The organism is Nocardia sp. NPDC049190 (genome assembly GCF_040648115.1).
GTDB lineage: Bacteria > Actinomycetota > Actinomycetes > Mycobacteriales > Mycobacteriaceae > Nocardia.
This window is the reverse complement of the sequence record NZ_JBEZDE010000038.1, coordinates 1-55,995: the sequence shown is the minus strand read 5'-3', so window position 1 is coordinate 55,995 and position 55,995 is coordinate 1. Positions and strand designations below refer to the sequence as shown.

The 55,995-nt window shown below is 67.4% G+C and carries 41 protein-coding genes and 1 pseudogene; 24 read left to right on the top strand and 18 right to left on the bottom strand.

The window, feature by feature from the left end; translation table 11 throughout:
- Window positions 1-199: 199 nt before the first annotated feature.
- The 7 genes from AB0B25_RS26215 (at window position 200) to AB0B25_RS26185 (ending at window position 9,583) form a co-directional block, all read left to right on the top strand.
- Window positions 200-877 carry a TetR/AcrR family transcriptional regulator gene (locus AB0B25_RS26215; protein ID WP_357184584.1) on the top strand — a complete coding sequence of 226 codons (678 nt, stop codon included), beginning with the start codon at window positions 200-202 and terminating at the stop codon, window positions 875-877.
- A gap of 564 nt (window positions 878-1,441) precedes the next feature.
- Window positions 1,442-3,046 (top strand): NERD domain-containing protein, encoded by a 1,605-nt coding sequence (locus AB0B25_RS26210; protein ID WP_357184581.1) that lies wholly within the window; start codon window positions 1,442-1,444, stop codon window positions 3,044-3,046.
- 214 nt (window positions 3,047-3,260) lie between these two features.
- A complete protein-coding gene (locus AB0B25_RS26205) occupies window positions 3,261-4,634 on the top strand; it encodes a cytochrome P450 (RefSeq protein WP_357184578.1) in 1,374 nt (457 codons plus the stop codon).
- A 685-nt stretch (window positions 4,635-5,319) separates the two neighbouring features.
- Window positions 5,320-5,475 carry a hypothetical protein gene (locus AB0B25_RS26200; RefSeq protein WP_357184575.1) on the top strand — a complete coding sequence of 52 codons (156 nt, stop codon included), beginning with the start codon at window positions 5,320-5,322 and terminating at the stop codon, window positions 5,473-5,475.
- Window positions 5,476-5,588: 113 nt separating this feature from the next.
- Window positions 5,589-6,707, top strand: coding sequence for a type III PLP-dependent enzyme (locus tag AB0B25_RS26195; RefSeq protein WP_357184572.1), 1,119 nt, complete (start codon window positions 5,589-5,591; stop codon window positions 6,705-6,707).
- A 36-nt stretch (window positions 6,708-6,743) separates the two neighbouring features.
- Entirely contained in the window at window positions 6,744-8,126 is a 1,383-nt protein-coding gene (locus AB0B25_RS26190) for an aspartate aminotransferase family protein (RefSeq protein ID WP_357184569.1), read from the top strand.
- Between the two features lie 404 nt (window positions 8,127-8,530).
- A complete protein-coding gene (locus AB0B25_RS26185) occupies window positions 8,531-9,583 on the top strand; it encodes a porin PorA family protein (protein ID WP_357184566.1) in 1,053 nt (350 codons plus the stop codon).
- A gap of 168 nt (window positions 9,584-9,751) precedes the next feature.
- Here AB0B25_RS26185 and AB0B25_RS26180 read toward each other — a convergent pair whose 3' ends face one another.
- The 6 genes from AB0B25_RS26180 to AB0B25_RS26155 form a co-directional block, all read right to left on the bottom strand.
- Complete coding sequence (locus AB0B25_RS26180; RefSeq protein ID WP_357184563.1) at window positions 9,752-13,519, bottom strand: multifunctional oxoglutarate decarboxylase/oxoglutarate dehydrogenase thiamine pyrophosphate-binding subunit/dihydrolipoyllysine-residue succinyltransferase subunit; 3,768 nt, start codon at window positions 13,517-13,519, stop codon at window positions 9,752-9,754.
- Between the two features lie 103 nt (window positions 13,520-13,622).
- The gene (locus tag AB0B25_RS26175; protein ID WP_357184561.1) at window positions 13,623-17,516 is read right to left on the bottom strand and encodes an ABC transporter ATP-binding protein; all 3,894 of its coding nucleotides are present in this window, start codon (window positions 17,514-17,516) and stop codon (window positions 13,623-13,625) included.
- Between the two features lie 90 nt (window positions 17,517-17,606).
- On the bottom strand, window positions 17,607-18,389 hold the full coding sequence (locus tag AB0B25_RS26170) for an ABC transporter permease (RefSeq protein WP_357184558.1): 783 nt from the start codon (window positions 18,387-18,389) through the stop codon (window positions 17,607-17,609).
- On the bottom strand, window positions 18,386-19,378 hold the full coding sequence (locus AB0B25_RS26165; RefSeq protein ID WP_357184555.1) for an ATP-binding cassette domain-containing protein: 993 nt from the start codon (window positions 19,376-19,378) through the stop codon (window positions 18,386-18,388). The genes AB0B25_RS26170 and AB0B25_RS26165 overlap by 4 nt, the downstream gene beginning before the upstream one ends.
- Complete coding sequence (locus AB0B25_RS26160) at window positions 19,375-20,106, bottom strand: hypothetical protein (protein WP_357184552.1); 732 nt, start codon at window positions 20,104-20,106, stop codon at window positions 19,375-19,377. The genes AB0B25_RS26165 and AB0B25_RS26160 overlap by 4 nt, the downstream gene beginning before the upstream one ends.
- Window positions 20,107-20,204: 98 nt before the next feature.
- Window positions 20,205-21,230 (bottom strand): glutathione S-transferase C-terminal domain-containing protein, encoded by a 1,026-nt coding sequence (locus AB0B25_RS26155; RefSeq protein WP_357184549.1) that lies wholly within the window; start codon window positions 21,228-21,230, stop codon window positions 20,205-20,207.
- A 38-nt stretch (window positions 21,231-21,268) separates the two neighbouring features.
- On the opposite strand from AB0B25_RS26155, the gene AB0B25_RS26150 reads away from it, so the two are divergent.
- Together AB0B25_RS26150 and AB0B25_RS26145 are read left to right on the top strand one after the other, a co-directional pair.
- The gene (locus AB0B25_RS26150; protein ID WP_357184546.1) at window positions 21,269-22,063 is read left to right on the top strand and encodes an enoyl-CoA hydratase/isomerase family protein; all 795 of its coding nucleotides are present in this window, start codon (window positions 21,269-21,271) and stop codon (window positions 22,061-22,063) included.
- Window positions 22,064-22,155: 92 nt separating this feature from the next.
- Window positions 22,156-23,454 (top strand): long-chain fatty acid--CoA ligase, encoded by a 1,299-nt coding sequence (locus AB0B25_RS26145; protein ID WP_357184543.1) that lies wholly within the window; start codon window positions 22,156-22,158, stop codon window positions 23,452-23,454.
- Here the strand turns inward: AB0B25_RS26145 and AB0B25_RS26140 are convergent.
- Window positions 23,419-24,165: a tyrosine-protein phosphatase gene (locus tag AB0B25_RS26140; RefSeq protein ID WP_357184540.1), complete on the bottom strand. Its 747-nt coding sequence runs from the start codon at window positions 24,163-24,165 to the stop codon at window positions 23,419-23,421. The two genes, AB0B25_RS26145 and AB0B25_RS26140, sit on opposite strands and share 36 nt — an antisense overlap.
- A 401-nt stretch (window positions 24,166-24,566) precedes the next feature.
- Between AB0B25_RS26140 and AB0B25_RS26135 the strand changes: the two genes are divergently transcribed.
- Window positions 24,567-25,046, top strand: a complete 480-nt coding sequence (locus AB0B25_RS26135) for a TetR family transcriptional regulator (RefSeq protein ID WP_357184537.1) — start codon at window positions 24,567-24,569, stop codon at window positions 25,044-25,046.
- Between the two features lie 49 nt (window positions 25,047-25,095).
- Entirely contained in the window at window positions 25,096-26,274 is a 1,179-nt protein-coding gene (locus tag AB0B25_RS26130) for an amino acid deaminase/aldolase (RefSeq protein WP_357184534.1), read from the top strand.
- Here the strand turns inward: AB0B25_RS26130 and AB0B25_RS26125 are convergent.
- Both AB0B25_RS26125 and AB0B25_RS26120 read right to left on the bottom strand, forming a co-directional pair.
- Window positions 26,244-29,630: an AAA domain-containing protein gene (locus AB0B25_RS26125; RefSeq protein ID WP_357184587.1), complete on the bottom strand. Its 3,387-nt coding sequence runs from the start codon at window positions 29,628-29,630 to the stop codon at window positions 26,244-26,246. The genes AB0B25_RS26130 and AB0B25_RS26125 overlap by 31 nt on opposite strands.
- Before the next feature lie 116 nt (window positions 29,631-29,746).
- Window positions 29,747-31,540 (bottom strand): DEAD/DEAH box helicase, encoded by a 1,794-nt coding sequence (locus AB0B25_RS26120; RefSeq protein ID WP_357184531.1) that lies wholly within the window; start codon window positions 31,538-31,540, stop codon window positions 29,747-29,749.
- Between the two features lie 62 nt (window positions 31,541-31,602).
- On the opposite strand from AB0B25_RS26120, the gene AB0B25_RS26115 reads away from it, so the two are divergent.
- Together AB0B25_RS26115 and AB0B25_RS26110 are read left to right on the top strand one after the other, a co-directional pair.
- Window positions 31,603-32,457 (top strand): carbon-nitrogen hydrolase family protein, encoded by an 855-nt coding sequence (locus AB0B25_RS26115; RefSeq protein ID WP_357184528.1) that lies wholly within the window; start codon window positions 31,603-31,605, stop codon window positions 32,455-32,457.
- Window positions 32,458-32,468: 11 nt separating this feature from the next.
- Entirely contained in the window at window positions 32,469-33,092 is a 624-nt protein-coding gene (locus AB0B25_RS26110; RefSeq protein ID WP_357184525.1) for a phosphoribosyltransferase family protein, read from the top strand.
- Between the two features lie 7 nt (window positions 33,093-33,099).
- Here the strand turns inward: AB0B25_RS26110 and AB0B25_RS26105 are convergent, their stop codons facing one another.
- The 5 genes from AB0B25_RS26105 to AB0B25_RS26085 all read right to left on the bottom strand — a co-directional run bounded on the left by AB0B25_RS26105 (window position 33,100) and on the right by AB0B25_RS26085 (window position 37,504).
- On the bottom strand, window positions 33,100-33,624 hold the full coding sequence (locus tag AB0B25_RS26105; RefSeq protein WP_357184522.1) for a gamma carbonic anhydrase family protein: 525 nt from the start codon (window positions 33,622-33,624) through the stop codon (window positions 33,100-33,102).
- 55 nt (window positions 33,625-33,679) lie between these two features.
- On the bottom strand, window positions 33,680-34,543 hold the full coding sequence (locus AB0B25_RS26100; RefSeq protein ID WP_357184519.1) for an ESX secretion-associated protein EspG: 864 nt from the start codon (window positions 34,541-34,543) through the stop codon (window positions 33,680-33,682).
- Complete coding sequence (locus tag AB0B25_RS26095) at window positions 34,525-35,769, bottom strand: hypothetical protein (RefSeq protein ID WP_357184516.1); 1,245 nt, start codon at window positions 35,767-35,769, stop codon at window positions 34,525-34,527. Before AB0B25_RS26095 ends, AB0B25_RS26100 begins: the two co-directional genes overlap by 19 nt.
- Entirely contained in the window at window positions 35,762-36,196 is a 435-nt protein-coding gene (locus AB0B25_RS26090) for a hypothetical protein (RefSeq protein ID WP_357184513.1), read from the bottom strand. Before AB0B25_RS26090 ends, AB0B25_RS26095 begins: the two co-directional genes overlap by 8 nt.
- Window positions 36,197-36,775: 579 nt before the next feature.
- Window positions 36,776-37,504: an alpha/beta fold hydrolase gene (locus tag AB0B25_RS26085; protein WP_357184510.1), complete on the bottom strand. Its 729-nt coding sequence runs from the start codon at window positions 37,502-37,504 to the stop codon at window positions 36,776-36,778.
- A gap of 106 nt (window positions 37,505-37,610) precedes the next feature.
- Between AB0B25_RS26085 and AB0B25_RS26080 the strand changes: the two genes are divergently transcribed.
- Entirely contained in the window at window positions 37,611-38,531 is a 921-nt protein-coding gene (locus tag AB0B25_RS26080; RefSeq protein ID WP_357184507.1) for a hypothetical protein, read from the top strand.
- Between the two features lie 251 nt (window positions 38,532-38,782).
- Here AB0B25_RS26080 and AB0B25_RS26075 read toward each other — a convergent pair whose 3' ends face one another.
- Window positions 38,783-39,544: a hypothetical protein gene (locus tag AB0B25_RS26075; protein ID WP_357184505.1), complete on the bottom strand. Its 762-nt coding sequence runs from the start codon at window positions 39,542-39,544 to the stop codon at window positions 38,783-38,785.
- A 225-nt stretch (window positions 39,545-39,769) separates the two neighbouring features.
- On the opposite strand from AB0B25_RS26075, the gene AB0B25_RS26070 reads away from it, so the two are divergent.
- Together AB0B25_RS26070 and AB0B25_RS26065 are read left to right on the top strand one after the other, a co-directional pair.
- Window positions 39,770-40,942: an acyl-CoA dehydrogenase family protein gene (locus tag AB0B25_RS26070; RefSeq protein WP_357184502.1), complete on the top strand. Its 1,173-nt coding sequence runs from the start codon at window positions 39,770-39,772 to the stop codon at window positions 40,940-40,942.
- Between the two features lie 9 nt (window positions 40,943-40,951).
- Window positions 40,952-42,082: an acyl-CoA dehydrogenase family protein gene (locus tag AB0B25_RS26065; RefSeq protein ID WP_357184499.1), complete on the top strand. Its 1,131-nt coding sequence runs from the start codon at window positions 40,952-40,954 to the stop codon at window positions 42,080-42,082.
- A 70-nt stretch (window positions 42,083-42,152) separates the two neighbouring features.
- Here AB0B25_RS26065 and AB0B25_RS26060 read toward each other — a convergent pair whose 3' ends face one another.
- The gene (locus AB0B25_RS26060) at window positions 42,153-42,545 is read right to left on the bottom strand and encodes a hypothetical protein (RefSeq protein ID WP_357184497.1); all 393 of its coding nucleotides are present in this window, start codon (window positions 42,543-42,545) and stop codon (window positions 42,153-42,155) included.
- Window positions 42,546-42,833: 288 nt separating this feature from the next.
- On the opposite strand from AB0B25_RS26060, the gene AB0B25_RS26055 reads away from it, so the two are divergent.
- Both AB0B25_RS26055 and AB0B25_RS26050 read left to right on the top strand, forming a co-directional pair.
- Entirely contained in the window at window positions 42,834-43,115 is a 282-nt protein-coding gene (locus AB0B25_RS26055; RefSeq protein ID WP_357184494.1) for a hypothetical protein, read from the top strand.
- Between the two features lie 87 nt (window positions 43,116-43,202).
- Window positions 43,203-44,036, top strand: coding sequence for a GNAT family N-acetyltransferase (locus AB0B25_RS26050; protein ID WP_357184492.1), 834 nt, complete (start codon window positions 43,203-43,205; stop codon window positions 44,034-44,036).
- A 142-nt stretch (window positions 44,037-44,178) separates the two neighbouring features.
- Here AB0B25_RS26050 and AB0B25_RS26045 read toward each other — a convergent pair whose 3' ends face one another.
- Both AB0B25_RS26045 and AB0B25_RS26040 read right to left on the bottom strand, forming a co-directional pair.
- A complete protein-coding gene (locus AB0B25_RS26045) occupies window positions 44,179-45,879 on the bottom strand; it encodes a serine/threonine-protein kinase (protein WP_357184489.1) in 1,701 nt (566 codons plus the stop codon).
- Window positions 45,863-47,152: a serine/threonine-protein kinase gene (locus tag AB0B25_RS26040; RefSeq protein WP_357184486.1), complete on the bottom strand. Its 1,290-nt coding sequence runs from the start codon at window positions 47,150-47,152 to the stop codon at window positions 45,863-45,865. Before AB0B25_RS26040 ends, AB0B25_RS26045 begins: the two co-directional genes overlap by 17 nt.
- Before the next feature lie 173 nt (window positions 47,153-47,325).
- Here AB0B25_RS26040 and AB0B25_RS26035 point away from each other — a divergent pair, with 173 nt between their 5' ends.
- From AB0B25_RS26035 to AB0B25_RS26010, 6 genes and pseudogenes are all read left to right on the top strand, one after another.
- Entirely contained in the window at window positions 47,326-48,096 is a 771-nt protein-coding gene (locus AB0B25_RS26035; protein WP_357184483.1) for a deoxyribonuclease IV, read from the top strand.
- Between the two features lie 193 nt (window positions 48,097-48,289).
- A complete protein-coding gene (locus AB0B25_RS26030) occupies window positions 48,290-49,507 on the top strand; it encodes a CoA transferase (RefSeq protein ID WP_357184480.1) in 1,218 nt (405 codons plus the stop codon).
- A 163-nt stretch (window positions 49,508-49,670) separates the two neighbouring features.
- Complete coding sequence (locus tag AB0B25_RS26025; protein WP_357184477.1) at window positions 49,671-50,585, top strand: hydroxymethylglutaryl-CoA lyase; 915 nt, start codon at window positions 49,671-49,673, stop codon at window positions 50,583-50,585.
- A 255-nt stretch (window positions 50,586-50,840) separates the two neighbouring features.
- Complete coding sequence (locus tag AB0B25_RS26020; RefSeq protein WP_357184474.1) at window positions 50,841-51,617, top strand: ABC transporter ATP-binding protein; 777 nt, start codon at window positions 50,841-50,843, stop codon at window positions 51,615-51,617.
- Window positions 51,618-51,651: 34 nt separating this feature from the next.
- Window positions 51,652-54,180, top strand: coding sequence for an FtsX-like permease family protein (locus AB0B25_RS26015; RefSeq protein ID WP_357184472.1), 2,529 nt, complete (start codon window positions 51,652-51,654; stop codon window positions 54,178-54,180).
- A gap of 311 nt (window positions 54,181-54,491) precedes the next feature.
- Window positions 54,492-55,677 (top strand): annotated as a pseudogene (locus AB0B25_RS26010) (IS701 family transposase).
- The last annotated feature ends 318 nt before the right edge of the window (window positions 55,678-55,995 follow it).

Here is a 55,995-nt window from a genome sequence, read left to right as displayed (position 1 = left end):
TAGTCGTGGCGGCCCTGCTCGGTCAGCCGGATGGCAAGGCCCAGACCCGCGAATCCACTGCCGATGATGATCGTCTTGGCATGGCGCGGGGGCCGATTGACACCAGCTTTGTCTGTGACCTTGCGACTCATATACGTGAGCGTACGATCTTATTGATCGTGGGTCAACGGTATTGACCAGCGTTCAGTAGGGTGGCGTCGTGGGTAGCAGAAGTCCAGGAGAAGCCACGAAGCGTACCCGGCTCAGCCCGGACCAACGCCGCGAGCAATTGATCGCGTTGGGCGCCGAGATGCTCGGCGAGCGCGCCATCGAGGACATCTCCGTCAGCGAGATCGCGGCACAGGCCGGCATCTCGCGCGGTCTGCTGTTCCACTACTTCCCGACCAAGCAGGACTTCCGGCTGGCGATCGTGCGGCACGCCAATGCCGAACTACTGCAACGCATCACACCCGACCGTCGACTCGGCATGCTCGAGATGCTGCACGATTCGGTCGAACGTTACATCGACTACGTCAGCGAGAACCGCACGTCCTACCTCGCGCTGCTGCGCGGCCCTACCAGCGTCAGCCCGGACCTGGCCCCGCTGGTCGACCAGACCCGCGACGCCATAGTCGGCATCATCCTCACCGAGGCGCCGGTCTCGGACGCCGACCGCCCCCGCCTCGTGCTCGCCATGCGCGGCTGGATCGCCTTCGTCGAGGAGATCACGCTGAGCTGGTTGCGCGCCGAATCCATCCCGCGTGAGCAGCTCATCGACCTGTTGGTCGAATCGTTGATCGCCATCGCGTCCTCCCTCGACCCGGCGTTGGGTGCCGCGCTGCGCGGCAGAGGAGCGTCCAGGTCGGTCGACCGGGGTGAACGACCGCGGTCGACGTAGTGGTGGAGTCGGGCCATCGTTCGGCTCCACGTGAGCTGGCGCGTGAGTTCGCCGAGGACGAATGGCTCGACGAGACCATCGCTTGCGGCGTCGTTGTCGATTCCGGTGGGTAGATGCGCGGCGACGCCGGAGTCGTTGAAACGAGTTTCGGTGTAGCGACGGCCGGGCGCGAGTCTGCCGAACGGCATGCCGTGGATCTGCCGAGCGTCGACCCGTGGATTTGCCGAAAAGTATGTGGCGCGCCTGCCGGTCCACTCGTCATGTGACCTCGCGTCCCGGATCGACCATTGGTCACGATCCGTCCCCGGCGCAGGCCGAGGATCGGACGCAGACGCCCGGCCCTCGCAGGCGTTCGCGGGTGGGCGGCAAAGGGGGGCGATGGTGTGCCGTTTCGACCGTCGTCGATGCGAATACCGTCCCGGCAGCCCGGTCGGCAGGCCGCCCGCAGAGTGCCCTTTCGCCGCCAATACCCTGCTCTTACAGTGCCTTTCGAGATTTCGTAGAGTATTGCGCCGAGTACCGTCGAGTGGTCGATGGTATGGGACGCGATGGAGGTGGCCGCCGGTGTTGGTCATCAGCGAACGAACGACGGCGCCACGGTCCGAGCAGCGTGTGCTCGGCTGGATGCGGTCCTGGACCGGGCAGTACGTCATTGTGGGAGTGGCGATATCGGGGTGCTTCTTATCCGACCGTTTCGGCGAGGGCGAGGTGCGAGAAGCCGACTTGGTCGTGATCACGCCCAGGGCCGCGGTCGTCGTCGAGGTGCACGGAACGGTTGCTGAAGCCACTGCCGGTGTTCTGTCGGTGCAGGCCGACGGGCGGTGGCGACTGTCCGAGTTCGACGGCGACCCGATCCAGGTGCGCGACACCGATGGCAGTCCATTCGATCAGGTGATGAACAACGTCGCCACCTTGACGGAGCTGGTGCGCGAGCACCACGCCGACGCCATCGTCGACGGCCTGATCGTGGTGGTGCCACCCAGGGAGTCGACCCTCACGCTCAACATCCAATCACGCAGACGCGGTTGCGCAGTGGTGCTCGGGTCCACACCCGTCGATCTGCGCGCCTGGTTCCACCGCACCGCGAGCCGAAAGCTCGTCTGGACCGCCGAACGCGTGCACGCCCTGCTCGGCGACCTGGACCTGGCCGACGAGGTCACCATCGAAGATCTTGTGGCCGACGGTTTTCCGGCGGAGCAGCGGCGGCACTCCGGGACCAGGTCAGCGGCAGGCGCGGCGCGGGAAACGCCCCCGGAAGACGGCGCATCGATCGCCGAAGTCTCGCGCGCCATCGGTAGCTCAGCGGACCCGGACGCGCCGGTCTCGCATTTCACACCCGGACAACCGGACCTCATGCCGATCGCGCCGCGCTTCAGCCCATTCGCGCCACGGCGCCCGATCGAATTCGATGATGTACCAGACGAAGACGATTCCGCAGCGTGGGCGTCGGACCGACCGGTGCTGCCACCCGCCGCGAAACTCGCCCAGAAGCATTTCGCCGAGCCGGAGTTCTACGCGCCAGAGTCTGCCGAGCCGGAGTTCTACGCAGTAGAGCCTGCCAAGCCGGGATTTTACGCGCCAGAGCCTGCCGAGCCGGACTTTTACGCGCCGGAGTCTGCCGCGCCGGAACCCGCAGCACCGGACCCCCTGTCGTCGGGCGCCGCGATCGATCCCGCGGCTCCTACGATGTCGTCAGCATTCACCGACCAGTGGTCGTCGTGGATCGAATCCGACGGTGCTCGCCCATTGCGCACGCGCCCGGCGCTGTCACCTCCGCCGAACCGGAGGCCATGGTGGTCGGACGAGGATGCCGAACAGCGGCCACCGCAGCGGCCCGCCGCACGGACCATCGTCGAACGTCGCCCGCGGCTGTCGGACCTTCGACGATTGTCCGCCGTGCTCGCACGTTCGCCCGGCCGCACCACCGGATCACCGAAGCCGGCTACACATCGCGCGCAACAGCTCGGCGCGGTGGCCTCGATCGCGGTCATCATCGGCGCCATTTGGCTGTTGTCCGCTGCCTGCTCGACCCCGCACGGTGACTCCGGCGAACAGCGACCTCTGCCCGTGTCGACCACGGAGGACGCCGCACCACCTCCGATCGTCACGGAAACTCCGGCTCAACTGAACCTGCTGCCGCTGTGCCTTCCGTTCCGATCCGATTGTTGACCTCGCCGGTCTTTCGGCCATCGTCTCAGGATGCTCGGCCGCCACCGATTCGTACGCCCGGCTCCGCGTCATCGAGGTGCGTCGGTGCCAGGTCCGACGGGATCCTTCCATCATGCGCCGACGTTCCCAGTTGCGGGAAGCCGGCTTTCACAATGTGCCATATCTGTCGATTAGCGTTTTTGCGCCCGGCTCTCGTCTCCTCGTGGAGGTAATGATGACACTCGCCCCCCTGTCCACGTCGATCGTTCCCGGGCCCAGTCGGTCGTCGTCGCTCTCGACGACCATTGCCTTTCAACGAGATCCGTTCGCGTACCTGGCGAAGGCGTTCGAGCGGTATGGGAATGTGGTGCGCGTGCCGGTCCTCGGCATGCCGATGGTGGTGATCAACCACCCGGACGATGTCAAGAAGGTGTTGCAGGACAACCATGTCGACTTCGACAAGGATGCGAAGATCTTCGAACTGGTGAGTCCGCTGCTCGGCGATGGACTGATCAGCGTGGTGGGCGGGGCCAGTTGGATGAGCCGGCGTCGCCTGCTGCAGCCCGCGTTCCATCGCAAGCGCATCGAGGACATGACGCAGGTGATGTCGGCACACACCGAGGACATGCTTCAACGGTGGAGCGGATTCGCCTCGGGCGGCACGGACATCGATGTCGGTCGCGAAATGTCGAACCTTACGCTGCGCATCGTGGCTCGCACGCTGTTCGCGATCGATATCGGCGCGGACGGACAGACGCATCCGTACGCACAGGCACTGGACGTCTTCATGAAGGAACTGTCGGCGTACCTCAAATTCCCGCTGGTCCCGCTGCGGGTACCGACGCCGAGTCATCGCAGGTTCTGGAAGAACCTCCGCATCATGGACGGTTTCGTGTACGACATGATCGGCCGGTACCGCGCGGGTACGGCGGAGGACCAAGGTGACCTGCTGTACATGCTGATCAACGCGCAGGACGCCGACACCGGCGAGAAGATGAACGACCGCCAACTGCGCGACGAAATCAGCAGTTTCCTCTTCGCCGGACACGAGACCAGTGCCAATGCCCTCACCTGGACCATCCAGATGTTGACCGAACACCCGGATGTCGAAAGCCGACTCAGAGCGGAGATCGACAGCGTGTTGGGCGACCGTGAGCCGACCATGGCGGATCTGCCGAAGCTGACCTATCTTGCCGCGGTCGTCAACGAGAATATGCGCATCAACCCGCCGATCTGGCAGGTCATGCGCAATGCGCGGGTCGACAACGAACTCGGCGGCTATCGCATCCCGGCCGGCTCCAACGTCTTCTGGAGCCCCTACCTGGTGCACCGGAATCCCGATTTCTGGCCGGAACCCGAAAAGTTCGACCCGGATCGCTTCGCACCCGACATTGCTCGGAGCATCCACAAAGGCGCGTATATTCCCTTCAGCGCCGGGCCGCGCATTTGTATCGGCAATACCTTCGCTCTGACCGAGATTCAATTGATCCTGACGCGCATCCTGCAGCGCTTTCACTTCGAATCGCGTACCGAGTTGCCCCTGCGCAAGGTGCCGGAGGCCACGGTGCGTCCGAGTAAACCCATCCGTATCGCGTTGCAGCCGCGCTAGACATTCCAACCGAACTCGCGCGCCGGGCCGAATCGCTGTAGCGAGAGCGAAATTCGGCCCGGTGTCGGGTCCAGCGGTCGGCGCGTCTCGGACTATCGAGGATCGACAGGTAGCCGAGGGCCGCGTCGGTCGACCGCACGAACGCGCCGTCGTACGGCTGTTCGCCGGCGTGTACTTCGGTCTATCCGAATTCGGCTGCAGTGCCGCCGTTGCTCTTGATCAACCTCGCAGCGGACGTCGCCCAGCTCCGCCATCATGCGGATCCGAAACCGGTTGAGACGTATCGAGCGTATCGGGCGCCATGCCTGTCGGCGGTACTCGGCAGGCCACCGCTATTCCGTAGCTTATGTTACGGTGCAGCGGGCGTGGGTGACTGCGGGATTGCGTCCAGGCGTACGACTTTCGTCGTCGTTACGGTCGTGTGCTTCCGCCTGAGGGCCCAAATCATATGTCGTATGGCTATATTCGCAGATCAATTCGCTGCCAATCGATGTGGAGCACGTCGGCGGGCCCGACCGTCGGGTATAGGCCCATTCGGTGCTGTCGGAATCGGTGCGAAAGATGTCGGGTTCGCGACTGCACTCTTACCGCTAATCGCCCTAGGCTGCCTGTTGGCCCCGATGAGCCTCGGCAGAGTCTCTCGATCTTCACGGGGCAGAAGGGTCGAATATGCTGCGTGCCATCGATGATCGACGAACGTCGCCATGTCCTCGCGGCTATTGCGCCACGAACGCACACACCCCGCGATAACGACTATCCGCTAATCATCGTCAACGCCCGCCACGCTCCGTTCGAGATCGAACGCGACGACGAACTCCTGTTCCCCCAGCGCTTCTCGTAGAATGTGCAAACAATCGTATGCCGCACGAGTTCTGCCCCTCGATTCCAGATTTCGAGACGATATCCATTCCCACTGCACGAATATCTACGTCGCCGTTACGCGCAACCTCTCGCGTGGCGGAATTCCTGAGAGATGTCGATTACGACGGCCCTCGACTCATCGTCGATCTCGACGTGGTGCGGCAGCGATATTCGGCATACCTGCACGCCATGCCGGGCACTCGGATCTACTATGCTGTAAAAGCGAATCCAGCACCGGAAGTGCTCCAGATCCTGGCCGACCTCGGCTCCTATTTCGACACCGCCTCGATACCGGAAATAGAAGCGGTCCTGGCTCTCGGCGTCGCTCCGGATCGTATCTCCTTCGGAAATACGATAAAGAAAGAAGTCGATATTTCCCGGGCACATGCCATGGGGGTTCACCTGTTCGCGTTCGATTCGGATGCCGAACTGGAAAAGATCGTCCGTTCGGCCCCGGGTGCGCAGGTATTCTGTCGGGTCCGCTGTGATGGAACAGGCGCGGATTGGCCGCTGTCGCGGAAATTCGGTTGTGGTACCGATACGGCGGTAGAACTGCTTCTCGAAGCACATCGGCACGGTCTCGATGTGCAAGGTGTTTCGTTCCACGTCGGATCGCAGCAACGTCGAGCCGAGGCATGGGATGTCGCGTTGGCGACGGTCGCCGAAGTCTATCGGGCTTTGTGTGAGCGTGGCCTGAGAATGCCTGTGATCAATATGGGTGGCGGATTTCCTGCCGCACACTACCGCGAGGAAGTGCCACCCATTCACGATTACGCTGCCACGATCGGTCATGCACTGCGCCGCCATTTCGATAGGGCGTTGCCCGAAATCATCATCGAGCCGGGCCGTGGCCTGGTTGCCGATGCGGGGGTGATCGAAGCCGAGGTGGTCCTGATCGCCCGAAAAGACCGATCGGGACCACGGTGGGTTTATCTCGATATCGGTAGGTTCGGGGGCTTGGCGGAGACCGAGGATGAAGCGATCCGCTATATCATTCGCACGCCGAAGGATGGCGACGACCTGGCGCCGGCAATCCTCGCCGGTCCCACATGTGATTCGATCGACGTCTTGTACGAGAAAGAGCCGTATTGGTTGCCGGTGTCTCTGGAAATCGGCGATCGGGTTCGCATCGAAGCTGCCGGTGCGTATACCGCCTCTTATTCGTCGGTGGGATTCAACGGTTTCGCGCCACTTCAATCATATTTCGTCTGAAAGAACACTGATCAAATATCCGATGGGACCAGGTACATGACAGCAACAGTTGGACCGGTGCCGCTGGCGACCGCCAGCGCTGGCCAGCGCGCGCACAACCCGCTCTGGCTGCATTTCACCCCTGACAGCAGCCGATCCGGCTTCCCGGTCATCGTTCGCGGCGAAGGCGCATACGTATGGGACTCGAACGGCAATCGCTATCTCGACGGGCTCGCCGGCTTGTTCGCGGTACAGGTCGGGCACGGGCGAGCCGAACTCGCCGAGGCTGCCGCGCGTCAGGCGCGAGAGTTGGGGTACTTCCCGCTGTGGGGGTACGCGCATCCCGTCGCCATCGAACTCGCCGAACGACTGATCGCCACCCCGCCCGGCGACCTCGATCACGTCTTCTTCACGGTCAGCGGTGGCGAGTCGGTCGAGACCGCGTGGAAGCTGGCGCGTAAGTACTGGAAACTCGTCGGAAAACCTGGCAAGCACAAGGTCATCAGTCGGCACATGGCGTACCACGGGACCTCCATGGGGGCGCTCTCGATCACCGGTCTCCCTGGCGCCAAGGTCGATTTCGAGCCACTGGTTCCTAGCTCTACCCGCGTCCCGAACACCAATTTCTACCGAGCCGACGTGCACGCAGACGACCACGAGGCTTTCGGACGATGGGCCGCCGACCGTATCGAGGAGGCCATCGAGTTCGAGGGCGCCGACTCCGTGGCCGCGGTCTTCGTCGAGCCGGTGCAGAACACCGGTGGCTGCTTCATCCCGCCACCCGGCTACTTTCGGCGCGTTCGCGAGATCTGCGATAAGCACGACATCTTGCTGATTTCGGATGAAGTCATCTGCGCATTCGGTCGGCTCGGCTACGAATACGGCGCCCAACGGTTCGGTTACCAGCCCGACCTCATCACCATTGCCAAAGGGCTCACCTCGGGCTACGCACCGCTCGGCGCCGTACTGATCAGTGAGCGTGTCGCCGAACCATTCCGGCATGGCGCCACTTTCATGCACGGTTCCACCTATGGCGGCCATCCCGTCTCCTGCGCGGTAGCACTCGCCAACCTCGACATCATCGAACAGGAAGGCCTCTACGAGCACGTCCGGACCAACGAGGCCTTGTTCTGCTCGACCCTCGGAAAACTGTTGGATCTGCCGGTTGTCGGAGACGTCCGCGGAGTCGGATACTTCTACGCGGTCGAGATCGTCAAGGACAAGAACACCAAGGAATCATTCAGCGCTCAGGAGACCACCCGCATCATTCAGCAGCATGTGTCCAAGACGCTCTTCGAATCCGGTTTGCATTGTCGAGCCGATGATCGCGCGGAGCCGGTCATCCAGCTCGCGCCGCCTCTCATCTGCGATCGAAGCCACTTCGTGGAAATGGAGCAGATTCTTCGAGCGGCGTTGGAAGGGGTATCGGCTCTGCTCTGACGCGACCAGCCTCCCGCGACGCCGTTGGCCCGCAATCGTTCTCGGAGTTGCCTGTGCCGCACGGTGGAGTCGAGACTGCCGCACTCGGCAATGTTCCCCAGGTCGTCGGGACGCCCCGGTGCCAGCGCGTTCGTTCGGCACTCCGCCGCATTCCGCGGCTGGGTCGGTCGACCGGTCGCCTGTCGAACTCGCTCGATTCCGCAATCCAGCGATAGATATCCCTAAGGCGGATAAGGTGATTCGGGTCACAACACGCCGTCTGGTAGATCGCAAGGAGCTGGGATGGTTCGCCACACCTGCGACCCGGCACTTCGGCAGGTCGCAGCGGCGCATCACTGGTCAAGCACGCGTGCCCTGATCAAGAGCGTGCGCGCATGGCCCATCGGCACCAAGGGAGTTCATTGATGTCTGTCCGCAAGTCCTCAGTGCTTTGGCTGGTATTAGGGATCGTTCTGATCATCGGCGCGGTGATCGTCAAGTTCGTGGCGTTGCCGTCGCTGACGAAACTGCCCGCCGACCTGAACCAGGCACAGAAGTACGAAGGCACAGTGCAGGCGCTGAATCCGCAGGCGTTCGCGTCCAACGATCTGGCGAATCTGCTCACGCCGGAGCTGCCGATCACCGCCGACCGCTCGCTCACCGTCGACGCGGTCGACGGTGACACCGCCATCGTCACCAGCAAGGCGGTACTCAACCTGCCGGACGCATCCACGCAGGACGATGTGCACACCTATGCCGTGAGCCGTGTGGACTATTCGCCGGTCGCGATCAGCGAAAGTCAGCAGCAGTCGCTGGTCCCCGCCGACAAGCAGGCAACCTTCGAGGCGCACAGTGGCATTGCCTTCAGCTGGCCGATGGATCCGCCGAAGGAGGGCACGACCCTCTACGACTCGGTGACTCGCACGGCCCAGGCGGCTACCTACATCGACGAGGGCACACTCGCGGGCCGCGAGGTGTTCAACTACAAGGTGGATGCCGCCGGTCCGATCACCAGCCCGACCGTCCTCGCTCAATTCAAAGACTTCCCGAAGCAGCTCCCCAAGACGGCGGTGGCCGGCTTGTTGCAGGCGGGTGTCGTCCCGGAATCATCGCGCGCCATCCTTACCGCCGCATTGCCGACCCTGCCTGACGTGGTGAACATCGGGTTCGGCAGCACGAATGTGATCACCGCCGCGGTGGACAATCACCTCGGCGCACCGCTGAAGGTCGATCAAGCCCAAACGATGGCGGTGACCGTTCCGGTCGACGGAAAGGATGTGCCGACGCTTCCGCTGTCGGTCGTGAAGCTGCATACGGCGGACTCGGAGGTTTCCGCCGCCGCGGACACGATGTCGAAGAACTCGACAATATTGTCGGTGCTCGGAATATGGCTGCCGGTGGCCCTGGTAATCCTCGGGATCGGCCTCGTCGTGCTCGCCCTGGCCCGCTGGCGCAAGCCTCGGACGATCACTCCGTGATCTGCCGCCCCCGCGCGGTCACGGCCCTGCCCCGACACCCTCGATAGCTGTCGAGATGTCGCCGGGGCGGGATTGCCCAACTGCCGGTGGCAAAGTCGGTCGAAAGACGAACGCCGGGTCGAATCGCTCCGCGTAAAAGAGCGATTCGACCCGGCGTCAGGTCCGGGACTATGCGGTCGGTTCGAACGCTTCCGCGACGATCTCGGCCTGCTCCACCGCATGCACCTTGCTGGACCCCGAAGAGGGGGCCGACATGGCGCGGCGGGAAATGCGGCGCAGTTTGCCGAGGCGGTCGGGCAGGATCTCCGGGAGGTTGAGGCCGAAGAAGGGCCATGCGCCCTGGTTGGCCGGTTCCTCCTGAACCCAGACGATATCGGTGGCGTTGGCGTATCCCGCCAGCGCCTCGTTCAGCCGGAAGGTGGGCAGCGGGTAGAGCTGCTCGATCCGCACGATCGCGACATCCTCACGCTTCTGCTTGGCCTTCTCGGCGGCCAGCTCGTAGTAGAGCTTGCCGCTGGTCAGCAGGATCCGCTTCACCTTGCTGCGGTCGCCGATGCCCTGCTCATAGGCGGGCTCGTCGAACACCGAGCGGAACTTGCTCTCGGTGAAGTCCTTCAGGTCCGAGACCACGGCCTTGTTGCGCAGCATCGACTTCGGGGTGAAGACGATCAACGGGCGGCGAATGCCGTCCAGTGCGTGCCTGCGCAGCAGGTGGAAGTAGTTTGCCGGCGTGGACGGCACCGCGACGGTCATCGAACCTTCCGCGCACAGCTGCAGGAAGCGCTCGATGCGGCCGGAGGTGTGGTCCGGCCCCTGGCCCTCGTGGCCGTGCGGCAGCAGCAGCACGACGTCCGACAGCTGGCCCCACTTGGCTTCACCGGAGGAGATGAACTCGTCGATGATCGGCTGGGCGCCGTTGACGAAGTCACCGAACTGCGCCTCCCACAACACCAGCGCATTGGGGTTGCCCAGCGAGTAGCCGTATTCGAAACCGACAGCGGCGAACTCACTCAGGGCCGAGTCGTGCACCGCGAACCAGCCGGGGTGTTCGCTGCCGATGTTGTGCAGCGGGGTGTACTCCTCGGCAGTCTTGCGGTCGATGATCACCGCGTGCCGCTGGGTGAAGGTGCCGCGACGCGAGTCCTGACCGGTCAGGCGCACCGCACGACCCTCGTCGATCAGCGTGCCGAAAGCCAGCAACTCGGCGAAGGCCCAGTCGACCTTGCCCTCGTAGGCCATCTCGCGACGCTTCTCCAGCACCGGCTTGACCCGCGGATGCACGTTGAAGCCATCGGGCACGTTGAGGAACGCGTCGCCGATGCGCTGCAGGACCGTCTTGTCCACGGCGGTCACGACGGTCGCGGGCACCGGCTGGTCGCCCTCGACCGATTCGCTCGGTTCCGGCGAGTACTTCTCCAGCTCACGGACCTCGTTGAACACACGCTCGAGCTGGCCCTGGTAGTCGCGCAGCGCGTCCTCGGCCTCTTTCAGCGAGATGTCGCCACGGCCGATCAGACTCTCGGTGTAGGCCTTGCGGACCGAACGCTTGGTGTCGATGACGTCGTACATGTACGGCTGCGTCATCGACGGGTCGTCGCCCTCGTTGTGGCCGCGACGGCGGTAGCAGATCATGTCGATCACGACGTCCTTGCGGAACTTCTGCTTGTAGTCGACCGCGAGACGCGCCACCCAGTCGCACGCCTCCGGGTCGTCGCCGTTCACGTGGAAGATCGGCGCACCGATGAACTTCGCGAGGTCGGTGGAGTACTCGGTGGAGCGGCTGTTCTCCGGCGCCGTGGTGAAGCCGATCTGGTTGTTCACCACGATGTGGATGGTGCCGCCGACGCGGTAACCGCGCAGGCCGGACAGGTTCAGCGTCTCGGCGACCACGCCCTGACCGGCGAATGCGGCGTCACCGTGCAGCATCAGCGGGACGACCGAGTAACCCTCCGCGCCGTCGCCCTTGTCCAGCAGGTCCTGCTTGGCGCGGACCAGGCCCTCCAGGACCGGGTCGACCGCCTCCAGGTGCGAGGGGTTGGCGGTCAGCGAGACCTCGATCTCGTTGTCGCCGAACATCTGCAGGTAGGTGCCGTGCGCACCGAGGTGGTACTTCACGTCGCCGGAGCCGTGCGCGCCCGCCGGGTTCATGTTGCCCTCGAACTCGGTGAAGATCTTCGAGTAGGGCTTGCCGACGATATTGGCCAGCACGTTCAAGCGGCCACGGTGCGGCATACCGATGACGACCTCGTCGAGCGAGTGCTCGGCGCACTGGTCGATGACGGCGTCCATCATCGGGATGACGGTCTCGGCGCCTTCCAGCGAGAAGCGCTTCTGCCCGACGTACTTGGTCTGCAGGAAGGTCTCGAAGGCCTCCGCCGCGTTCAGTCGGTTCAGGATGTATTTCTGTTGCGCGACAGTCGGTTTCGCGTGCTTCTGCTCGACCCGCTCCTGGATCCACTCCAGCTGCTCGGGATCGAGGATGTGGGTGTACTCCACGCCGACGTGGCGACAGTAGGCATCGCGCAGGACCGACAGCACGTCGCGCAACTTCATCTGATCCTGACCGTGGAAGCCCGCCACGTTGAACGTGCGGTCCAGGTCCCAGAGGGTCAGGCCGTGCTGGGTGACGTCCAGGTCCGGGTGGCTGCGGAACTTGTCCTTGACCAGGCGCAGGGGATCGGTGTCGGCCATCAGGTGGCCGCGGTTGCGGTATGCCGCAATCATCTCCATCACGCGCGCGCTCTTGTCGACGCCGCGCTCTCGGACGTCCTTGCGCCAGCGCACCGGCTCGTACGGCACGCCCAGGCCGTGGAAGATCTCGTCGTAGAACTCGTCGGCGATGAGCAACTGGTGGATGGTGCGCAGGAAGTCACCGGACTCCGCACCCTGGATGATGCGGTGGTCGTAGGTGGAGGTCAGCGTCATCAGCTTGCCGACGCCGAGTTCGGCGATGCGCTCGTCGCTCATGCCCTGGAACTCGGCCGGGTACTCCATGGCGCCCGCGCCGATGATCGCGCCTTGCCCGTTCATCAGGCGCGGGACCGAGTGCACGGTGCCGATGGTGCCGGGGTTGGTCAGCGAGATGGTGACGCCCGAGAAGTCCTCCGCGGTCAGCTTGCCTTCGCGCGCCCGCCGCACGATGTCCTCGTAGGCGGTGTGGAACTGCCCGAAGGTCATCGCCTCGCAGCCTTTGATGGCCGCGACGACCAGCGAGCGGCTGCCGTCCTTGCCTGGCAGGTCGATGGCGAGGCCGAGGTTGGTGTGCGCCGGGGTGACCGCGTTCGGCTTGCCGTCGATCTCGGCGTAGTGCCGGTTCATGTTCGGGAATGCCCGGACCGCCTGCACGATGGCGTAGCCGAGCAGGTGGGTGAAGGAGATCTTGCCGCCGCGGGTGCGGGCGAGGTGGTTGTTGATGACCAGGCGGTTGTCGATCATCAGTTTGGCCGGGATGGCGCGCACGCTGGTCGCGGTGGGAATGGCCAGCGAAGCGGCCATGTTCTTCGCCACCGCCGCCGCGGCGCCACGCAGCACCTTGGTCTCGTCGGTGGCGGTGTCGGCCTGCTTCGGACCGGAGGTGGGCGCCGCGTTCGAGGTCGGTGCCGGGGTGGTCTGCGGGGCGCGTGCGGTGACCGTGGCGGGCTTCGAGGCCGCCGCGGAGGCCGTCTTCGAGGCTGCGGGGGCAGCGGCCGCGGTGGCCGGAACTGGTGACGGCGCGGCTGCCGGGGTCGGGGCGGCATTCTGTGGCGCGGGCGCGGCGGCGGTCTGGCTGTTACCAGAATCACCACTCACCTCAGGCGTGTAGTCGGCCAGGAACTCGTGCCAGCTCGCGTCGACCGAAGACGGATCCTGCTTGTACTTCTGATACATCTCGTCGACTAGCCACTGGTTCTGTCCGAACTGGGAAGTTGTGCTGCTCACAGCAGGTGTTCGCCTCATTTCGTTCTTTGCGCTGCGACGTGTGTGACGTGCCCGGCACGGGGATCAGCAATCGCGCCGATGCGCCCTATCCGAGGATAGGCCCAGCAGCCGATCGGCGGATCTACCGACCACCCGACACCCCCGACCACATTGGTGACGACTCGTCAGTACCTGAGAATATTCCTTCGGTCTCGTGTGCCGCTGCCCACAGCCGGGCATACGGTCCCGCGGCCGCGAGCAGTTCGACGTGCGCACCGAATTCCACGATTCTTCCGTGGTCGACCACGGCGATCCGGTCTGCCCGCGCGGCGGTGCCGAGCCGGTGCGCGACGATCACCGTGGTGCGGTTTCGACTCAGCGATCGGCTCGCTGCCAGCACCGATGCCTCGGCTTCCGGATCGAGTGTCGCGGTGGCCTCGTCGAGCAGTAGCAGATCAGGGGCCACCAGTTCGGCGCGGGCGAGCGCGATCAGCTGGCGCTGACCCGCCGAAAGCCCGCGGCCGCGTTCGCCGACCGGCTGGCTCATCCCGAGCGGGAGGGCGGCGATCATGTCGGTCGCGCCGACCGCGGCGGCGGCTGCGTCGATCTCCGCGGGGGTCGCGGACGGTTTTCCGAAGGCGATATTGCTCGCTACGTCCCCGGTGAACAGATGAGCTTCCTGCGGGACGATGCCGAGGCGGGCGCGGTAGTCGGCGAGACGGTATGCGCGGATATCGACGCCGTCCACGCGGATCGCACCAGGTCGAACGGGGTCGGCGCCGTTCTGTTCGGCGGCGCCGGCACCGTCGCGCGCGGACGTGACCGTACGGTTTCCCGTTGCGACAGCGCCGCTGGCGGGTCCGGATCCGCCCGATGTCGAGACTTCCGCCACATGGGAATCCGGCGCAGCGCCGTCTGTGCCGTTCGACACAGCACCGGGCAGGTCGTACAGACGTGCCAGCAACTTGACGACGGTCGACTTGCCCGCGCCGGTCGGCCCGACCAGGGCGAGGGTGGAGCCCGGCGGGATTCGTAGCGACACACCGTCCAGAGCCGGAACCGGACTGCCGGCGTACCGGAATCGGACGTCATCGAAGGCGACGTCGCCGTGTAACCCCGCCTCGATCGGCACCGGGTCGGCCGGATCGGCGGTGATCGACGAAGGCGTGCGCAGCAGCTCACCTATCCGGCGCAGACCGACCCTGGCCTGCTGGTAGCCGTCGAACACCTGGGACAGCTGCATGATCGGCCCGAACAACAGTTGCAGATACAGCACGAACGCGATCAGCGTTCCGGCGCTGGTGGCATCGGCGGCAACCTCGCGCGCCCCGACGAAGACCACCGCGGCCAGCGCCAGATCCGCCCATCCGACGACGAACGCGAAATAGAGTGCGATGGCCCGTTGCGCCCGCATCCGGCTGTCGCGGTAGCGCTGCGAGTACTCGGCGAAGCGGCGGGCCGCACGTGGCTCGTGCCGGTTGGCTTGCACCGCACGCAATCCGGAGACGTTCTCCTGGAAATCGGCGTTGACTGCCGATACGTGCTCCCGCGACACCGTGTACGCGGTCGACGACACCCGTCGGAACAGTGCCGTGGCGAAGATCAGAACGGGCAGCGTCACCAGCACCACCAGCGCCAGCGAGACATCGATCACCAGCAGTGCGACCGCGATGCCGACCAGCGTCAATACTCCGATCAGGGCGCTGGCCACCCCGGTCTGCAGGAACGTCGACAAGGCATCGACGTCGGTTGTCATCCTGGTCATGATCCGGCCGGAGAGTTCACGTTCGTAGTAGTCCAGACCCAGCCGTTGCAAGTGCGCGAAGCTGCGCACCCGCAGGGTGAACAGCACCCGCTCCCCGGTGCGCGCGGTCAGCACCGTGGTCGCCGCACCGATCGCCCATCCGGTGGCGGCGAGGGCCGCCCCGAGCAGGGTGATGCGGACGAGCACCTCGGCGTGGTCGCTGAGCACGCCGTCATCGATCGCGTAGCGCACCAACGGCGGGAACGCGATGCCGATCAGCGCGTCTGCCGCCAGCAGCGCCATCACCGTCAGCACCAGCAGGCGGACCGGGCGCAGCATACGGGCCAGCCGGAACAACGGATCGGGCGCGCGCAGGCGCTGTGCGTCCAGTTCCGGTTGTTCGGTGGCGGGTGGCAGGCGCTCGATGGCGCGGCGCAACTCGGGCGTTTCGCTCAGGTCTGCCGCCGCGCCCGCGAAAGCGCCACCGCCGGAACGTGCGGACGGCGCCCGCCCGGTCCGGATACCGGTAGCCCCGGTGTCCGGTGTGGCGACGACGTGTCCGGTGGGTGCGGGTAGCCGGATGACGCGATCGGCGTGCGCGAGGGTCGATTCCCGGTGCGCCAGGATGAGCGTGGTCCGTCCGCCGTGGTCGGGCAGCGCGTCGAAGATCGCGGCCTCGGTCACCGCGTCCACCGCCGAGGTGGCGTCGTCGAGGACCAGGATGCGCGGCCGCGCCAGCAATGCCCTGGCCAGCGCGACCCGCTGCCGCTGCCCGCCGGAGAGCGTGAGGCCACGCTCGCCGACCACCGTGTCGTATCCGTCGGGCAGTTCGGTGATGAAGTCGTCGGCGGCGGCTTGTGCCGCCGCCTGCCTGATCTCCTCGTCGGTGGCTTCCGGGCGCCCGAGCGCGATATTGGCGGCGATGGTATCGGAGAACAAGAAGGGGTCATCGAAGACGACGCCGATCGCCGCGCGCAGGTCGGCGGCGCGAACGTCGGCGATGTCGACACCGAGCACATCGGCTGTGTGTGGCTGTTCGAGGACGGACCGGTCCGCTACGTCGTTGTGCTGTGCCCGCGACGCGGCACGCTCGGACAACAATCGGATGCTGCCGGAATCCGGTGCGTAGAACCGGGGAAGCAGCAGGGCGAGTGTGGACTTGCCCGAGCCCGCCGGTCCGATGATCGCCACCGTCTCGCCGGGCCGCACGCGCAGATCCAGCTCGCGCAGAATGGGCTGGTCGGGATCGAAGCCGAAGGTGAGCGCGTCGATTTCGATGCCGAGCGGTCCGTCCGGCAGCACGACCGGATGTTCCGGATCGGCGAGACCGGGGGCCGCGTCGATCACCTGAAAAACTCGCTCGGCCGCGGCCCTGGTCAGCTGGGCCATCACAATCACCGACGAGAGGATGCGCGCGGTACCGGTCATGGTGGCGACGTAGGCGGCGAACGCGACGAAGGTACCGATCCCGATCATCCCGTGCAGCGCGAGCAGACCGCCGAGCGCGATCACCGCGACCATCCCGACCTGCGGAATCGCCGCGACGGTCGGCGCGAAACCGGCGTCGATCCGCGCGGCGCGCATCCGCTCGGCGAACAGCCGGCGGCCGAGCCGTTCCACCAGGTCGACCATCCGCGCTTCCTGCCCGAAGCCCTTGACCACCCGCACGCCGGTGACCGTCTCCTCCACGTGCTGCGCGAGGTCGGCGGCGCGCTGTTGCGCCGACCAGGTCGCCGCGTGCAACCGGGGACGCATCCGGTAAACCACCACGCCGATCGCGGGAACCACCAGCAGCGCGACGGCCGCCAGCGGCGGCGAGAGCCAGACCATGACCGCGGCGGCGAGCACGAACTCCAGCAACGCCATGCCCGACAGCGGGGCCATCGCCAGCAACCCCTGCACCAACTGCAGATCGGTGATCGACCGGGATACCACCTGCCCGGTACGGATCGTGTCCTGTCCGTTGCCGTCCAGCCGCTGCAACGACCCGAGAATGTCCAACCGCAGCGTGTGCTGCACGTCCAACGACAGTCGCCCGGCCAGCATCCGCCGCCCGAACCCCGCCAGGGACCGGCCGATCGCCACCAGCACGAGCAATCCCGCGACCGCACCGATGGCGGCCGTGTCAGCGCTGCCCGCGGCGTCGACTGCTCGCTTGGTCAGCAGCGGGCCCGCGGTCTCGACCATCGCGCCGACCAGCACCGCCGTCGCGATCCCGCCCAGCACCCTGCCGTGTGGCCGGCATTCGGCCCACAGCCTCCGTATCCACCCCGGTCTGGCACCCCCGTTCACGTCTGGTGCTCACCTCTTCGCCGTCGCGCGCTACTCATCGACGGTACCGATACCCGTGGATGAGTAGCGCGCGCCGTGGTTCGGCGAGGGTCACAGATCGCGGGTGCGCAGGCTCCACCAGCTCGCGGCGCCGAAGCCGATGGTCCACAGCAGCAGCACCACGACGGCGGCCGGAGAGGGGGCGAGGAAATCGCTGTCGGGATAGGAGCCGACCGCCACCGTGGCGATGGTGGCCGAGACCGGCAGCAGGGTCACACTCTCGGCCATGCCGATACCGCGCGCGATCAGCCACAACAGCGGCTCGGCGACGATGATCCAGCCGAGTAGCGACCACACCGCGGTGACGGAGGAACGCAGCAGGATGCCGACGCTCGCGCCGATCAGTGACCAGCAGACCGCGGCGAGCAACCCGCCGCCGAGCACGGCGACCAACTCGGCGGTGAAGTCGAACTTGCCCCGGCCGATGCCGAGCAGGGGGGCGAGAGCGACCAATTCCACCAGGAATGCCGTCGCCACGGCGAAGCACCCGGTGACCAGGAACTTGGCCGCGGCGAGCCGATCACGATCGGCACTGAACAGCGCGGTCACCGGCATGGTGTGATGCTGATATTCCCCGCCGGCGGCGACGGCGCCGAAGACCGCGGCCGCGAGCACGACTACCGCGAGACCCACGTAGAGCCCGATCGTCGCGGCTCCGGTGGCCGGCTCGCCTTTGGGGTCCGCCCGCCCGGCCAGGCTCGCCGAACCGATACTGGCGATCAAGGCGATGCCGAGAATCGAGTAGCCGAGTACCCGGCTCGCCCGCAAGGTGAGGATCTTGCGGACCTCGGCGTCGATATTCGGCAGGAGATCGGGGGGAAGGCGGCGGATCATCGTGGGATTCCGTAGGGCATCGGCGACGGTTGTTGGTTGGCGACTCCGACCGGCGTGGGTGGGCCCGGATACCGCGGTGCGGCCGCGGCGGTGGGTTTGGTCAGCGACGCGAGTACCCGGTCGGGGTGGATCTGGTCGGGGATGATGCTGTCCAGTCGGACGTGCGCGGCGGCGGCCGCCGCCCTGATCTGCGGCTCGGTTGCCTCGGCCACGGCGAGTCGTCCGTCGGTGCGAATCACCGCGTCGGTAAAGCCTTGTGCGGCAAGCATGGTCGCCAGCGCGATCGGCGAGGACGCCGCAACGACCAGCCGGTCCGGATGTCCGCGCCGCAGCCGCGCCGGGCTACCCTCGTAGATCACGGCGCCCTCGTTCAACACGATCAGGCTGTCCGCGCCGGGGAGCACCGCCGCGAGGCTGGCACTGGACAACAGCGCGCTGCCGCCTCGTCGGGTGTGCTCGCGCAGAAAGTCTCGCAGCCAGGCGCTTTCAGCGGTGTCGAGTCCGTTCATCGGCTCGTCGAGCACCAGCAACGCAGGGTCGCCGAGCAGCGCGGTGGCCAGCGCAAGCCGGGTCTGCTGCCCGAGCGACATGGTGCCGATCTTCGCCGCGGCCGCCGCGCGCAGATCGACGATCTCCAGCACCTCGGCCACCCGCTTGTTCGCGACACCCGCCGCCGCCGCGTAGACGCGCAGATGATCTCGCGCCGCCCTGGCCGGATGCAGACCGCGCGGTGCGAGCACGCCACCGACCGCGTGACCGGGCGCGGACCCGGCCGCCGTGGGTCCGGCGACCGAGGCGGTTCCGGAAGTGGGAGAGGTCAGCCCGAGCAGCACTCGCAGGACGGTGGTCTTGCCCGACCCGGGTGCACCGACCAGAGCCGCCGTCGTGCCGAGCGCCACGGTGAAGCTCACGTTCTCCACGGCGGTCGTCACGTCGTACCGCTTGGTCAGGGCCCGGACCGCCAGTGCGAACTGACGCGCTCCGCTCATCGCGGCGGGGTCGGAGGTTGTGGCTTCGTCGGATCGATCGCGGCGAGCGGATCGGCGTCGACGACGAGATGCCGGTCGGTCGACCACACCACCGGCGCGGGCCCGAAGGCCTTGCGCGCGTTGGTGATCGTCGCCTTGCCCAGCGCCCGGTTGCCCGCGCCTCCGATCACCGCGCCGATGCCCGCGGGCAGCACCTTGCCCGCCATGAGCGCCGCGCGCTTGGTGACGAACCGGATGATGAACCGCTTCAACAGCGAATCGTTCATGCTCGACAGGCCGGGAATCCGGTTCGCGAACACGGCGCCCCAGTTCTTCGCCGACGTGCCGACGCTCTTCTGCACGATCTCCATGCCGCTCTCGCCGAGCACGACGGCGAGCACCAGCGCCCTGCGCTGCTCCTGGTCCTCCGGCGAGATGCCGTGCACGGCCGCCACCGCGAGGGTGAACACCGCCGACGCCTCCATGAAGAACGTGGTCTCCGCGCTGACCGCCGCGATCGCCGCGACGGTGCCGACACCAGGCACGGCGGCCGTCGCGCCGACCGCGCTGCCGCTGCCGGTCACCACGAGGAGGTACTGCTTCTCCAACCGCTCGATGATCTGCGCGGGGCTTTCATCCGGATGGGAGCGCCGGATTCGGTCGACGTATCTGGCGACCGCGGGCGCCTGCAGGCGGGACCCGGTATCGAGCAGCTGAACCACCGTTTTCTCGAACGCGCCTTGGTACATCGGCGGCATCCTCCTCTTCCGGTCTGCTTGGAGAACTGTAGGGCACCGGTGGCCGTCAGCTCGTCAGTACAACGAACTACCCGGCCGGATCGGTTCCATTAGTCCGGACCGGATATCGCGGGTACCCGTTCGGTCGGCCGCGGCGGAGGTGGCGGGGTCCCGTCGCCGAACGGCTTGCCGCCGAGCGCTTCCCTCCCGTGCGGCGTCAGCCAGTTCGACAGGTCGGGTCCCCGCGGGACGATCCCGGTCGGGTTGATGTCGCGGTGCACCACGTAGTAGTGCGTCTTGATCTGCCCGAAGTCGATGGTGTCGCCGAAACCGGGAGTTTGGTAGAGGTCGCGCGCGTAGGCCCAGAGCACGGGCATCTCGGTCAGGGTGGAGCGGTTGCACTTGAAGTGCCCGTGGTACACCGGGTCGAATCGAGCCAGCGTGGTGAACAGCCGCACGTCGGCCTCGGTGATCGTGTCGCCGACCAGATAGCGTTGTGTCGCAAGGCGTTCCGACAGCCAGTCCAGCCGGTCGAAGAGCCGGTCGTAGGCGGCGTCGTACGCGTCCTGCGCCCCGGCGAAACCGCAGCGGTAGACGCCGTTGTTGACGTCGCGGAACACCGCGAGATTCACCTCGTCGATCTCCGCGCGCAGCGCCGCCGGGTACAGCTGCGGCGCACCGGGCCGGTGCAGGTCGGTCCACTCCGTGGCGAAGTCCAGGGTGATCTGTGCGTAGTCGTTGGTGACGACCTGCCCGGTCGGCACGTCCACGATCGCGGGCACCGTGATGCCGCGGGGGTAATCCGGGAAGCGAGCCAGATACGCGTCACGCAGCCGGGGGATCCCGAGCACCGGGTCGACCCCGCCGGGATCCAGGTCGAAGGTCCAACTGAGCTTGTCGTGGGTGGGGCCACACAGGCCGAGCGAGAGCACGTCTTCGAGTCCGAGCAGGCGGCGCACGATCAGCGTCCGGTTCGCCCACGGGCAGGCTCGCGCGGCGACCAGCCGGTAGCGCCCCGGCTCGACCGGATAGCCGTCGCGGCCATCGGCCGTGATCCGGGTGGTGATGTAGTTCGTGTCCCGTTTGAACTCGCCGGGTTCGACGTAGGAACCGCTTTCGCTGGCCGACTTGGTCACCAGGACAGTGTCGCAGATCGAGGTTCTAGGCTGGTCGGATGAGTGCACCGAAGGCGACGCTTCTGGAACACGAGGTCACCGACAGCGGCGCGGAGGTGGCGACGGTGACCCTCGCCCATCCGCCGCTCAACCTGTTCGATCGGTCGATGCTGGACGCCCTGATCGCCGATATCGCCGAGTTGTCCGCCCGCCCGCCGCGCGCGGTCCTGCTGCGCGCGGAGGGCAAAGTGGTCTCCGGCGGCGTCGATGTGCACGTGTTCGACGGGCTGACCGTCGAGCAGGGCGCCGAGCTGTGGCGCACGCTGTTCGCGCAGATCATCCACCCGCTGGAGGCACTGCCGTGCCCCGTCGTGTTCGCTGCGCACGGGCTGACCTTGACCGCCGCGTTCGAGATCGCGCTCGCCTGCGACATCCTGCTCGCCGCGCCGAAGGCGAAGTTCGGTTTGGTGGAAACCGTGGTCGGACTGACCCCGTCGATGGGCGGTCCGCAGCGCCTCGCCGAGCGCGCGGGCTCCGGTCGGGCGCGGGAATTCGTGCTGACCGGCGATCTGTACGACGCGGCGACCATGGCCGACTGGGGCGTGGTGAACGCCGTGCACGACGACGTCGACACGGCGGCGAGGCAGTTGACCCACCGGCTGGCTCAAGGCCCGACGATGGCGCACGCGGCGACCAAGAAGATCATCGAAGCATGGCGTTCCGGCGGTGTGTCGCACGCGGATTCGGTGACGCCGGAGGTATCTGCCGGACTGTTCGCCACCGACGATCTGCGGGGCGCGGTGCGCAGCTTTCTCGCGGTCGGTCCGGGGAAGGCCAGCTACTCCGGCCGGTGACAGGTAGGACACGTTCGCCGCCTATTCCAGCGAAATTGTGACACCCGTCATATAGTCGCAGTGCCTGCTGACCCGAGGCACGCGGAGGACGAATGTCGCCATTGCTCGTCGAATATCCCCTGCCCCGTCCACATGTCTGGGACAACCCGCTGGCCAGGGGCGCCGACGGGGTGTTGCGCTACGGAAATCTCACGCCCGCGTTGACCGAGCTGCTGGATCTGCAAGTGCACGCGTTCTCCACGCGCGAGGCGGTGGTGGAGGTGGGCGGCCCGCGCCTGACCTACCGCGAGTTGTGGCACTCCGCCTCCCGGATCGCGGGCGGATTGCAGGAGCACGGGATCGGTTACGGCGACCGGGTCGCCATCCACATGCCCGCAGGCGCGCGCTGGGTGCAGTCCTTTCTCGGCGCTTTGCTCAGTGGCGCGGTGCCGGTGCTCGTGCACGATGGGCTGCCCGAGGCGGTCGCCGAACGGGTGATCGCCGACAGCCGCGCTGATTTCGTGCTCGGACGCGCGGGCGGTGACGCCGAATTGCCCGACGGCGCGGCGTACATCGATGACGGTGCGGCACTGGGTGATCTGGCGTTGCTGTGTTACACCAGCGGAACCGCCACGCCCAAGGGTGTCGAGTTGACCAACGAGAATCTGCTGTCGGCCGTGCGTTCGATGGTCGCCACACTGGATCTGCCGACCGACGGGCTACGCAACCTGATGCTGTTGCCGCTGGCGCACGCCAGCGGCTGTGTCGATCAAATGCTGCCGACCTTCGCGGTCGGTGGCACCGTCGTGCTCGCCCGCGGTACTCGCGCGCTCGCCGAAGCCATTGCGTCCGAACGGATCGATATGGTCTCGGCGACCCCGCGCATCTTCGCGGGCCTGCTGCCCGAACTCGCCGAGTTGCGCGCCGATGGTTTGTGCACCGACGGCATCGCCCGGATCAGCAAGGCCGGTCACCGCTCGGAACGCGCCGCCGCACCGGCCACGTCCGCCGACCTCGCGGCGCAACTGCGCGGCATGTTCCCGAGCGCCCGTCAGTGGTCGGTCTGGGGCGCGACCGAGACCAGCGGCATCGGCCTCGCCGTGGACGATGCCGAGCGTTCGGCGGGCCGGTTGGACCCGGAGGTGGTACTCGGATTTCCCTTCGGCGGTACCGAATTGGCGCTGTGGGGTCCGAAGGCGACCGTGGGCCACGGCGAGTTGCTGTGCCGTGGGCCGAATGTCACGCCGCGCTACTGGAACGACCCGACCACCACTGCCGCGCGGTTCACCGGAACCTGGTTTCACACCGGCGATCAGGTGACCATCGACGCCGACGGCCTGGTGCGCAGGGATGTGGTGAGCGCCAATGATTCCGTCTCACTCCAGCATTCGGGCGCGCAGCCGGGAGAGTAGGTCGGCGCTGAATCCGATCGCGGACAGGTAGCCGTCGAGATCGCCATGCAGCTCGCGCATCGCGTTGCCCGCGATGTCGAGGTACTCCTCGCGCACGCCCAGTAGATCCACCGAGATCTCCTCACCATCGAGCAGTTTCGAGGTGATCAGCGAGCGAAGCGCGGGGATGGCTCCGTTGCTGAGTAGGTAGTCGGCCAGAATATCGGCCTCGGTGACGCCGACCGCGCGCAGGATCGTGGCAACGGCCCAGCCGGTCCGGTCCTTGCCCGCGGCACAGTGCACGAGCACGGCGCCCTCGTCACGCACAATGGATTCGGCGATGGCGACGATCGCGGCGTGCGCCTCGGGTAGCGCGGGAAACATCCGATAGACCTCGAGCATGTGGGTGTAGGCGGTCTGCGCGGTGGCTTCGTGTGGTGGCGCCTCGGCCATTCTGGAGTCGAACGGAGTGACGGCGAGCCGGATGCCCTCCGGCAGCCGGTCGGCGCCGAAGTGGTCGATCTCGTGGTGTCCGCGCAGGTCGTGCACCTTGTTGATGCGCAACTCGCGCAGGGCCGTGTGGCCGGTGTCGTCGAGCCCGCTCAGTTGAGCAGAGCGCAGTAGCACGCTGGGGCGAACCTTGGCGCCGTCGACCGTGCGCAACCCGCCGGTGTCCCGGAAGTTGAACGTGCCGGAGAGGAAGTACTGATCGGCGGGGGGCGAGACAGTCACCGATCCAGATTATCGGCCCGGTGACGGAAAGGCGTGTTGCTACCGGATTGGGACAAGGCCCGATTCAAGTGGCTCGAATGTGTGATCGATCACAGGATGCGGTGCGTTGGCAGTCGGACCGTAGAGTGGTTAACGGTTTCTCGCAGGGTCGGACACGGCTGAGATCGACCGGCGCGGCGGGAATTCCGCGCTGCACAATGCCCCAGCGGGCATTCCGTTTGGGTAACAAAACATTCTTGTGGTCTGGAATTACCCACTGAAACTGTTCTCAAACCCCGAAAGCGCACTACCATTGGTGAACGTTGGACCGGGCAGCCTGGGGGGTTTCCCGAGGTTGCCGCCATGTTCAGCGAGTCGCGCCGACGTAGGTGCGCCGAGTTCTTTCCTCGAGGGAGTCGTCGTTGAGCGTACGTGGAGAAGTGGCAGGGGTACGGCTGCGGCCGACCATCTGCGAGGCGGTCGAAGGCGCGGCGGCCGGGCTCGATTACACCGGCGTCCGCGCGCTCCGGGTTCTATTGCATGCCGGGGTCAGTGCGTACTGGCCGTTGATCACGGCCGCCCCGGCCAAACATGTCAGGGCATATGAGGCAACAGTGCACACGCTGAGCGCTCGCTGGGGGCTACGTACCTCATGTGCCAACGACCCGATAGCGGCGGCCGCGTACCAAGAGATGGACACCGAGGTCGGCGCGTTTCTGAAGTTGTGCGCCGCGCGATCGGCGACTCAGTGGATCGAGCCGGTGGAGGCGATTGCCGCCTATGTCGTCTCACTGGTTCGGGGAGCCGTTCTGCGCTGGCTGGCCGACGGCAATGATGAAACCATGCTGGTCGTGATGGACGATCTCGTCTGTTGCTTGGCGACGAAGGCCGTTGAGCTGTAGTTTACCAGTTTACTGGACGTCCGACCAGTTTGATGGTTGAGTGATACCGGTGACCGAGACGTCGCCGATCGCGGGGCTGGATGCCGCCACCGCGGAGTTCGATCCGCCATTAGCTGCCCTCGACTTGGCCGTGTTGCGCGCGAACGCCACCGATCTGGTCCGCCGCGCCGGCGGCACACCGATACGGATCGCCAGTAAGTCCGTGCGCTGCCGGGCCATCCTCGCCGAAGTGCTCGGCGCCGATCTCACCGCCGCAGGCGGCTTCGCCGGCATCATGGCCTACTCCCTGCGCGAGGCTATCTGGCTGGCGGGCCACGGGGCCCGCGACATCCTGCTCGGCTACCCCAGTGTGGACCGGGTCGCACTGGCCGAACTGGCCGCTGACGACCTCCTGGTGCGGTCGATCACGTTGATGATCGACGATGTCGCCCAACTCGACCTGATCCGCGCCGCCGTCGGAACCGACCGAGTGCGCCCGCGGGTGTGCCTGGACGTGGACGCTTCCCTACGGATCGGCCCGATCCACCTCGGCGTGCGCCGTTCGCCGGTGCGCTCGCCGGATCAGGCCGCCGCGCTCGCCGGCGAGGCGCTGCGCCGCGGCTTCGAGGTGGTTGGCGTGATGACCTACGAGGCCCAGATCGCCGGGCTGTCCGACGCCAATGCCGCAGTGCGCCTGGTGAAGCGGGCGTCGGCGATGGAGATCGGGAAGCGCCGCGGTGCGGTGCTCGACGCGGTCCGCTCGATGACCGGCAAGCTGGAGATCGTGAACAGCGGCGGCACCGGATCGATCGAGGTCAGCGTGGTCGATCCGGACGTCACGGAGGTCACCGCGGGTTCCGGCCTGTACGTGCCGACGCTGTTCGACCACTACCGCTCCTTCACCCCGCGGCCCGCCCTGTACTTCGCCACTTCCGTGCTGCGGCGACCGACACCGAGCATCGCCACGGTGTTCGCGGGCGGCTATATCGCCTCCGGTCCGGCCGGCCCGTCGCGGGTGCCCAAGCCGGTCTGGCCGAGCGGAGTGAAGTTGCTCGGCACCGAGGGCGCCGGTGAGGTACAGACGCCGCTGTCCGGTGCCGCGCAGTTGCGCATCGGTGATCGGGTGTGGTTCCGGCACGCGAAGGCCGGTGAACTCTGCGAGCGATTCGACACGGTGCACTTGGTCGAGACCGACGGTTCCCGAACTTCCGTGCCGACCTACCGCGGCGAAGGCGTCTGTTTCGGCTGACCGCCGCCCAGTCGCAGAAAGCCGGCCAGGTCGGCGACCTCGTCCGGTATGGCGGGCAGGTATTCGGTGAGCAGTGGCGAGCGGATGATGACCGCCTTCCACATGGCGCGGCACATTGCAGCGAGGATCAGGCCCCGCGACAACAGGAACGGCATGCCGTAGGGGGCGTCGGCGGGGCTCGAGGTGGTCATCGAGAGCAGCACGACGGCCGCTTCCCGGCCGCGGAACCGATCCGGTGTGCCCACCAGAACGTCTTCGATCTTCGCGCGGGCCAGCAAGGTTTGGATCTGCCCGACCTGTGCGGCGTACGGTGCCACCACGAAAATGTCGTGTGGGTGCAGCCTGCGGGTCGTCGTGCCGATCGTCCACGACATGCCGAGCAACGTGCGGACCCGCCGCACCACCTCGCGTGCCTCGGCCACCGATTCGGTGGAGTTGCCGTGGTGGTCGACGAGGACGGTGTGCACGCCGGGTTCCTCGCCGTCGAGTTGCCGTGCGAGCGTGATCGTTTCGTTGGCGCGCAGCCGGCCGTCGTAGTACAGCCGGGAGATGGGTTCGCACACCGCCGGATGCATACGCCAGGTCCGGTCCAGGAAGTAGCCGCGCGCCGCGGGCAGGGTCTGGCGGCCCTCGGCCAGCCAGCCGAGTACCGACTCGCCGACCGGGGCCGGGTGGGCGCTGCGCGCGGCCGAAGGGATGGGATCGCCGAGCAGCAGCAGGTTTCGCGCGCACGCCGCGACCGCAACCGTGTCGGCCAGCGGCAAGCGGCCCGCATCGGCGACCACGAGCAGGTCGAGGCACGCGCGCGGGACCACGTCCTCGTTCGTGAAATCGGCCGGGGTACCGCCGATTACGCACCCGCTGATGGCGTTGGCCAGGAATCGCGGATAGCGGTCGGCCTCGATCACGGCCCATTCCGGGGCGAGGGCCGCTACGTCCTTCTTGGCGACCAGTTCCGGAAGCACGCCGATCCGCACAATCGCGTCGAGCAGGTTCTCCACCGTCGAGTGTTCCTGTGCGACCACGCCGATCCGCCACTTGTGCCGGGTGACCAGCCGCTCGAGTACCCGGGCCGTGGTCGAGGTCTTGCCGGTGCCAGACGGTCCCTGCACCGCGATATACGAGCGGTCGAGGTCGCGTACGGCGGCGGTGATCGCCGCGGCGTGATCGCCGTGCACGGTCGGAAGCGCGGCCTCGTCGCGCAGCCGGGGTGGGCGGCGCGCAAGAAGGTCGAAGACGGCCTCGCGCGGTATGTCCGGCAACGTCATGAGCAATTGCTGCGCCGCGACTTCCACCGTCATCTCGGCGTTCTCGTCCCAGGCGGGCAGGCCGGGCGCGATCGCGGTCGGCAATTCGTCGTAGGGGTCGCAGCCGTCGGGTAGCCGTTCTTCCAGTCGGACGGTGTCGTCGAACTCCGCGTCCACCGAGCAGCCGAGTACTGTCGCGGTCGCCGTCGCGCGCCGGCCGACGGCGGTGACCATGCCGGCGGCCACCGGCCGGTCGTAGAAGGTGTAGACGGTGGTGCCGGGGGTCAGCGCGCTCGGTCCCGCGGCGCCGTTCCAGCTCGTCGCGATCCGACCGGTCAGCGTCAGGTACCGCCGCATCGTCGAGCGGTCCGGGCGGCGATGCCATTTGGTGTCGACCGTGCCCCACTCGGCGATCAGCACCCCGGGGGCATCGGCCCATTCGTCGACCGGATGGCTGAGCCGGTCGACATGCGCCCACCACAACGGCTGCCGTTCGCGTCGATGGTAGCCGAGCGCGGCGGCCATCATGGCCGCGGCATGCAACGGATTATTCTGTCCCGCAGCATATTCCGTAAGCGCGGCCTCCAGCGACGACGGTCGCGACGACGGCGGGGACACGTCGCCGGGGCCCGCGACGGCGCACCACGAGGTAGTCCGGTCCAGGGTCACCCCCTGCGGATCGATGCGCTGCTCGGCGGCACGGTCGAGTAACCAGTCGCGCAGCCGCAGCAGGGTGAGGCAATCACGTTCGGCGACAGGCGAATGCGCCGCGTCGGGTAGCAGCCGCCGCAGGCTGCGAAGTCGGTAGGACTGCTCGCCGACGATGACGGCACTGCGCACGATCGGATAGAGGTCGACGAGGACGCCGTCGCACAGGAGCTCGTCCACGATCTCCTCGCCGATGCCATATCGCCCGGTGCAGTGCTGCAGCGCCGTTCGGACGGCTGAAGTGTAGTGATAGATGTGCAAATCCGGATACATCCGCCGTCGCCGGATGAGGTAGTCGAGCACCTGCTCGAGCGCCCGGCGCCGCCCGGTCGCCTCGCTGTCCGGCTCGCCCGCCGCACCGAATGGACCGCGGAACGACAGATGCACGGTGCCCGGGCCACCCACCTCGAGGATGAGCGGTCGCCGCCCGCCACCAGTGACGGTGAGCGAGAGGTCACCAGGGGAGGGCGGCGGCAGCGCACCGAGTGCGATCGCGTCCACCAGGCTGTGCGTCGGCTGTCCCGAATCCTCGCTTCGCAGTTGGATTTCCGCCTGACGTCGCAGAGCGGTCAGGGTGCGCTGCGACACGCCGGGCACGGCGATCTCGGTGACGGCCAGCCGATCGATGCTGCTCACGCCGGCGTCGCGGAGGCGGATGCGGGTCGCCGCCGGCATTCCTGCCACGAGCAGCAGGTCGCGCGCGGCAGACAGGGCCGCGGTGCAGGTCGGGCAGCGGCCGCAAGCCGGATAGCGGGGATCGCCCCACTGCACCGGAAGCAGTTCGCCGAGTTTCTCGTCCAGAATGCGTTCCACCCGACGTCGGCGCGCGCGATACACCGGCAGCAGCTCGCTCAGCGCGTGGGCGCTGCTTACCTCGCCCAGGTGCAGCCGCAGCAGCGGCGCGGACAGCGCGCCCGCGCGGTCCAGGGCATCGGCACAAGCGGCGAGTTCGATTGCGGCGCCGACCCGATCCGGCATGGTGTGCGCGGTGCCGTGCACGGTGTAACGGACCCGATGGTCCGCGCGCAGCAAGAAGTCGCAGGAGAAGTCGAATCGCCCGTCGAAGAACGTCGGATCGTAAATCACCGGTGCGCCCGCGCGCAGCGCCGCGGCGGTCTGCGTGTGCGCGGCGGTCAGCGTCGCGATCCGTTCGGCCGGGTCGCCGACTGCGTCGGGTGGGCGGTTGACCTCCACCATCGCGTCGCCGAACCGGTCGCGGTCGGCGATGCGGCGGACCTGGTGCTCGTCGAATCCGCGCGACGATTCGGACAGGTGTTCCGCGGCACCGGGGCCGGCCTGGATGGTGCCCACTTCGGTGTCGAGGGCACGCAGCAGCGCGAATTCGCAGCGCGCCGCGCGCACCAAATCGACGGCGGTGCAGATGACACGATCACCGAACACGAACAAACGCGCCCCTCCTGTGTCTTCGCGGGACACCCGCTGCCGGCGTGCGCCTCATTACGCACCGACGGCAACACTGTAGCTAGCGCGTCTGACCTCGGCGAACCCTCCCCGGTTCAGGAGCGTGGCTTGCGCCGCTCCGGCCGTTTGACATGGTCGCGCTCCCGGCGCGGGCCCCGGCTGAACGAGCGGCTCTGCGGCGGGCCCTGGTCGAGTTGCAGCTGGATCAATACACCACTGATCCTGGTACGCCGCAACGCTTCCAGGGTTTCGGCGGGCAGCTGCGCGGGCAGCTCCACCAGGCTGTGATCGGGACGAATACTGATATGGCCGAAATCGCTGCGGCGCAGGCCGCCCTCGTTGGCGATGGCGCCGACGATCGCGCCGGGCACCACGCGATGCCGCTTGCCGACGCTGATCCGGTAGGTCGCCAGTTCCGCTCCGGTGGCGGGATGGTGCGAAGGGCCACCGTGGCGGTCGTCTTCGAATCGGCGCGCGGGCCGCTCACGCGGGGCTCGGTCGCGCTGCGGGCGCTCGACCGGTTCCGGTTCGGGTTCCATGAAGAAGTTGTCGCCGTCGTAGGAACCGATTGCCAGCGCTGCCGCGATGTCGACGAGCGGGATGTTGTGCTCGCGCTCGTAATCCTCGATCAGGGTACGGAACAGTGCGACATTCGCTGCGGCGAGATTCTCGGTGATGGTGTCGCCGAACTTGGCGACTCGCTGCGCGTTGACGTCTTCCACACTGGGCAGCTGCATTTCGGTCAGCGGATGGCGGGTCGCCCGCTCGATCGACTTGAGCAGGTGCCGCTCGCGCGGCGCGACGAACAACAGTGCCTCGCCACTGCGCCCGGCCCGCCCGGTGCGGCCGATGCGATGCACGTAGGACTCGGTGTCATGCGGGATGTCGTAGTTGACCACGTGCGAAATGCGGTCCACGTCCAGCCCGCGTGCGGCGACGTCGGTGGCGACCAGGATGTCCAGCGCACCGGACTTGAGCTGACCGATGGTGCGCTCGCGTTGGTTCTGCGCGATGTCGCCGTTGATCGCGGCGGCGGAAAAGCCCCTGGCGCGCAGCTTTTCGGCGAGTTCCTCGGTGGCCTGTTTGGTGCGCACGAAGATGATCATCGCCTCGAACGACTCGACCTCGAGGATCCTGGTGAGCGCGTCCAGCTTGCGCTGATGCGATACCTGCACCCAGCGCTGCGTGATGTTGGTGGCCGTCGAGGTCTTCGCCTTGACCGTGATCTCGACCGGATCGTGCAGATACTGCTTGGAGATCTTGCGGATCGCGGCGGGCATGGTCGCGGAGAACAGCGCCACCTGCTTGTCCGACGGCGTGTCCGCGAGGATGCGTTCGACGTCCTCCTGGAAGCCCATTTTCAGCATCTCGTCGGCCTCGTCGAGCACCAGGTACTGCAGCTGCGACAGGTCGAGCGTGCCCTTCTCCAGATGATCGATCACGCGACCCGGCGTGCCGACCACGACGTGCGCGCCACGGCGCAGCCCGGACAGCTGGACGCCGTAACTCTGGCCGCCGTAGATCGGCAGCACGTGCAGCCCCGGGATGTGCGCGGCGTAGCGGCCGAACGCCTCGGCGACCTGGATCGCCAGCTCGCGGGTCGGGGCGAGCACGAGCGCGCGGGGGTGTCGGCCGGAAGCCTCCAAGCCCATCAGGATCGGGATGGCGAAGGCGGCGGTCTTGCCGGTACCGGTCTGCGCCAGACCGACGACATCGGCGCCGGAGAGCAGTGGAGGGATCGTCGCAGCCTGGATGGGTGACGGCGACTCGTAGCCGACATCCGCGATGGCCGCGAGGATACGGTCATCGATACCGAGATCGGCGAAAGACGGGCCGTCGGTGTCCCTGTCGTTGTCGCCAGGAACGCTGTCGACCTGATTGGTGCTCATTGACCAGGAGTTTACTGCCTCCTGCTGGTCGTCCCGGCCACCGCCCCAATACGGTGAGACCTATGCAACTGGACACCTCGCCCGAGCATGAGAACCCGGCGCCGGATCAACTGGACGTGGCGGTCGTCCAGTTCGCCCCCTCGACCGATCCGTCGGCCAACCTCGACGCGCTGCGCGGGTACGTGCGCACGGCCCGCGATCGTGGGGCGCGGGTGGTCGTCGCGCCGGAGTACTCGATGTTTGCGGTGACGCGGCTCGATGAGCGGGTCGTCGCCATCGCCGAGCCGCTGACCGGCCCGTTCGTCACCGGCCTCGGGGCCATCGCGCGCGATTTCGGGGTGTTTCTGGTCGCTGGCACAGTGGAGGAGGTCGCTCCCGACGGCAACCGGATCCGCAACACCTTGGTCGTGCTCGGACCGGACGGCTCCCTCGTCGAACGCTATCGGAAGGTGCATCTCTACGACGCCTTCGGACACCTGGAGTCCGATGTGGTCGAACCCGGCGACATCGAGACGCCCGCCACATTCACCGTCGCGGGTGTGACATTCGGCATGCAGACCTGCTTCGATCTGCGCTTCCCCGAGGGCATCCGCCGCGTCGCCGCGGCGGGCGCGCAGGTTGTGCTGCTGCCCGCCCAGTGGATTCCCGGTCCGGCGAAGATCGACCAGTGGACCACGCTGGTGCGAGCGCGCGCCATCGAGAACACCGTGTACCTGGCGGCCGCCGATCAGTCCGCCCCGCGTGGCGCGGGCGCCTCGATGATCGTCGGCCCGACCGGCGTGGTACTCGCCGAACTCGGCGACGAACCCGGCGTACTCACCACCCGGATCGACCTCGCGCACCTGGCCGAGGTCCGTAGCGTCAACCCCAGTCTCGCGTTGCGTCGATTCGCGATCACCGAGCGCGCACCGGAGTAGCGTTCGAGTGGATGATGTACACCGATCGGGCATCAGCCGGTCGCGCGTTGGGTGCGCGTTTGGAACACCTGCGGGACTCGAATCCGTTGGTGCTCGGGCTGCCGCGCGGCGGTGTCCCGGTCGCCGCCGCGGTGCGTGCGGTGATCGGGGGTGATCTGGACATCCTGCTGGTCCGCAAGCTGGGGGTGCCGTGGCAGCCGGAGCTGGCGATGGGCGCCCTCGGTGAGGACGGCGTGCGGGTACTGAATCCGGATGTGCTGTCGCACACCGGGATATCGCCACAGCAGGTGGCGTCGATCGAAGATGACGAACGCGCCGAGTTGGAGCGGCGCAAGCAGGTGCTGCGTGGTGGCGCCCGAAGGATTCCACTGGAGGGACGCACGGTAGTGATCGTGGACGACGGGATGGCGACCGGCGCCACCGTTCTGGTCGCGTGCCGGGTCGCGCGCCTGCATCAGCCCACCCGGATCGTGGCCGCGGTCCCGGTGTCCTCCGCGGAGGCGGTGCAGCGCGTCGCCGATGACGCCGACGAGGTGGTCTGCCCGTGGGTGCCGAGGTCGCTCGGCGGTGTCGGCACCGCCTACCACGACTTCCATCAACTGAACGACGACGAGGTCACGGCCCTGCTGTGCTGACCGCGGCTCAGACCTCGGCGATACCGGTGCGGTGGCGCTGCGCGAGTTCGGCGTAGAAGCCGGGGTTCAGCTGGACCCACAGCTGCGCCGGGGTGCCCTCGATCGGCCGCTTCACCTCCGCGGGCGATCCGGCCGCCAGCACGCCGTCGGGTATCTCGGTGCCGGGCTGAACCAGCGAGTGCGCGGCGATCATGGTGCCCGCGCCGATCTTGGCCAGGTCGAGCACCGTGGTGCCGTTGCCGACAATGGCCTCCGCGCCGACCGCGGCGCCGTGGAACACCACACTGTGCGCGATGGTCGCGCCTGGGCCGATCTCCATCGGCACATCCGGCGGCACATGCAGGACCGCGTTGTCCTGAATGTTGGCGCGCTCGCGGATGGTGATCGGCGCCAGGTCGGCGCGCAGCACCGCGCCGTACCAGATCGAGGCTCCCGCCTCGACCCGCACGTCACCGATCAGGGTCGCGGTCGGCGCGATGAACGCCGTCGGATCGACCCGGGGTCGTTTGCCTTCGAATTCGTAGAGTGGCACTCGTACACCGTAAACGCTCGTCGTCGCGGCAGTCCGAGACGGACACCGCGTGCGGTCAGTGCTCGGCGTACGCCGAGCTGGTGCGCGCGGCCGCGGTAAGCATCGGGCGCAAGTGTGCGGCGAACCGCTCGGCTGTCACCGCGACGATGTCGACCTCGGCACCGGTGCGCACTACATATCGCCCATCACCGGCCACGTCGATCCAGCACAGCACAGCGAACGGGCGCGGCTCGCCCGCCCCGTGGCGAACGGAGACGACGATCTGACCGATGCCCTCGCGCGGCCGCTTCAGCAGGGTGCGGATTCTGGCCGCCGTCGAGGGCCCCGCGACCGGGACCGTCACCAGGTCGCGGCTGTCTTCGCCGACCTGAGCGCGGGGAGCGGTCAGACGGGGGAGAGTACCCGGGGTGTTCTCCGGCAGCATCGAAACTACCCGCGCGGAAAGGTTTTTCGGAGTACCGACGAACAGCCGCACCGCGTCGCCGCGGTCCGAGGTCTCGCCGGGACGCTGCGCCGCGACCACCGCGACGTTCCCGGAGGCGCCGCCGAGAATGCGTATCGGCCGTACCGTCGGGCCGAGTTTCGGATCGGGGGTGCGCTCGCTTCCCTGGAGCGGCGTGCGAGGTTCGCCGTCCCGGTGTTGATCCGGGCTGTGTGTAGCCGGGACCGGACCACGCTGCCCATACACCTCGACGCGCAGGTCCGGATGCGCGAGGATCCGTAGCGCCGCCTCCAGATCCGCGTCCAGCGCGCGATCACACCAGTGGGTGAGCGCGGGCAGTTGCGCCGCGCGTTCCTCGCGGTCGCGGGCGGACAGGCGTACGGCCAGCGGGTAGGGGATTCGATCTCCGTCGGTGCGTGACCAGGCCAGTGCGAACTGATCCGGGGTCAGCGTCCAGTTCACTCGTACTCGGTCCATTCGCCGACCACGGGCGGCGTCGTCGGATCGAGCGACCCGATGAGTTCGCCGCCGTCATCGGATGGCTCGAGGTAGGTCGGGAGGTCGTCGACGTCGAATTCGTCGTCCTCGTCGTGCGGCGCGGACCGTGCGATCATCGCGTTCGCGGCCACACTCTGCCCTGGTCTCGGAGTGTCGGCGGTGGTTAGCGCGCCACCCATCAAACCGCCTATCGCGCCGGCGCCGATGCTGTTGACCGCGTCATTGCCGGGGGTGTCCTTGCGCTGATCGTCGCGTTTGCGCTCCTCCGACGGAGTCGGGCTACTGGTGCCCGCGGCGGTCGGGACGACGGTAGGCGCGGCCGACGCAGCGGCCGTGGTCGTCGTCGGTGTGGGACCGCTGCCGTGCCGGGGTGCGGCGAGGGCAGTGACGGACGACGTCTCGGCGGTGGTCTGCGTGACGCGCCGCGGCGGGGGCGGGGCATCGCCGGTGTCGTCCGCGGCCGATGTGGCAGCGGCCGACGTCGACTCTGTCTCGAGTGTTCGGGCGGTGGGCGCCATGTTTGTGGCAAGGCTTGCCGACTGCTCTGTCGTTTCGATCGGAACTTGCTGTAGGCCGGACACTTTCGCGCCAGGGCCGGCGGTCGTGCTCAACGGTGACTCGGGCCGGATTCCCTCGACCGCGTCGGGGAACGCGGGGACGTCGTTGCCGGTCTGGATGAATACGCCCGCGTAGATGTCGTTCATCGCACGCACGACATCCTGACGCGCGTGCTCGCTCGCTTTCTGTCCGTCGATGTTGCTGGTCGCCTGATTCGGGTCCAGCAGCGTCGCGGCCAGGTCCGGCGCGACCGCGGACGGCTCGGCCACGGCGGCCCGCACGGCCTCCGCCGCGTCGCTCGCTTGGCCGAGGCGCTGCGCGACCACCGCCAGCACGTCGGCGAGGTCCTGGCCGCTCTGCTCGAACACGCCTACCACGGCGGCCGCACTCTCCGCCGCGCTGCCGCGCCATCCGTCGGCGATAGCGGCCCGAATCTCGATGTGCGCCTGCGAAACCGCGTCGGCGAGTTCGGCCGCGGAATCGGCCCAGCCCTGCCGGCCCATTGCGAGCACCGCGGGTTCCAGCGACTGGACCTTGGCGTGGATCTCCTCATGGGTGAGGCCATCGAAGATCTCGACATTCGGAACGTAGGCGGGATCTGTGCGTCGGTGCGTGGCTCGCTCGAACGCCCGCGGCATCTTACGCATGGGTCGCTCCGGTCCGGTCGATTCGGTCCACCGCCGCGGCGAGCGCGTGGTCGGCGTGCTGGTAGGCGGTCGCCGCCGCGCGGAACATATGGGCGAGTTCCCTTGCCGCCGTGGCGTATTCCAGCAGTTGGGCAATCGCACCATCGGCCTTGCGCTCGAAACCGGCGCGTAAGGCATCACCGGACGCGAATCCGCCGAAGCCGGGTAACGAGGTTGCCGTGCTCAGGGTGCGGATCTGCGCTTCGACTCGGTCGGCGAGCTGCTCGTAGTGGCGCGCGCACCGTTCAGGCGCGCCGTCTGCGACGAGAAGACCATCGATCCACAGTGTCCCGTCCTCGACTGCTCGGTTCAGCGCGGCGATGTCGACACCGGGTGCCGTGACCTCGGCGCGAGGTTCCCCGCCGAACCCGTTCTCGTTCGAAGGCATCTGCGCCGTCCCCCTTCCTCGTCCGAACAGCGTGCTCGAGTGTGTCGACCCCCGATGACACCCTGCGTCCAGTCGGTACTGTCCGCGCCGCGCGCACGTGCATCAGGTATGCGACAAGTCGCTGGGCGTCGGTGAACTTCCGCAATTCTAAGCAGAACCTTCCCGAACGGATCCCTAATCGCCAGTGGGATCCCTGATCACAGGCAGCGCAACGGTTTCAGCGGCGGCACCGGTTGCCGACCTGCCCTCGGTGCGGTCGAGCCTGAACCCACTGTCATGGTTGCGATCCGTGGCAGTTGCCCGGGTCGGTCATCCTTTCCGGCTGACCGCTGAGGGTGCCGGCGGTGCGCCGGCACTGATCGGGGCCCGCTACGCATCGAATCGAAATCGCACAGGCAAGCGTCGACATGTTTCCGCGCCGCGACTCGCCCGGTCATCCAGCGCGGCATCGAGGTTCGTGATCCCGCCCGCGTCGGCCGTCTTCGAGCCCGTGCCAGCGCGGCAGCCATGATCGGTTCTTCGCAGCGGGCGCCGAGCACCGCGTCGACCCGACCATGCCTCCTGCCCACCGGGACACACTCAGCCTGCGGCAGCGCGCACTCCCGTGACGACGCCGTGCATCCAGTTCGCGATGTCCGCGCCGACTCGGGCGTGCGCCGGCTCGTGCAGCAGGTCGTGTCCGGTGTCGGCATACTCCAGCAGATCTACTGACCGGTGGCGACCGGCCCAGGCCCTGATCGCGTCGACCGGTGCGCGCCGATCCTCGACGCCGTGTACCGCGAGCACGGGAAGTGCGCGTGGCAGCGGCGTTCCCGGTGCACCGGGTGCGCCACCGCCGAGGGCCCGCTTCGGCACGCCGGACAGCACCAACCCGGCCAGCGTGCGCGCGGGCAGGGCAGGCCGCAGTGGATAGTCCCGTTCCAGGGCGGGCGGATCGGTTGTCGCGCCCTGAATATCCGGCACCGCGGCGCCGAGAATACCCAGCGCGGTGACCGCGCCCAGCGAATGGCCCATCAGGATCAGCGGGCCCCGCGGCTGCGCCGCGCGGGCCAGATCGACCAGGCGCGACGCGTCGGCCACGAGCTCGACCAGGGTGCCCGGCTGATTCGGATCACCCTCGCTCAACCCGTGCCCGGAGGTGTCCAGCGCCCACATCTCGATGTCGACCGGCTTGATTACGCGGGCGAAGCGGTGATAGTGGCCGCTGTGCTGGCCCATTCCGGGCAGTAGCACCACGGTGAGCAAAGGTTGTTCGATCGGCCACCGCCGATAGTGCATCCGGCCCCGCGCGCCGTCGAAAAATGGCATTCACCGATCTTGCCAAAGATCCTGCCACGCAGGTGTGCCACACATGTCCGGCACAGCGCGCTACACTGCGCCGCAACTCCGCCATCACCCCAGCCGAGGTGCCCAGATGCGAACCTCTCGTTGTCGAGCCGCAGTGGTCCGCTCAGCCGCCGTATTCGCGCTGGCCGGTGTGTTCGCGCCCAGCAGCGCCGCGGATCCGGCCGCGCCGGCGATGGCCTCCTGTGCTCCCGCCTCCGTCACGACCGCCCTGCCCGCCGGGCTGCCACTGCGCGACTGGTCGGAGAACCTGGGGTACGACGCGCAGGGCAACCTGTGGGTCTCTCGGCTCTACCGCAACGAAGTCCAGCGCTATGACGCCTCCGGCACACTGACCGCGACCGTCCCGATCGAATTCCCCGGTGCGGTCCGGTTCGGCCCGGACGGACTGCTGTACGTCGTCTACGGCAACGCGCCGAGCAGCGCCGTACGCTCTGGTGGCGTAGTCCGCTTCGATCCCACGTCCATCGTCCCCGAGCCCGCAGTATTCGTGTCGGGCTTCGTTATGCCGAATGGCGCGGCGTTCGATTCGAGCGGCAACCTGTATGTCGCGACCCTGTCCGGTGTAGTGCTGGTTCGCGCCGACGCCACTGTCGACACCGGGTGGGACAGGTCGGGGGCCGGTGTCGCGGCGAACGGTATCGCTGTGCACGGTGATGACCTCTACGTAACGTCCAATGGTGGCCCGCTGGGCAGGGTGGTGCGCATCCCGCTTGCCGCGCCCACCGACCGGGTGACCGTCGCGGATCTGGCGTCGCCACTGGCGGGTGTCCCGGATTTCGTCGACGACCTGCTGGCCGACTCCGCCGGCGTGCTTTACGTGACGACTCTCGCAGGTCAGCTGATCCGCGTCGATCCCGCCACCGGTTCCACGTGCGTTGTGCTCAGCGGCCAGCCGATGACCTCGGTCGTCGCAGTCCCCGATCATCCGGATGAAGTGCTCGCGGGCACCGAAGGCGGCGATGTCGTGCGCATCCGTCTGTCCAGCTGATTGCGACCGGCGCGAAGCCCGAATTCCCTACTTTCCGGTGTCGGTCGGGCCGTGGGAGTCGCGGCCGGTTGCCGATTCCCGCAAGCGCAAACGGTAGCGGCAATCGATCGTGGCGAGGGAAGTTCCACACGCGGGCAGCCGAGTGTTCTTCGCTGCCGAGTCCGGATCGGGGTTGGTAGCTGTGCTGTTTTGTCGGAGAGTGACTCCGCTGGACGCCGTGGGCGCAACGCTCGGTGCGATCGCCCGTGAACTTATGCGGCGGGCACGGTTTCGGGCGCCGGCGGCGCGACCGGCTCGGAGGGGCTGGCGGGTGCGCCGGTTGTCCCCCCGGGACCCGGCTCGAGCAGGCGGGTTTCCGGCGCCCGCGGCGCGGCGGGGGTGTAGGTCGGTTTGTCCGACACCGTGAACAAGCCGACTGTCGGCGTCATCACGCAGTGCGCGAACGGGTAGTCGATGATGCCCCACATCGAGGCGATGACCGTGCCCGGACCGCTCTTGACCGTCTTGGACAGCGAAGGCAGGTGGTACTCGGTGACATCGTCGAGCGGAGCGATGCCGCTTGCGCCGGTGTTCACGTTCAACCATGCGACGACGAGCCCGGAGGCGAGCGGCGCGCCAGGGTGCGAGGGGGTGGCGCTGAACCGCAGCATGCCCGGCGCGACGTTCAGGTCCTGGGCGCCACCCGGCCCGTCGGTGGTCGCCGCGGCGATGATCGTCGTGATCGGCCCGTTGCTACCGCAACCGAAAGTGGGGGCCGCGTAGGCGAATGGGGTGAACGCGCTGGAGATATCGCGTAGGTGCGCGACGTCGACCAGGGAGGTGTATTGCGAGATCGCCGCGACGCCCGCCGCGGCGGTCGGATCGGTTCCGGCGGTTTCGGCAAGATCGTGCAGACCCGCGTCCAGTGGTGTCCGAGGCTGTTCGGCGGCCGCCGTGCCGGACAGGGTCAGGACCGCGCCGATGCCGAGAGCTGTCGCGGCCGTGACGGCGCGCGCGATGGTTCTGCCGTTCAAGTCGTACTCCTCGATACCAAACCTTACGTTGTCCCCGACCCCACGACCAGCAACGTACCAGGTCGGCGGGTCGGTTGCCCAGAGATAGCGGCAGTAGCGGACTGGAGGACGGTGCGCGACTCCCCGGCATATCGGCGAGGGATCCTGACTGTGATCCGCTCAACCGCGGAGAACTACCGCGGGGTAGGTTCGACTAGGACGTACGAGACACGCTGGGAGATGCGTATGAAACTATCCTTGTCCCCCGATGACGCCGCTTTCCGCGACGAACTGCGTAATTTCTTTCGGACCGAGATTCCGGCCGACATTCGTGACCGCGCCCGCGATGGTCGCGAACTATCCCGCGCCGACATCGTCACCACGCACAAGATCCTCAACGACCACGGGCTCGCGGTGCCGAACTGGCCCGTCGAGTGGGGCGGCAAGGACTGGACACCGATGCGCCGGCACCTCTGGCAGGACGAGATGCAGCTCGCCTCGGTCCCCGAGCCGCTGACGTTCAACGCGCAGATGGTCGGTCCGGTGATCGCCCAGTTCGGCTCCCAGGAGCTGAAGGAGCGCTTCCTGCCACCCACCGCCGCATTGGACATCTGGTGGTGCCAGGGTTTCTCCGAACCGGACGCGGGGTCCGATCTGGCCTCGCTGCGTACCACCGCGGTACGCGACGGCGACTCCTACATCGTCAACGGACAGAAGATCTGGACCACGCTGGCCCAGTACGCGGACTGGATCTTCTGCCTGGTGCGTACCGACCCGAGCGCGACGAAGAAACAGGCGGGCATCTCGTTCCTGCTGTTCGACGTGAAATCGCCCGGCGTCACCATCCGTCCGATCAAGCTGATCGATGGCGGTTACGAAGTGAACGAGGTCTTCTTCGACAACGTCCGAGTGCCTGCCGATCAGCTGGTCGGCGAGGAGAACATGGGCTGGACCTACGCCAAGTTCCTGCTCGGCAACGAGCGCACCGGTATCACCGGCGTCGGTCGCACCAAAGTCAAGATCGGCGTCGCGAAACAGCATGCGGCGCAGATCAGGTCCGGCAGCGGCACGCTACTGGAGGACCCGCTGTTCGCGGCGCGGGTCGCCGAGCTGGAGAACGAGTTGCTCGCGCTGGAACTCACCCAGCTGCGCGTGGTGTCCAACTCGTCGGACGGACGGCCCAATCCGGCCTCTTCGGTGCTCAAACTGCGCGGATCGGAACTCCAGCAGGCGGCGACCGAGCTGCTGCTCGATATCGCGGGACCGGATGCCATTCCGGTGGCGGCGGACGACATCGCCTCGCCGGGCTGGGCGCAGCGGAGCGGCCCGAGCTACCTGAACTATCGCAAGACAACCATCTACGGAGGCTCCAGCGAGGTGCAGCGCACCATCATCGCCTCCACGATCCTCGGATTGTGAGGCGACACCATGGATTTCGATCTCACCGATGAACAGGTCATGCTGCGTGACACGGTGCGCGACCTGCTCGCGCGCAACTACGACGCCGAATCCCGGCTGAAGACCACCGATACCGAACTGGGCTGGAGCCGCGACGTGTGGCGTCAGCTCGCCGAACTGGGCGTGCTCGGGTTGAGCTTCACCGAGGAGGACGGCGGCCTCGGCGCGGGTCCGGTGGAGACCATGGTCGTGCTGGAGGAAGTCGGCCGCAGGTTGGCGCCGGAGCCGATCGTGGACGCCGTCTTGGTTCCGGGCGGGCTCGTCGCCGCGGCGGGGAGTGCCGACCAGCGCAAGCGCATCCTGCCGAAGGTGGCCGCAGGCGCGTCGTTGCTCGCGTTCGCGCACGCCGAACCCGGCGTGCGGTGGCCGTCCGCCGAACTCGCGACCACCGCCGTGGCGCCCGGGGATACGTACACGCTGACCGGCGTCAAGAATCCCGTCCCGCACGGTGACAGCGCCGACCAGCTCGTGGTCGGCGCCGTGCTGCCCGGCGGCGAGGTGGGACTGTTCCTGGTCGTTGCGGACGCGCCGGGAGTGGTCCGCAAGCCCTATCGCACGGTGGACGGTCGGCGCGGTGCGCAGCTGGAGTTCGACAGCGCGCCCGCCGAACGCCTCGGCGGTGGCGAGGTGGACGCCGCCCGAGCGATCGCCTCGGTGCTCGGGCGCGCGCAGGCGAGCCTGTGCGCGGAATCGGTCGGCGCGATGGCGGAGACGCTACGGCTGACCACCGAGTACTTGCGGCAGCGCAAGCAGTTCGGTGTCACGCTGTCGAAGTTCCAGACGCTCACCCAGCGGGCGGCCGACATGTACGTCTCGCTGGAGCTGGCGCGCAGTATGAGCCTCTACGCCACGGCGTCACTGGTGGACGGTGGCGACGACCCGGTGATCGCGTCCCGCGCGCGGTTGCAGGTCGGCCGGGCGGCGCGGCACATCGGGCAGGAAGCGATCCAGATGCACGGCGGCATCGGCGTTACCTCCGAGTACCCGGTCGCACACTACGTGGCACGGCTGACCGCGATCGAGCGCACGCTCGGCGGAGGGCTCGAACATCTGCGGGTGCTCAGCGACAGAATCGGCGATTACGAATTGCCCGAACTGTAAGGGCCGGTGTGGTGGTGCGCGTTTTGCGCGCACCACCGTGGACTGCTGGTTCGTCTCGCGCGGTGGCGGCTCAGCGCTGCATCGTGGTCGGCTCGTCGGGCGTCGGGTCGCGCGGTTCGATCGCGGCCGGTGGCCGCAGGTTCTCGGCGGAAGCAGCCCCGGCGGCCTCCGGCGGCTCGGTGGCGGTCGTGCTGCTGCTGAATCCGGCGAACGGGGTTGCGCGGCGCTGCTCGTACGGGGCGACCTTCCAGGTCGGCGAGGGTGGGATGACGACCCTGGGCGCGGTCTGGCCGGTGCTGCCCTCGCGAGCCACCGGCTCGATGTACTGACCGGCCTTCAGCGGCGGGGGTGGGACGTAGGTGTCGTGTCTGCCGACGCCGCACGCGCCGATGAGTACGAGTCCGATGGAAACTGCTCCTGCGGCGACCGCCGGACCTGCGATCCTGGCCCTGCTTCTCTCCATCGGTGACACTCCTCGTGTGTATCGAGTGGCCTCACCTTAATCGAGGCCGGTCGGCCAGGCCAGGTGAGTCGGGCGGGAACGCGCCAGGTGGCGCTGTCAAACAGTTGTAGTTCAGATATCGAATTGGTCTCTTCGGCGTGTCGCGGGCACGTGTCGCTGTCGTCTGGCGTCCCGGAGTCGTAGCGTGTGTGAGCAAAGTTACGCGTGAGACGCCCGTATCAGAATGAGAGACACGTTGTGTGAGAGCGTGGAAGTGGTTCTCTGACCGGCGTCATCGAGGAGTAGATGATGGGAGCTTACTCGACAACGTCGCGGCGGGGTTCATCCCGCGCCGCGGAAGATGCGGTGTCGGAAACTACGCCGCATCTGGTGTCGAATCAGCAGGCACGCAAGCTGTCCAGGACGGTGTCGCGGACCCTGGCCTGGTTGATCTTCGTCGGCGGACTCGTCGGGGCGGTCCTCGGCATCGCCGGCCTGCACGTCGAAATCACGGTTGCCGGGCTCATTCTCGCGTGCACCGCGGGCCTGGTCCTGCTCAAGCTCCGCGCGGGTGGCGCCGAGTCGGACTGAAAAGACCGGTCGGTCTCCACTGTGCCGATCGTCCCGTGCGACGAAAAATCCCGGTGTACAACGCTTTAGACGCTTACCGTGATGGACATGAGGATCCAGATCACCACGGACGCCGAGGAGTTCCGTTCGCGGGTCGAGCCGTTTCTGCTCCGTGATCCGCTGCGGCACACGGTGCTCACGACGAGCATCGCCAACCACGCGACGGGCATCGATTCCGTCGGCGGGGCTTCGAAGTTCCTCTCCGTGCACGCCGAGGACGCCGCTGTAGTCGGTGCCGCCATGCGGCTGGCAGGTCACGACCTATACCTCGGGGAATTGCCTCGGGACAGCGTGCCCGCAGTGGCCGCCGCGCTGGCCGAGGTGGCCCCGGACAGCGCGGGCGTGGAGGGAGTCGTCGAGGTGGCCACCTCTTTCGCTCAACGATGGTGCGAACTGCTCGGCACGGGTTTTCATCAGTCCTATACGGTTCGGCTGCACCGTCTCGGCGAACTGCGCGTTCCGTACGTCGCGGGAACCGCGCGCCCGGCTGCCGAATCCGATGTCGCGCTGTGCCGTGCCTGGACCGAGGCGATGCGCGCGGAGTTGGGCATGCCGCCGCCCGGGTTGGACGAAGCCGCGATCCGGCGTCGGGTCGCCGCCGGGCGTTGGTGGCTGTGGGAATGTGACGGCGAGCCGGTAAGCCTTGCCGCCCATCAGGTTCCCGTGCACAGCTGGTCGCGGATCGGGCCGGTCTACACGCCGCCGGACGCACGCGGCCACGGCTACGCCAGCGCCGTGACCGCGTCTGTGGCGAAACTGCTTCGGGCCGACGGCTTGGACGTCTGCCTGTTCGCGGACACGTCCAACGGCACGGCGAATCGGATCTACCGAACCATCGGCTTCCATCCGACCCACGAATTCGTGCATTACACCTTCGATTAGGCGGACGTGTCCGACCGATCGGTGCGCAGGTCCGCGAAATCCGCTCGGGCGCCGCGCCGCCCCGGCGTCGGATTGTTCAGGTAGTTGCGGTACCGATGAGCGGACTTGCGCTCAGCGCGGCACCGGGCCCGCGCCTCATGCGTCAGTTCAACGGCGCCGAGCGCCACCAGCGCAACAGCTCGTTGATCGTCGTGGAACTGAAGCCGTCGGTGTACATCAGGAACTGGGTTCGGTCCGGATCACCGGTGAACGCGGTGACCATCTTGGCGCCATCATCGACGTATTTGTAGTTGGTGTAGGACTTTCCGCCGTTGGTGTCGTTCGACTCGGCAGCCTGTGCGGGCAGCCGTTTCAGCACGTTCTGCACGTCGGCGGGCGTCTTGTAGGCGTAGATGCGGTAGTACGGATCCTTGTTGTTGCCGCCCTTGTAGCAGCGCCACTGGGCCGCCCAGGTCCCGAAGTCCGGCTCGCCCTTGGACGGAGAGGGCGGCGAACTCGCCGAGGCCAGCCAGCACTCGGCGCCGTTGTACCCGATATCCTCGGTCTTGGACGCGGGCACCATCCCGGGGAAGGCCGCACTGATCGACTCCGCGGTCGGATCGACGAGGTTCGGTTTCACCGCGGACGTGGTGGTAGTGCCGCCGTTGTTCGAGTGCGAGTCGGCGACCGCGCCGATGATGCCGAGTACCACCAGGATCAGCAGGACGACGCCGACCGCGAGGCCGATGATCAGGCCGTTGTTCGTCTTTCGTGGCGGTCCGGTCGGTGGGTACCGATGCGCGCCGAACGGCGGTGCGGGCGGTGCGTTGAAGGAGGAGAACCCGGACTGCGGGGGATAGGCGTTGCCGACGTTCGGTGGTGGCGTCGAGCCGGAACGCGGTGGCTGATTCACCGGCGACGCGCCGGCCATCGGCCGCGGTCCCGTTGTCGGGCGCGGACTGCCGGTGACCGACTGCGGTGGTCCGGAGCCCGGCCGAGGGCCGCCTACCATCGGCATCGAGTGCCTGCTCGGAGCGGTCAGCGCGTGCATGGCGGCCGCGGCGAGGTCCGCGCAGCTGGCGAACCTGTCGTCGGGACGCTTGGCCATCGCCCTGGCCAGCACGCCGTCCAGCGAGTAGGGAAGGCCGGGGCGGACGCTGCTCAGCGCGGGCGGGGAACCCTGCAGATGCCCCTGGATCACCGCGGCGGGGTTCGTCGCCGAGAACGGGCCGGTTCCGGTGAGCAGCCAGAACAGTGAGCAGGCCAGCGAGTACTGGTCGGACCGGTGGTCGAGCGACGCGCCGGTCAGCTGCTCGGGCGAGGCGTAGGCGAGGGTCGCGGTGAAGGTGCCGGTCTGGGTGAGATGACCGGTGTCGTCGCGCAGTCGCGCGATACCGAAGTCGGTGAGATACACCCGCTCACCGCGGCCGGGACTGGAGCGGGCCAGCAGGATGTTGCCGGGTTTCACGTCACGGTGCAGCACACCGCTGCCGTGCGCGTGGTCCAGCGCGTCCGCGGTCTCCTTGATGATCTGCACCGCGCGTTCGGGCGGCAGCGCTGTCGGTTCCACCGAGGCGGCGTCGATGCCATCGACGTACTGCATCGAAATCCACAGCTGTTCGTCCTCGAGCCCACGGTCATACACCGTGACGATGTTCGGATGATCGAGCTGGGCGACCAGATCCGCCTCCCGTTCGAACCGCGCCCGCAGCTCCTTGTCGAAAAACAACTCCGGGTTCAGCAGTTTCAGCGCGGTCAGGCGCGGCAGCCGCGGATGCTTCGCCAGGTATACCGATCCCATGCCCCCACGGCCCAGTTGCCGCTCGATGACATAGCCGGCGAAAACATCACCGCTGGCCAGCATGACTGCTCCACTTCCCGCCGCGCGCCGGGACCCGCCGGCGAACAGGCGTACAGCATAAGAACGCGTGGTCGCAGCCACGCTCCAGCACGGAAAACATCGAAACCATAGCAGCAGGTCCAGGGTGACGGGTCGTGCGTCGAGTCGCGTTCGTCGCGGGTGATCGGCGACAACCGGGAACTGTCGGTGGGGGGCGCGGATCGGGTGGTTGCCGGTGCGCGGCCGAGCCCGGCCGCCTCCGCAGATCGGGCAGCTCGATCGTGCCGGGGTGCACCGTGCGGCGCGGCGGTGGGAAACCCGGCCGCGGTCGCGTCGCCGGTTCTCGCGGCATCGCGTCGTGCGGCATCGCTGGGTGCCGTGGCACGGTCGGCGGCGCCGCAGGCCGCGTCGGTGATGGGGTGGGGCGCCGGTCGGCGTCGATGTCGAGACGCCCATGGGGATAGCCGGCGGCGAGGGCGCGCCGGGCCGCGGCGGCGAACTCCGCGCAGCTGGCGAACCGATCGGCCGGGCGCTTGGCCATGGCGCGCGCCAACACCGGATCCAGCGCGGCGGGTAGGCCGGGGCGCACTCTGCTCAGCAGCGGAATCGGCGCGTAGATGTGGCTGTTCACCACATCCATTGGGGTGGCGGCGGGATAAGGGGCCGTGCCGGTCAGCATCCAGAACAGCGTGCAGGCCAGCGAATACTGGTCGGCTCGGTCGTCCAGTGGCTGGCCGGTCAACTGTTCCGGCGCGCCGAAGGCCAGCGTCGCGGTAATCGAGCCGGACGAGTCGATCGTGGGGTCGGCGCCGCGCACACCCGCGATGCCGAAATCGGTCAGCAGTACCCGCTCCTGCTGTCCGATCGGCGCCTTGGCCAGCAGGATGTTCGCCGGTTTCACATCGCGGTGCAGAACCTGGTTGGCATGGGCGAAATCGAGCGCGGCGGCGGTGTCGGTGGCGATCTGCACCGCGCGGCCGGGCGCGAGTACGTTGACGTCCGCGCGGGAGGCGTCCGCGCCGGGCACGTATTGCATGGAGATCCACAGTTGGCGGTCCTCGGCGCCGCGGTCGTACACCGTGACGATGTTCGGGTGGTCCAGCCGTGCGACCAGGTCGGCCTCGCGCTCGAAGCGGCGGCGACTGTCCACGTCGGAGTACAGCTCACGGTTGAGCAGTTTCAGCGCTGTCAGGCGCGGCAGCCGGGGATGCTGCGCCAGGTAGACGGTACCCATGCCACCGAGACCGAGCACCCGCTTGACCACATAACCGGCGAAGACGTCGCCGTTCTGCAACACCGTTGCACTCCCTTGTCGTATCGAGCATGCGGATATCAACGATGTATCTCGCTGAGCCGTCCGGATGCAACAGTGGGGGCGCATCCTCAGGTCGCCGTCGGCCGCGCTTTCTGCGGTTCGGCCCGCGCGGGCTGCGGGCGGACTTCGTCAGACCGTGCCCTTAGGCTGACCCTATGCGCATTGGAGCACATGTCCGGCTCGACAGCGACCCGATCGGCTTCGGTGAGAAACTGGGCGCCGACGTCATCCAGATGTTCGTCGTCGATCCCCAGAGTTGGGACAAGCCCACCCCACACCCGCGGACCGAGGAGATCCTCGCGAGTCCGATCGACGTCGTGGTGCACTCCTCCTACCAGATCAACGTGGCAAGCCTGAACAATCGGCTGCGAATGCCCTCGCGCAACGCGGTGGCGCAGCAGGCGAAGGCGGCCGCCGAACTCGGCGCGTTCGGACTGGTGGTCCACGGCGGCCATGTGCGTTCGGACGCCGAGGTGGAGACCGGAATCGACAACTGGCGCAAGTTGTTCGAGCGCCAGCAGGACAAGGGCGGCTTCTCGGTGCCGATTCTGATCGAGAACACCGCGGGCGGCAACCACGCCATGGCCAGGCACTTCGACATGATCGCGCGGCTGTGGGACGCGGTCGGTGGATACGGCGCGGGTTTCTGCCTGGACACCTGCCACGCCTGGGCCGGTGGCGAGGAGTTGCTCGGCGTCGTCGATCGGATCAAGGCGATCACCGGCCGCATCGACCTGGTGCACCTGAATTCCTCCCGGGACGAGTTCAACTCCGGCGCCGACCGGCACGCCAATTTCGCCGACGGAACGATCGACCCGCAGCTGCTCGCCGAGGTGTGTTCGACGGCCGACGCCCCGGTGATCCTGGAGACCCCCGCCGACGGCGTCGCAGACGATCTGGCCTACCTGCGCGAACACTTGACCTGATCGCCCCCGGTGCGATCAGGATGCGACCTGGCCTGACGTCGCGTCGCGGCGGGTCGGTGGACGCGCCCGAATCGGGGTTGTGGATTTCCGGTCTGGTCACGAGTCCGACCGGGCCGGGCCCGGTACGCCTCGCCGTGGTTGTGCGCCGAGGTTCACGCCCGAGTCCATTGCGGGATGGTCCACACTGGTGACCATGAGTATTCGGCCGCTGGACGGGGTGCGCGTCCTGGAACTCGGCAACTACATCGCCGCGCCGACCGCCGGGCGCATCCTCGGCGACTTCGGTGCGGACGTGATCAAAGTGGAACGACCGAAAGCCGGTGACGAGCTGCGCAACTGGCGGCTCTACGGTGGCGACACCTCGATGCTCTACCGGACCATCAACCGCAACAAGAAGTCCATCACGCTGGATCTGCGCACCGAGGCGGGGCGCGGCATCGTGCTCGATCTGATCCGGCGGTGTGATGTGCTGCTGGAGAACTTCCGGCCGGGCATGCTGGAGAAGTGGGGTCTGGGGCCTGAGGTATTGAACGAGGCGAATCCGGAGTTGGTGATCACCAGGATCTCCGCCTACGGACAGACCGGTCCGCTGTCCACACGCCCCGGGTTCGCCGCGGTGGCCGAGGCGGTCGGCGGCCTGCGGGAGCTGGTCGGTGACCCGGATCGTCCGCCGGTGCGCACCGGCGTCTCGATCGGCGATTCCATCGCCGGCATCTACGCCGCGTTCGGCACCGTGATGGCGTTGTTCCAGCGTGAGCGCCGCGGTACCGGGGACGCGCCGACACCGTTGCGGGAGCGCGTGATCGATGTGGCGCTCAACGAGGCGATTCTGTCCGTGATGGAGTCACTGGTGCCGGACTATCTCGCCTACGGCATTCAACGTGAACGCGTCGGTGGCCGGATGGAGGGCATCGCGCCGAGCAATGCCTACCCGTGCGGTGATGGAACCAGCATCATCATCGGCGGCAACGGCGACGCCATCTTCCAGCGCTACATGGCCGTCATCGACCGTCCCGACCTGGCTGCCGACCCGGGCCTGCAGGACAACGCCGGCCGTTGGCGCGAGCGCGAGCGGCTGGACGCGGCCATCGGCGAGTGGACGATCCGGCACACCCGCGCCGAGGCGCTCACCCTGTTGGAGGCCGCCGACATTCCCTGCGGGCCGATCTACACCGCCGCCGACATCGTGGCCGACGAGCAGTATCGGGCGCGCAACATGATCCAGCCGTTCGCCGTCGATGTCGGCGAGCCGGAGCCGAAGACGGTCGGCTTCCCCGGCATCGTCCCGGTGATCGGTGCGCAGTCGCTGCCCATTCGAACGGTCGGGCCCGACTTGGGGGAACACACCCGAGAGGTACTGTCCGAACTACTCGGCATGAGCGAGGCCGAGATCGACGCGTTGGGGGTGTGATGAGCACACAGTCACACGATCGCAGGCGACCCGAGGGCCGTGGGGGACGGGAATTGCGATCGCCGGGCAGCAGCCGGCCGGTGGTGCAACCGAACCCGACCGGGGCGGGGGAGAAGCCGTGGGGCGGCGTGATGTGCGGCCGCCGCCAAGTGCGGGAACAGCGATGACCGTGCCTGTCCTGCGCGACGTGACGCTGCGCGACGGGCTGCAGTTGACCGGCAAACTACTGCCGGTCGGGCGCAAGGTGGAGGTCGTTCGCCGCTTGCTCGCACTCGGCGTGCCCGCGGTGGAGATCGGCTCCATGGCGCGGCCGGACCTGGTGGCGCCGATGGCGAATACGATGGAACTCGTTGCCGCGTTGACTCCCGAAGAGCTGCGACATTGCTGGGTGTGGGTGGCCACCCCGCGGCACGTGGAGAAGGCAGCCGCCGCGGGGGTACGCAACTTCCAGTACTGCTTGTCGGTGTCGGACTCGCACAACCGGGCCAACCTCGGGCGCGGCACCGAAGACAGCGTCGCCGCGATGCCGGAGGCGATCCGGCTGACCGAATCGGTGGGCGGGTCGATTCAGCTGTGTCTGGCAACGGCTTTCACCTGTCCGTTCGACGGTCCTATCGATCCGGAGCGGGTGCTGGCCATCGCGCGCGACCCGCGCACCGAGGGTGCGGACGACATCGTGCTCGCCGACACGCTCGGCCAGGCGTATCCCGGTCAGGTCGCCGCGCTCGTCACCGCCGCGCGGGAACGAACACCGCGGCGGCGCATCGTCTTCCACGGTCACGACACCTGGGGGATGGGCGTGGCCAATACCCTCGCCGCGGTCGCGGCCGGCGCGGACATGGTCGACGGGGCGCTCGGTGGCCTCGGCGGTTGCCCCTTCGCGCCGGGTGCGAGCGGGAATGCCGCCTCCGAAGACATTCTGTTCGCGACCAGGCCGCAGTGGTTCACCCCGGCGACACTGGCCGCGCTGGTGGCCCTGTCGGAGGAGTTGCTCACCGAACTCGGCGAATCCAATCGTTCCCGTGCCGCCGAGGGCGCACTGTCCAAGGCATCCGCCTTCGAGTGGGTTGTCGGCTGAATTCGGCCTGAGCGACCCCGCGCGCTCGCCGGGTGCAGTCGCTGCCCGGATCGACCGATTGCGGACCCGGCCGGCGATGATCCTGGGCAGGGCAGCCGGTCGGGCAGGTCTTTCGAGACGAACTCTGCGCGCATGTGCTGGCTGGGGAACCTGGTCAGGTCAGGCGGGCGCCCCACCCGCGGTCCGGCGGTGTCTACCGAGAGTCGGGGACTTCCCTGATGGGCGCGCAAGCGCGAACCTGTAACACTGGACACCATGACTTCGCAAGCCATCGGCGCCGAAACCGCCGAGACGACGGCTCCGACCGGTGTCGCCGCCAATGCTATCGCGCTGACCAAGGTCTACGGATCGGGAGATACCCAGGTCAGGGCGCTGGATGGGGTATCGGCCGAATTCGCGAAGGGGGAGTTCACCGCGATCATGGGCCCGTCCGGGTCGGGTAAGTCGACCCTGATGCACTGCTTGGCCGGGCTCGACAGCGCGACTTCCGGGTCGGTCCGGATCGGGGACACCGACCTCACCACGCTGTCCGACAAACAGATGACACGCCTGCGCCGGGACCGCATCGGGTTCGTCTTCCAGGCGTTCAACCTGGTGCCGACGCTCACGGCACTGGAGAACATCACGCTGCCGCTGGATATCGCCGGGCGCAAACCGGATCAGGAATGGCTGGATACCGTACTGAAGCGACTCGGGCTGACCGATCGGCTCACCCACCGTCCCAGCGAGCTGTCCGGTGGACAGCAGCAGCGCGTGGCGTGCGCGCGGGCGCTCGCGGGCAAGCCGGAGATCATTTTCGGTGACGAGCCGACCGGCAACCTGGACTCTCGCGCCTCGGAGGAGGTGCTCTCGATCCTGCGTGCCGCGGTGGACGAATTCGGGCAGACGGTCGTCATCGTCACACACGAGCCGCATGCGGCCGGGTTCGCCGACCGGGTGATCTTCCTAGCCGATGGCTGCATCGTGGATGAGTTGCGCGATCCGACCGCGGACACCGTACTCGACCGGATGAAGTCGTTGGAGCAGGCGTGACCGGGCCGTCGCGGGAGAACCGGGAGTGGGCGTGATGGCCGGAAGTCCGATGCGGAAGGTGGCGCTGCGCAATCTCGCCGCACACAAGGTCCGCCTTGCCCTGACCCTGTTGTCGGTGGTGCTCGGGACTGCCTTCATCGCGGGATCGTTCGTGTTCACCGATACGCTGCAGCGCACCTTCAATGGGATCTTCGCCAATGAGGCCGCCGGCGTCGATGTCAGGGTGAGTCCGAAAGAGCGCCAGGCGCAAGGTATTCCGAACAATGTGGTGGACGAGCTGGGGAAGTATCCCGGCGTCCGCACGGCGGCGCCCAGTGTGAACGGCCCGTTGGTGCTGCTCGATCCCACAGGGAAGAAAGCGGTACAGACCGGCGGAGCGCCCACCTTCGGCCAGTCGTACTTGCCGCCGGGCAAGGCCGTCGCGAAGCCGGACAAGTTCGTGCAGGGCGTGCCGCCTGCTCGACCCGGTGAGATCGGGCTCAACACCGGTGGAGCCGAGCAGGCCGGGCTGCGCGTCGGTGACCGGACCAAGCTCTTGGTTCCCTCGCAGCCCGATCCGATCGACGTGACTCTCACCGGTATCTACGAAGTCCCGTCGGACACCGGCGGCCTCATCGGTGTGCTGTTCGACGACACGCAGGCGCGCAAGCTGTTCACCGATGGGGCGCACGTCGCCTATGTGGACCTCGCCGCGGACGGCGTTCCCGCCGACGAGCTACGCGACGAACTGGCCGCGGCGTTGCCGAACTACAAGGTGCAGAACGGCGATCAGGTCCGCGCCGACCTGAAGAAGGAGATCTCCAACGCGCTCAATTTCATCAATTACTTCCTGCTCGCGTTCGGCGCGATCGCGTTGATCGTCGGCACCTTCATCATCTACAACACCTTCTCGATGATCGTCGCGCAGCGCCTGCGTGAACTCGCCTTGCTGCGCGCGGTCGGGGCGAGTCGCAGGCAGGTCGGCCGGTCGGTGGTGGCCGAGGCGTTCGTCATCGGGTTGATCGGCAGTGTGATCGGTCTGGCGGGCGGCGTCGGATTGGCGTTCGGGTTGTCGGCGGTGCTCAATGCCTTCGACCTCGGGCTGCCCACCGGATCGATGACGGTGCTGCCACGCACCATTCTGGTCGGTTTACTGGTCGGTCTCGCGGTGACGATGGTCAGCGCCTACGCGCCCGCGCGCCGGGCGTCGAGGATTCCACCTGTCCAGGCCATGCGTGAGGAGTTCGCCTCCGCCGGTGAGTCGCTGCGGCGTCGCACGGTGATCGGCGCGGTCCTGGCGGTCCTCGGTGTCGGGCTCGTCGTGGTGGGTGCGAAGTCTGCCGGCGGCACGGCGGCCATCACGGTCGGGGTCGGCGCGCTCGCGTTGATCTTCGCGGTGCTGCTCGCCGGGCCCGCGCTGTCACGGCAGGTGGTGGCCTGGCTCGGGGTGCTGGTGCGCCCGTTCGGACCGATCGGCCGGATGGCGCGCAACAACGCGGTGCGCAACCCCCGCCGCACTGCCGCGACGGCTTTCGCGCTCACCTTGGGGCTGATGCTGGTGTCGGCGATCGGCATGCTCGGTGCGTCCGCGAAGGCCAGCGTCGGTGTTCTGGTCGACAAGGGTGTCCGGGCCGACTATGTGCTCGCCGGCCCTCAGCTGCTCGGGGTGCCGTTCGGCGCCGCCGACGCGGTCCGCACTTCGGTGCCGGGTGTCGCCGACGTGATCGGGATCCGCGCTGCCAGTGTGAAGATCGGCGACGACCAGGTTCTCGCGGGCTCGGCGGACGGTCCGCTGGACGGGGTGTTGAACTACGACATCGTGCGCGGTTCGAACACCCTCGGCGACCGCGACGTGCATGTGTCCGATGCCGAGGCTGCCGACCGGGGCTGGCATGTCGGTGATCAGGTTGCCGTGACCAGCTTCGATGGCAAGAAGATTCCGCTCACCGTGACCGGCGTGTACAAGAAGACACCCCTGCTCGGCTCGCTGGTGATCTCGCGGTCGGTGTACGAGGACGTGGTGCCGCTGAACTTCCGGACCGATTACCTCGTGCTGATCACGGCGAAGCCGGGCGCGAATATCCCCCAGATGCGCACCGACCTGGAAAAAGCGACCGAGCAGTTCGTCGTGGTGCAGGTACAGGATCGCGAGCAGTTCAAGGGTGCGCAGGGGCGGCAGATCAACACGCTGCTGGCCATTCTCTACGGGCTGCTCGCGCTGGCGGTGGTGATCGCGATCCTCGGCATCGTGAACACGCTCGCGTTATCGGTGGTCGAGCGGCGACGGGAGATCGGCATGCTGCGCGCCGTCGGCATGCGGCGTGCCCAGGTGCGCAGGTCGATTTATCTGGAGTCGATGCTGATCGCGGTGTTCGGCGCCCTCGTCGGCACGGGACTCGGGCTCGGGTTGGGTGTCGGGTTTCTGCGAACCTTGCGCGATCTGGGGCTCGACCAGATCGCGATTCCGTGGTCGCAGCTGGTGCTCGTCCTGATCGGCTCCGCGGTGGTCGGAGTGCTCGCCGCGCTCTGGCCCGCCGTGCGGGCGGCGCGTACGCCGCCGCTCGCGGCCATCGCCGATCTCTGACAGATCGCGCGGCGCACGTTCGATGTGCGCCGCGGTCCGTGTCGTGGACCGGCGTGGCAGTTTCCGTCTTCCGGTGGTTGTCGGTAGCCGGTCCGGGTTCCTCGCCGATCTAGGGTTGCCGTAGTACTCGCCGAATATCGGGCGGATTGTGCGTCACGAACGCAGAGAGGGGCTGGAGATGTAGGAGAAGCTTCTCGAAGCGGTGCTGCGTGAGAGATGGAGGATGCTCGGCCCTCCAGCGTCGCCCTGCACGGGGGAGGCGCTAATACTGCAACTGCACTCAGGTGATTCGTTGCTGGTAGACCTGTCTCGTGGTGTTGGATCATGCTGTGGCCGAGCTGGATTCGTTGATGACGAGGATCGGGGAACGTTTCACCCGTGCCGAGCCGCGGGGGCGGGCGCGGGAGTATGTGTCCGGGCTGGTCGCCGGTCTGGAACGTAAGAACGGGTGGACACTCGCGGAACGTGCTGGTGAGGGCTGTCCGGATGGGATGCAGCGGTTGCTGCGTGCCGCCGACTGGGACGTCGACGCTGTCCGTGACGATGTGCGTGATTACGTGGTCGAACACCTCGGCGACTCCGAGGCCGTGCTGGCCGGTGACGATACCGGGTTCCTGAAGAAAGGCACTAAATCCGCTGGAGTGCAACGCCGGTACTCCGGTACGGCCGGCCCGTACGGAAAACTGTCAGATCGGGGTGTTCCTGGCGTACGCGTCCCGGCACGGGCACGCTCTGATCGACAGGGAGCTTTACATCCCGGAATCGTGGACCAGCGATCGGGGCCGCTGCCGCGACGCCGGCATTCCCGACGAGGTCGCCTTCGCTACCAAGCCGCGGCAGATGATCGCGATGCTGGCCCGCGCGCTGGCCGCGAAGGTGCCGTTCATGTGGTTCACCGCCGATGAAGCCTACGGGCAAGCCGGCTACCTGCGGGACTGGCTCGCCGACCACGACGTGTTCTATGTGATGGCCACCCGCTGCGACCACCAATTGACCACCCGCGCCGACCGCACCGCCCGCGCCGACGAACTCGTCGCCGAATTCGGTGCGGCGTCCTGGCAGCGGTTGTCGGTCGGTGCCGGCGCGCACGGACCCCGCGAATACGACTGGGCACGCCGCCAGATCGACGGGAGGTGGGCGGCCGGGCGCGGGCACTGGCTGCTTGCCCGGCGCAGCATCAGCAACCCGACCGAGATCGCCTACTACATCTGCTACGGCCCGGCCTCCGCGCGGCTGGTCGACCTCGCCTGGACAGCGGGGTCTCGCTGGCACGTGGAAGAAGCGTTTCAGCAGGCCAAAGGCGAGGCCGGACTCGACCACTACCAGGTCCGCAAATGGCGCGCCTGGCATGCCCACATCACCCTATCGATGCTCGCACTGGCCTGGCTCGCCGCGACGAAAACCGGTGCTGCAAAGAGGGCCTCGCCGACAGCGAGGACGGCATGGTCGCTCTCACGCTACCGGAGATCCGCCGTCTGCTGGTCGCGTTCGTGCTGACCCGGCTCAATCCCGCCGACCATATCTGGGGCTGGTCGCGGTGGCGGCGACGCCGACAGCACCAAGCCCGGCTATCGCACTACCGGCGCCGCGGCCACCCACTCACCTGAGTGCAGTTGCAGTACTACTAATACCAATGCCGCTCACATAGGGCCTGTCGATCAATAACACGCAATTTGTCCGAATGTTGTTGGGCTGGTGTGGTATTGAGTAACGGCTGCGACGTCTGGGAGGGTGATCCCGGTCGGGGTGACGGTGTGTCCGGCCAGGTCGAGCAGGGGTCTGGTCTGCTTGATGGTGTTGTGGACGGTTTGCTGG

Coding starts and splice junctions, on each gene's coding strand:
- AB0B25_RS26120 (WP_357184531.1), bottom strand. CDS start 31,540: ATGAGCACCAATCAGGTCGACAGCGTTCCTGGCGACAACGACAGGGAC.
- AB0B25_RS26025 (WP_357184477.1), top strand. CDS start 49,671: ATGACCGTGCCTGTCCTGCGCGACGTGACGCTGCGCGACGGGCTGCAG.
- AB0B25_RS26035 (WP_357184483.1), top strand. CDS start 47,326: ATGCGCATTGGAGCACATGTCCGGCTCGACAGCGACCCGATCGGCTTC.
- AB0B25_RS26170 (WP_357184558.1), bottom strand. CDS start 18,389: ATGATCCGCCGCCTTCCCCCCGATCTCCTGCCGAATATCGACGCCGAG.
- AB0B25_RS26060 (WP_357184497.1), bottom strand. CDS start 42,545: ATGGAGAGAAGCAGGGCCAGGATCGCAGGTCCGGCGGTCGCCGCAGGA.
- AB0B25_RS26185 (WP_357184566.1), top strand. CDS start 8,531: ATGTCTGTCCGCAAGTCCTCAGTGCTTTGGCTGGTATTAGGGATCGTT.
- AB0B25_RS26070 (WP_357184502.1), top strand. CDS start 39,770: ATGAAACTATCCTTGTCCCCCGATGACGCCGCTTTCCGCGACGAACTG.
- AB0B25_RS26150 (WP_357184546.1), top strand. CDS start 21,269: ATGAGTGCACCGAAGGCGACGCTTCTGGAACACGAGGTCACCGACAGC.
- AB0B25_RS26065 (WP_357184499.1), top strand. CDS start 40,952: ATGGATTTCGATCTCACCGATGAACAGGTCATGCTGCGTGACACGGTG.
- AB0B25_RS26160 (WP_357184552.1), bottom strand. CDS start 20,106: ATGTACCAAGGCGCGTTCGAGAAAACGGTGGTTCAGCTGCTCGATACC.
- AB0B25_RS26030 (WP_357184480.1), top strand. CDS start 48,290: ATGAGTATTCGGCCGCTGGACGGGGTGCGCGTCCTGGAACTCGGCAAC.
- AB0B25_RS26165 (WP_357184555.1), bottom strand. CDS start 19,378: ATGAGCGGAGCGCGTCAGTTCGCACTGGCGGTCCGGGCCCTGACCAAG.
- AB0B25_RS26045 (WP_357184489.1), bottom strand. CDS start 45,879: ATGCTGGCCAGCGGTGATGTTTTCGCCGGCTATGTCATCGAGCGGCAA.
- AB0B25_RS26080 (WP_357184507.1), top strand. CDS start 37,611: ATGCGAACCTCTCGTTGTCGAGCCGCAGTGGTCCGCTCAGCCGCCGTA.
- AB0B25_RS26015 (WP_357184472.1), top strand. CDS start 51,652: ATGGCCGGAAGTCCGATGCGGAAGGTGGCGCTGCGCAATCTCGCCGCA.
- AB0B25_RS26100 (WP_357184519.1), bottom strand. CDS start 34,543: ATGGACCGAGTACGAGTGAACTGGACGCTGACCCCGGATCAGTTCGCA.
- AB0B25_RS26190 (WP_357184569.1), top strand. CDS start 6,744: ATGACAGCAACAGTTGGACCGGTGCCGCTGGCGACCGCCAGCGCTGGC.
- AB0B25_RS26180 (WP_357184563.1), bottom strand. CDS start 13,519: ATGAGGCGAACACCTGCTGTGAGCAGCACAACTTCCCAGTTCGGACAG.
- AB0B25_RS26055 (WP_357184494.1), top strand. CDS start 42,834: ATGGGAGCTTACTCGACAACGTCGCGGCGGGGTTCATCCCGCGCCGCG.
- AB0B25_RS26200 (WP_357184575.1), top strand. CDS start 5,320: ATGATCGACGAACGTCGCCATGTCCTCGCGGCTATTGCGCCACGAACG.
- AB0B25_RS26085 (WP_357184510.1), bottom strand. CDS start 37,504: ATGCCATTTTTCGACGGCGCGCGGGGCCGGATGCACTATCGGCGGTGG.
- AB0B25_RS26095 (WP_357184516.1), bottom strand. CDS start 35,769: ATGCGTAAGATGCCGCGGGCGTTCGAGCGAGCCACGCACCGACGCACA.
- AB0B25_RS26145 (WP_357184543.1), top strand. CDS start 22,156: ATGTCGCCATTGCTCGTCGAATATCCCCTGCCCCGTCCACATGTCTGG.
- AB0B25_RS26205 (WP_357184578.1), top strand. CDS start 3,261: ATGACACTCGCCCCCCTGTCCACGTCGATCGTTCCCGGGCCCAGTCGG.
- AB0B25_RS26050 (WP_357184492.1), top strand. CDS start 43,203: ATGAGGATCCAGATCACCACGGACGCCGAGGAGTTCCGTTCGCGGGTC.
- AB0B25_RS26110 (WP_357184525.1), top strand. CDS start 32,469: ATGATGTACACCGATCGGGCATCAGCCGGTCGCGCGTTGGGTGCGCGT.
- AB0B25_RS26090 (WP_357184513.1), bottom strand. CDS start 36,196: ATGCCTTCGAACGAGAACGGGTTCGGCGGGGAACCTCGCGCCGAGGTC.
- AB0B25_RS26115 (WP_357184528.1), top strand. CDS start 31,603: ATGCAACTGGACACCTCGCCCGAGCATGAGAACCCGGCGCCGGATCAA.
- AB0B25_RS26020 (WP_357184474.1), top strand. CDS start 50,841: ATGACTTCGCAAGCCATCGGCGCCGAAACCGCCGAGACGACGGCTCCG.